A 57,671-nucleotide genomic window follows, 5' to 3' on the forward strand; every position below is an offset into this window, starting at 1 on the left:
AGCATCGGTCTCCAAAACCGAGGGTCGTGGGTTCGAGTCCTCCTTCCCGTGCTTATTTAGAAGAAGAGATGAATATTTTTACGAAGTTTTTCAAGTATTGTCAGGTGTGCTACGATGAGTTGGCACATAAAGTAACCTGGCCTACGCGTAAGGAACTGACGGGCAGTGCCGCTTTGGTGCTGACCGCTTCACTGATTATCGCTTTGGTCGTCTTTGCGATGGACTATACGTTTGAACAATTCATGAGCTTGGTTTATCCTCGCTAATGTAAGATAGAATAATAGGATAATGGCAGAGACTGGAAAGAAATGGTATGTTCTGAAGGCCGTAAGCGGTAAGGAGGCTAAGGTCAAGGAATATCTGGAGGCACTGATGAGAACAAATGAGACGCTGGCAGCGAATGTTGGCGAGATTTTGCTGCCTACAGAGAAATATGCCCAACTTCGCAATGGCAAACGAGTGGTCAAGGAGAAATTGTTCCTCCCTGGCTATGTTCTCGTTGAGGCACGCCTTGATGGCGAAACTGCCCACACGCTGCGTTTTATCCCAAATGTGCTTGGCTTCCTTGGTGGTATGGATAATCCCAGCCCTGTCCGTCAGGCTGATATTAACAGAATCCTCGGTACTGTAGAGGATACGGCCATTCGCTCGGAAGAGGTGGCAATTCCGTTCGTTGTCGATGAGGCAGTGAAGGTTACTGACGGACCGTTTAGTGGTTTCAGCGGTATTATCGAAGAGGTGAATGCCGATAAACGCAAGTTGAAGGTAATGGTCAAGATATTTGGTCGTAAGACTCCTTTGGAATTAGGATTTAATCAAGTAGAGAAAGAATAGAGCGTAAATGTTACGTGCGCCGTTCTAGTATACGGTCTAGGAGGCTTCCACTCCCCAGACTTATATGCAAATCATTCAAAATTAACAAACAGAAATGGCTAAAGAAGTTGCTGGATTAATCAAATTACAGATTAAAGGTGGCGCTGCGAATCCCTCTCCTCCCGTAGGACCTGCTCTGGGTTCTAAGGGTATTAACATCATGGGATTCTGCAAAGAGTTCAACGCCAGAACCCAGGATAAGGCAGGTAAGATTCTTCCTGTTGTTATCACTTACTACGCCGACAAGTCATTTAGCTTCGTCATTAAGACTCCTCCCGCAGCTGTTCAGTTGCTCGAGGCTGCCAAGGTGAAGAGCGGAAGTGCAGAGCCCAACCGTAAGAAGGTGGCTACTGTGACCTGGGATCAGGTGCGCGCTATCGCTGAGGATAAGATGGCTGACCTCAACTGTTTTACTGTTGAGTCTGCTATGAAGCTGATTGCAGGTACTGCTCGTAGTATGGGTATTACTGTAAAAGGGGATTTCCCTGGTGAATAACAAATAACTTCAATTTAAGACAATGAGTAAACTGACAAAAAATCAAAAGTTGGTAGCTGATAAGGTTGAAGCAGGGAAAGCATACTCTTTGAAGGAAGCAGCCGCATTGGTGAAGGAAATTACCACCACCAAGTTCGATGCTTCTGTTGATATCGACGTACGCTTGGGCGTTGACCCGCGTAAGGCAAACCAGATGGTTCGTGGCGTGGTATCGCTGCCGAACGGTACTGGTAAGGTAACGCGTGTTCTCGCTCTCTGTACCCCTGATCAGGAAGCTGCCGCTAAGGAAGCTGGTGCCGACTATGTTGGTCTCGATGAATATATCGAAAAGATCAAAGGCGGTTGGACTGATGTTGATGTGATTATCACAATGCCTTCGTGCATGGGTAAACTGGGTCCTTTGGGTCGTGTACTCGGTCCTCGTGGATTGATGCCAAACCCCAAGAGTGGCACTGTGACTATGGATGTTGCTAAAGCAGTGAAGGAAGTGAAGCAGGGTAAGATTGACTTCAAGGTTGACAAGGCCGGTATCGTGCATACGTCAATTGGTAAGATCTCTTTCAATGCTGATCAGATTTTCGAGAACGCAAAAGAGTTTATTGCTACGATTATCAAACTGAAGCCTGCTGCAGCAAAAGGAACATATATCAAGAGTGTCTTCCTCTCAAGCACTATGAGTAAGGGTATCAAGGTCGATCCTAAATCAGTTGAATAACTCGTTAAAAGATTAGACAAATGAAAAAGGAAGTAAAAGATACTATTATCGTAGCCCTTGGTGAGAAACTGAAGCAGTATCCTCATTTCTATCTGGTCGACCTGACTGGACTGGATGCAGAGAAAACTAGCGACCTGCGTCGTAAGTGCTTCAAGAACGAAATCAAGATGGTGGTCGTTAAGAACACCCTTCTCCACAAGGCTTTCGAGGCTTCGGAGATTGATTTCTCTCCCCTGTATGACTGCTTGAAGGGCAACACCGCTGTCATGTTCACACAGACAGCTAATGTTCCTGCCAAACTCCTCAAGGAATATGAGAAGGAAGGTATCCCCGCTCTGAAGGGTGCCTATGCCGAAGAAAGCATCTTCGTTGGTGCTGATAAACTTGCTGAGTTGGTTGCTATCAAGAGCAAGAACGAGCTTATCGCCGAGGTTGTGGCTCTGCTGCAGTCTCCGATCAAGAATGTTGTTTCTGGCTTGAATGCTGGTGGCAAGATCCATGGATTGCTTGACGCTATCGCTGAGCGTAACAAATAAGCGAAATTAGTAACATTAACATTAAAAAACAATTAAATTTTAAATAAAAATGGCAGATATCAAAGCTATTGCAGAAGAGTTGGTAAACCTTACTGTAAAAGAAGTTAACGAGTTGGCAACAGTCCTGAAGGACGAGTATGGAATTGAGCCTGCTGCTGCAGCCGTTGCTGTAGCTGCTGGTCCTGCTGCAGCTGGTGCTGCTGAGGCAGCAGAAGAGAAGTCTTCTTTCGACGTAATCCTGAAAGAGGCCGGTGCTGCTAAACTGCAGGTTGTAAAGGCTGTGAAAGAGGCTTGCGGTCTGGGCCTGAAGGAGGCTAAGGACCTGGTTGACGGTGCTCCCGCTACCGTTAAGGAAGGCCTGTCTAAGGAAGAGGCTGAGAACCTGAAGAAGGCTATCGAGGCTGCTGGTGCCGTAGTTGAGCTGAAGTAATTTAAGCACAACAATAACTATTGGTTAGGGACTCTCCGGTAGAGGGTTCCTAACCTTTTCTTGTCTTCATGACAATTTCCTATAGGTCCTATATGTCCTATAGCCCCTATAAGACCCAAAGATAATAAATAACATATATGACTTCGAAAGTAATAGACAACAGAGTAAACTTTGGCAGCGTCAAGAATCCGATGCCGTTCCCGGATTTTCTCGATGTGCAATTAAAGTCATTCAAAGACTTCCTGCAGTTGGACACTCCGCCTGAGGAACGCAAGAATGACGGTCTGTATAAGGTGTTCGCTGAGAACTTCCCCATTACAGATACGCGTAACAACTTCGTTCTTGAGTTCTTGGATTACTATATCGACCCGCCCCGTTACACCATTGATGAGTGTCTGGAGCGTGGCTTGACCTATAGCGTACCTTTGAAGGCTAAGTTGAAGCTGTATTGCACCGACCCTGATCATGAGGATTTCGGAACTGTTATTCAGGATGTGTTCCTGGGTCCCATTCCTTATATGACTGCCAATGGTACGTTTGTCATCAATGGTGCCGAGCGTGTCGTGGTTTCTCAGTTGCACCGTTCTCCCGGCGTGTTCTTCGGTCAGAGCGTGCATGCCAACGGATCGTTGCTCTATTCTGCACGTATCATTCCGTTCAAGGGCTCTTGGATTGAGTTCGCCACCGATATCAATAATGTGATGTATGCTTATATCGACCGTAAGAAGAAGTTGCCTGTTACCACGCTGCTTCGTGCTATCGGTTTCGAGAACGATAAGGACATCCTCCAGATCTTCGACCTTGCCGAGGAGGTGAAGGTGAGCAAGAAGGCACTGAAAGAGGTGCTTGGCTGCAAGTTGGCTGCTCGTGTACTGAAGAGTTGGAACGAGGACTTTGTTGATGAGGATACGGGTGAAGTTGTATCAATTGAGCGTAATGAGGTCATCATGGATCGTGAGACCGAGATTACGGAAGAGAACATGATGGACATCCTGGAGAGTGGTGCTTCTACCATTCTGGTTCACAAGGACGAGTCAGTGGCTCAGGATTACTCTATCATTTTCAATACGCTGGCCAAAGACCCCAGTAACTCTGAGAAGGAGGCCGTGCTCTACATCTATCGTCAGTTGCGCAATGCCGATCCTGCCGATGATGCCAGTGCTCGTGAGGTTATTCAGAACCTCTTCTTCTCTGACAAGCGTTATGATTTGGGTGATGTTGGTCGCTACCGTATTAATAAGAAGTTAGGTCTTGACACCGACATGGATATCCGTGTCCTGACCAAAGAAGATATCATTGAGATTATCAAGTATCTCATTCAGCTGATTAACTCTAAGGCTGCGGTCGACGATATCGACCACCTGTCTAACCGTCGTGTACGCACTGTTGGTGAGCAGCTGAGCAACCAGTTCTCGATCGGTCTGGCCCGTATGAGCCGTACCATTCGTGAGCGCATGAATGTACGTGACAATGAGGTTTTCACCCCGATGGACCTGATTAACGCCAAGACCATCTCAAGCGTGATCAACTCATTCTTCGGAACCAACCCGCTGTCGCAGTTCATGGACCAGACCAACCCGTTGGCCGAGGTGACCCACAAGCGTCGTCTCTCTGCTTTGGGTCCTGGCGGTCTGTCACGTGAGCGTGCCGGTTTCGAGGTACGTGACGTACACTACACACACTACGGACGTCTCTGTCCTATTGAGAGCCCTGAAGGACCTAACATCGGTCTGATTTCTTCGCTCTGTGTGTATGCAAAGATTAATGAACTTGGCTTTATTCAGACTCCTTATCGTAAGGTGGAGAATGGTATTGCCAACCTGAATAACGACGACATTGTCTACCTGACTGCTGAGGAAGAGGAGAACTATGTCATTGGTCAGGGTAATGCACCCTTGAACGATGATGGTACGTTCATTCGTCCTGTTGTTAAGTGTCGTCAGGATGCTGACTTCCCTGTTGTTCCGCCTACAGAGGTGAACCTTATGGATGTGTCGCCCCAGCAGATTGCTTCTATCGCTGCATCACTTATTCCTTTCTTGGAGCACGACGATGCTCACCGTGCACTGATGGGATCAAACATGATGCGTCAGGCCGTACCTCTGCTTCATAACGAGGCTCCTATTGTAGGTACTGGTATTGAGAAGCAAGTGTGTGAGGATTCTCGCACCATGATTACTGCCGAAGGTGATGGTGTCATCGAGTATGTAGATGCTACAACCATCCGTATCTTGTACGATCGTACTGAGGATGAGGAGTTTGTTAGCTTCGAGCCTGCTATGAAGGAGTATCGCATTCCTAAGTTCCGTCGTACCAACCAGAACATGACTATCGACCTGCGTCCTATCTGTAATAAGGGCCAGCGTGTGAAGAAGGGAGATATCCTGACTGAAGGATATGCTACTGAGAATGGTGAGTTGGCACTGGGTCGTAACCTGCTCGTGGCATATATGCCTTGGAAGGGTTACAACTATGAGGATGCTATCGTGCTCAACGAGCGTATTGTTCGTGAGGATATCCTTACCTCAGTTCATGTTGATGAGTACTCTCTCGACGTTCGTGAGACCAAGCGTGGCGTGGAAGAGTTTACTTCTGATATTCCTAATGTCAGCGAGGAGGCCACCAAGGATCTCGATGAGAACGGCGTAATCCGTGTTGGTGCTCGTGTAGAGCCCGGTGATATCCTGATTGGTAAGATTTCACCTAAGGGTGAGAGCGATCCCTCTCCTGAAGAGAAACTGCTGCGTGCCATCTTTGGCGACAAGGCTGGCGATGTAAAGGACAGCTCTCTGAAGGCTAACCCCTCACTCTCTGGTGTCATTGTTGACAAGAAGCTCTTTGCTCGTGCTATAAAGACCCGTCAGACAAAGCAGCAGGATAAGATCGTGCTGGCCAAGATTGACGATGAGTATCAGGCAAAGGTTGAAGACCTGAAGGATATTCTGGTCGACAAGCTGATGGAGCTCACCAAGGGTAAGACTTCACAGGGTGTGAAAGACTATACAGGAGCAGAGATTATCTCTAAGGGCTCGAAGTTCACCATGACCGCCCTGAAGAACCTGGAGTATGGTGATATCCAGACCAGCAAGTGGACAAATGATGAGCACAAGAACGAGCTTATCGGTCAGCTTATCATTAATTATATGAAGAAGTACAAGCTGCTCGATGCTGAGATGAAGCGTAAGAAGTTCGCCATCACTATTGGCGATGAGCTGCCCTCAGGTATCCTGCAGATGGCTAAGGTTTATGTGGCCAAGAAGCGTAAGATTGGTGTGGGTGATAAGCTCGCCGGTCGTCACGGTAACAAGGGTATCGTGTCTAAGGTCGTACGCCAGGAGGATATGCCATTCCTTGAGGATGGTCGTCCCGTCGACTTGGTTCTGAACCCGCTGGGTGTGCCTTCTCGTATGAACCTCGGTCAGATTTTCGAGGCTATCCTCGGTGCTGCCGGAAAGCGTCTTGGCGTGAAGTTCGCAACACCTATCTTCGATGGTGCTAAGCTTGATGACCTTGCAGCCTGGACTGATAAGGCCGGTCTGCCTCGTCTCTGCTCTACTCACCTCTATGACGGTGAGACTGGTGAGCGTTTCGACCAGCCCGCAACCGTTGGTATCACCTACTTCCTGAAACTCGGTCACATGGTTGAGGACAAGATGCACGCCCGTTCAATCGGTCCGTACTCTCTTATCACCCAGCAGCCTCTTGGAGGTAAGGCCCAGTTCGGTGGTCAGCGTTTTGGTGAGATGGAGGTCTGGGCACTGGAGGCCTTTGGCGCCAGCCATGTGCTACAGGAGATCCTGACAATCAAGTCAGATGATACCGTAGGTCGTTCTAAGGCTTATGAGGCCATTGTCAAGGGTGAGCCCATGCCTACACCAGGTATTCCTGAGTCACTCAATGTGCTTCTGCACGAACTGCGTGGTTTGGGTCTCAGCGTAACTCTCGACTGATAATTAAGAATTAAGAATTAAGAATTAAGAATTGAAATATGGCTTTCAAGAAAGATTCAAAGACAAAGAATAATTTCACCAAGATTACCATTGGTCTGGCTTCACCTGAGCAGATCCTTGAGAGTTCTTTTGGTGAGGTTACCAAGCCAGAGACCATCAACTACCGTACCTATAAGCCCGAACGCGACGGTCTGTTCTGTGAGCGTATCTTTGGTCCTACCAAGGACTATGAGTGCGCCTGCGGTAAGTACAAGCGCATTCGCTATAAGGGTATCGTGTGTGACCGATGCGGTGTAGAGGTGACCGAGAAGAAGGTGCGTCGTGAGCGTAGCGGACATATCGAGTTGGTAGTGCCTGTAGCTCATATCTGGTATTTCCGCAGTCTGCCCAATAAGATTGGCTATCTGCTGGGAATGCCCACCAAAAAACTCGACGCAGTTATCTACTACGAGCGTTATATTGTCATCCAGCCCGGTGCATTAGAGGGTCGCAAGGATGCCGAGGGAAATCCTCTGCTTGGTTCTCAGAAATATGACCTGCTCTCAGAGGAGGAGTATAACGATATCCTTGATAACCAGCTGTCTGAGGACAACTATTATCTGGAGGATACCGATCCTAATAAGTTTGTGGCCAAGATGGGTGCCGAGGCTATCTATGAGTTGTTACAGCAGCTCGACCTCGACTCTCTGTCTTATGAGTTGCGCGACCGTGCCAATACCGACTCTTCACAGCAGCGTAAGAACGAGGCTCTGAAGCGCCTGCAGGTTGTAGAGGCTTTCCGTTCGTCAGTAGAGAAGGGTATCAACCGTCCTGAGTGGATGATCATGAAGATTATCCCTGTGACGCCGCCTGAGCTCCGTCCTCTGGTTCCCCTGGATGGTGGCCGTTTTGCCACTTCCGACTTGAACGACCTTTATCGTCGTGTCATCATTCGTAACAACCGTCTGAAGCGCCTCATGGAGATCCATGCTCCCGAGGTCATCCTGCGCAACGAGAAGCGTATGTTGCAGGAGGCTGTTGACTCACTCTTCGACAATAGCCGTAAGTCTTCGGCTGTGAAGAGCGATAGCAATCGTCCTCTGAAGTCACTCTCCGACTCGCTGAAGGGTAAGCAGGGTCGTTTCCGTCAGAACCTGCTCGGTAAGCGTGTTGACTATTCGGCACGTTCGGTTATCGTCGTAGGTCCTGAACTGAAGATGGGTGAGTGTGGTCTGCCTAAGTTGATGGCTGCCGAGCTGTATAAGCCATTCATCATCCGCAAGCTCATTGAGCGCGGTATTGTGAAGACTGTGAAGAGCGCAAAGAAGATTGTTGACCGTCGTGAGCCCGTTATCTGGGATATCCTTGAGAATGTCATGAAGGGTCATCCCGTGTTGCTCAACCGTGCACCAACACTTCACCGTCTGGGTATCCAGGCCTTCCAGCCTAAGCTTATCGAGGGTAAGGCTATCCAGCTCCACCCGCTGGCATGTACCGCCTTCAACGCTGACTTCGACGGTGACCAGATGGCTGTGCACCTTCCCCTCAGCAATGAGGCTATCCTCGAGGCTCAGTTGCTCATGCTCCAGAGCCATAACATTCTGAATCCTGCCAATGGTGCACCTATCACCGTTCCTTCACAGGATATGGTGCTCGGCCTGTACTATATCACCAAGATTCGCCCAGGTGCAAAGGGCGAGGGCCTCTCGTTCTACGGTCCTGAGGAGGCTATCATTGCTCACAACGAAGGTAAGTGCGACCTGCACGCCCAGGTGAAGGTGATGGTCGATGATGTGGTCGACGGCATTAAGGTTCGTCATCAGGTAGAGACCTCTGTGGGTCGTGTCATCGTTAATGGCATCGTTCCTAAGGAGGTGGGCTATGTCAATAAGGTTATCTCTAAGAAGAGTCTGCGCGACATCATCGCCGACGTTATCAAGAACGTAGGTTTCGCAGAGGCTTGTGAGTTCCTCGATGGTATTAAGAACCTGGGTTACCGAATGGCTTATCTGGCAGGTCTGTCGTTCAACCTCGACGATATCATTATCCCGAAGGAGAAAGCCGAGCTTATCGCCAAAGGTAATGACGAAGTACAGCAGATTACCGACAACTATAACATGGGCTTCATTACCGACAACGAGCGTTACAACCAGGTTATCGATACTTGGACCCACGTTAATAATGATATTGGTAATATCCTGATGAAGGAGATGACCGAGGCCGACCAGGGCTTCAACGCCGTATTCATGATGCTTGACTCTGGTGCCCGTGGTAGTAAAGACCAGATCAAACAGCTCTCTGGTATCCGTGGTCTGATGGCTAAGCCTCAGAAAGCCGGTGCCGAGGGACACCAGATTATTGAGAACCCAATTCTTTCGAACTTCAAGGAGGGTATGTCAGTGCTGGAGTACTTCATCTCTACACACGGTGCCCGTAAGGGTCTGGCTGATACCGCTATGAAGACTGCCGACGCAGGTTATCTGACACGTCGTTTGGTTGACGTCTCTCACGACGTGATTATCAACGAGGAAGACTGTGGAACACTGCGTGGACTGGAGTGCACCGCTCTGAAGAGTGGTGATGAGATTATCTCTTCTCTGTCTGAGCGCATCCTTGGTCGTGTTAGCGTGCACGATGTGGTGAACCCCAAGACTGGCGACGTTATCGTACCTGCTGGTGAGGAAATTACCGAGGCTCTGGCTGACGAGATTGAGAAGGCCGAGATTGAGATGGTCGAGATCCGTTCTGTGCTCACCTGTGAGTCAAAGAAGGGTGTCTGCCGCAAGTGCTACGGTCGTAACCTCGCTACTCGCCGTATGGTTCAGAAGGGTGAGGCTGTCGGTGTGATTGCCGCTCAGGCTATTGGTGAACCTGGTACTCAGCTGACTCTGCGTACGTTCCACGCTGGTGGTGTGGCTGCCAACGCAGCCGCCAATGCCAGCATCGTCTGCAAGAACGAGTCTGCTCGTATCGAGTTGGAAGAGGTTCGTACCGTTCCGTTCGATGAAGATGGTCGCGAGTGCGAGATGGTGGTGAGCCGTCTGGGTGAGATGCGCTTTGTTGATCCTAACACCAAGATTGTCCTGTCAACGGTGAACCTGCCTTATGGTTCGTCATTGTATTTCAAGAATGGTGATGTGGTTGCCAAGGGCGACAAGATTGCCCAGTGGGACCCCTTCAACGCCGTTATCGTAACCGAATATGCTGGTACGCTGAAGTTCAACGATGTTATCGAAGGTGTTACCTTCCGTGCCGAGACCGATGAAACCACTGGTCTGACCGAGAAGATCGTTACCGAATCGAAGGATAAGACCAAGGTGCCTACCTGTGACGTCATCGATGCTAATGGTGAAAAGATTGGTACCTATAACTTCCCCGTAGGTGGTCACGTGGTAGTAGAGGATGGCCAGACTGTTAAGACTGGTGAGACCCTCGTTAAGATTCCTCGTGCAGCTGCCAAAGGTGGTGATATTACTGCCGGTCTGCCTCGTGTTACCGAGCTCTTCGAGGCTCGTAACCCATCTAACCCCGCTGTTGTTTCTGAAATCGATGGTGAGGTAACCATGGGTAAGGTTAAGCGTGGTAACCGTGAGATTATTGTAACCTCTAAGGCTGGCGACCAGCGCAAGTATCTCGTATCTCTGTCTAAGCAGATCCTGGTGCAGGAGCATGATGCCGTACGTGCCGGTACTCCTTTGTCTGATGGTGCCATCACCCCGAGCGATATCCTCGCCATCAAGGGTCCTACCGCTGTTCAGGAGTATATCGTCAACGAGGTACAGGATGTGTATCGTCTGCAGGGTATCAAGATCAACGACAAGCACTTCGAGATTATCGTTCGTCAGATGATGCGCAAGGTGCAGATCAACGAACCTGGCGATACTTCGTTCCTCGAGCAGGAGATTGTCGACAAACTCGATTTTGCTGAGGAGAACGATCGTATCTGGGGTAAAAAGGTTGTGACCGATGCCGGTGACTCAGAGAACTTGAAGCCTGGTCAGATTGTGACAGCCCGTCGTCTGCGCGACGAGAACACCTCTCTGAAGCGTCGCGACTTGCGTACTGTTCAGGTGCGCGATGCCGTGCCCGCAACGTCTACTCAGATTCTGCAGGGTATCACCCGTGCAGCTCTCCAGACCAAGTCGTTTATGTCGGCTGCGTCATTCCAGGAAACTACGAAGGTGCTGAATGAGGCTGCTATCCGTGGCAAGCAGGACTTCCTCGAGGGTATGAAGGAGAACGTAATCTGCGGTCACCTGATTCCCGCTGGTACTGGTCTGCGCGAGTTCGAAAAGATTATCGTGGGCTCGAAGGAAGAGTACGAGCGTATGCAGGCCAACCGCAAGAACGTGCTCGACTTTGCCGACGAGGCTGTACTCGACGAGAATTAAACCGTCTCTAATATGATAATAAGAAATCCGGACTGCTTCGGCGGTCCGGATTTATTTAAAAAACAAAGTAATGAACGAAAACGAACAGAAGCAGCAAGGGCTGCAAATAGAACTGTCACCTGAAAAGGCTCAAGGTGAGTATGCTAACTTTGCTATCATCACTCACAGCAGCAGCGAGTTCATCGTTGATTTCGCACGTATGCTGCCAGGTCTGCCCAAGGCCCAGGTGCGTAGCCGCGTTATCCTGGCTCCTGAACATGCCAAGCGTCTGCTGGGTGCTTTGCAGGAAAATATCATGCGCTATGAGCGTACCTTCGGCCCTATCAAGATGCCGGAGCAGAAGCAAGAACCCCGCACCATTTCTCCTTTTGGTTCGGGAAAGGGAGAGGCATAACGTCTTTCCCCATTTTTTTGTCACATTGTGAACAAAATTAGTGTTTAAAAAGATTAAAAATATTATTTCTTGTTAAATTCAGGCTGCAGAGGTGGCGTTCCCATCCTACATGTTAGGTGGTTTCAAAGAAAATGCGTACCTTTGCAGCCCGAAATGTCTCCGCCGATGGCGAGGGCATACTATGTACAGGAATTTACACAATATTAATATATAATAAACAAAAAACAAAATTAATTATGCCTACAATTTCACAATTGGTTCGCAAAGGCAGAAAGGTGATCGTAGATAAGTCGAAGTCACCCGCGCTGGACAACTGTCCTCAGCGTCGCGGCGTGTGCGTTCGTGTGTACACGACCACTCCCAAGAAGCCTAATTCGGCTATGCGTAAGGTAGCCCGTGTTCGTTTGACTAACCAGAAGGAAGTCAACAGTTACATCCCCGGAGAGGGACACAACTTGCAGGAGCACAGCATCGTGCTGGTTCGTGGCGGTCGTGTAAAGGACCTTCCCGGTGTACGTTATCACATCGTTCGCGGTACTTTGGATACCGCCGGTGTTGCAAATCGCCTGCAGCGTCGTTCTAAGTACGGTGCCAAGCGTCCCAAGGCTAAGAAGTAATTAACCGGTGATGGTTAAGTAGCCGAACCCAACGAAAAAGAAAAGAAAACCGTTTTGCTGGTGAATCTTAAATAGGTTGAGTAAATGTCCGAGTGTGGACGTTGAAGAACAGACAAAGAACAGCCCAAGCAGACAAAATCATTCAAAACAAAAAATGAGAAAAGCAAAACCAAAGAAGCGTGTGATCCTGCCGGATCCCGTGTTCAACGACCAGAAGGTCTCAAAGTTCGTGAATCATCTGATGTTCGACGGTAAGAAGTCGAAGTCTTATGAAATTTTCTACAACTCCCTGGAGATTGTGAAGGACAAGATGAAGGATGCTGAGAAGGCTCCTCTGGAAATCTGGAAGCAGGCTCTGGACAACATCACTCCTCAGGTAGAGGTGAAGAGCCGTCGTATTGGTGGTGCCACTTTCCAGGTACCTACCGAGATTCGTCCCGACCGTAAGGAGAGTATCTCTATGAAGAACATGATTTCTTTCGCTCGCAAGCGTAGCGGCAAGTCAATGGCCGACAAGCTGGCAGCTGAGATTATGGATGCCTTCAATAATCAGGGTGGCGCATTCAAGCGCAAGGAGGATATGCACCGTATGGCTGAGGCTAACCGTGCTTTCGCTCACTTCCGCTTCTAAGATTAGGTATTAAGGAAAAAGGTAAAAAAGAAAAAGAATGGCAAAACAAGATTTGCATTTGACCCGCAATATCGGTATCATGGCTCACATCGATGCCGGTAAGACCACCACTTCTGAGCGTATCCTGTTCTACACAGGTAAGACCCATAAGATTGGTGAGGTGCACGATGGTGCAGCCACCATGGACTGGATGGCCCAGGAGCAAGAGCGCGGTATCACCATTACTTCTGCTGCTACCACCTGTAGCTGGAAGTGGAACAACAACAACTACAAGATCAATCTGATTGATACTCCGGGACACGTGGACTTCACCGCAGAGGTGGAGCGTTCTCTGCGTGTGCTCGATGGAGCTGTGGCTACCTATAGCGCCGCTGATGGTGTGCAGCCCCAGTCTGAGACTGTATGGCGTCAGGCTGACAAGTACAATGTGCCCCGTATTGGTTACGTGAACAAGATGGACCGTTCTGGTGCTGACTTCTTCGAGACTGTTCAGCAGATGAAGGATATCCTGGGTGCCAACCCCGTTGTTATCCAGGTGCCCATCGGTGCTGAGGAGAACTTCAAGGGTCTGGTTGACCTGATCAAGATGAAGGCTATTCTGTGGCACGACGAGACCATGGGTGCAGAGTATGACGTTGAGGAGATTCCCGCCGACCTCGCTGCCGAGTGCGACGAGTGGCGCAACAAGCTGCTTGAGGCTGCTGCCGAGTACGATGAGGCTCTGATGGAGAAGTACTTCGACGATCCAACTTCAATTACTGAGGATGAGATTATCGCTGCTATCCGTAAGGGTACCATCTCTATGGCTTGCACTCCCATGCTGCTGGGTTCTTCTTATAAGAATAAGGGTGTTCAGCCCCTGCTCGACTATGTTTGCGCATTCCTGCCCTCACCTCTTGATACTGAGGCTGTGATTGGTACAAACCCCAACACCGAGGAAGAGGAAAGTCGTAAGCCCAGCGAGGACGAGGCTACTTCAGCTCTCGCATTCAAGATTGCAACCGATCCCTACATGGGTCGTCTGGTGTTCTTCCGTGTCTACTCTGGTAGCGTGAAGGCAGGTTCTTATGTTTACAACCCCCGTTCAGGCAAGAAGGAGCGCATCAGCCGCCTGTTCCAGATGAACTCAAACAAGGAGATTCCTATGGACTCTATCGACGCTGGTGACATTGGCGCAGGCGTAGGCTTCAAGGATATCCGCACTGGTGATACCCTCTGTGACGAAGAGAAGCCCATCGTGCTGGAGTCAATGACCTTCCCTGACACTGTGATCTCTATCGCCGTTGAGCCTAAGTCTCAGGCTGATATTGCTAAGCTGGACAACGGTCTTGCTAAGCTCGCTGAGGAAGACCCCACCTTCACCGTACGTACCGACGAGCAGAGTGGTCAGACCATTATCTCTGGTATGGGTGAGCTTCACCTCGATATCATTATCGACCGTCTGAAGCGTGAGTTCAAGGTAGAGTGTAACCAGGGTAAGCCCCAGGTTAACTACAAGGAAGCCATCACCAAGGAGGTTGAGATTGAAGAGACCTACAAGAAGCAGTCTGGTGGTCGCGGTAAGTACGCTAAGATGCTCGTAAAGGTTGGTCCTGTTGATGAGGACTACGACCTGAAGAACAATCCTGGCTTGCAGTTCGTCAACGAGGTTAAGGGCGGTAACATTCCTAAGGAGTTCATCCCCTCTATCCAGAAGGGCTTCGAGGCAGCCATGAAGAATGGTATCCTCGGTGGCTATCCTGTTGACTCGCTGAAGGTGGTTGTTGTCGATGGTGGTTTCCACCCCGTTGACTCTGACCAGCTCTCATTCGAAATCGCTGCCCAGATGGCTTACAAGGAGGCTTGTGCTAAGGCTAAGCCCGTACTGATGGAGCCCATCATGAAACTCGAGGTTGTTACTCCCGAGGAGAACATGGGTGACGTTATTGGCGACTTGAACAAGCGTCGTGGTCAGGTAGAAGGTATGGAAGAGGCTCGCAGCGGTGCCCGTGTTGTAAAGGCTATGGTTCCCCTGTCAGAGATGTTCGGTTATGTAACCGCTCTGCGTACCATCACTTCTGGTCGTGCTACCAGCTCAATGGAGTACGATCACCACGCTCCCCTCAGCAGCGCTATTGCTAAGGCTGTGCTCGAGGAGGTTAAGGGTCGTGCCGATCTCGTATAAAGTGTTGAGAGTGAAGAGTCACTCTTTGCTTAATCATAGTAGAAATTCCGGAATCGCAATGCGGTTTCGGAATTTTTTTTTGTATCTTTGCAATAATTTCCGAATTTGTGTGTATATATAGGTAGAAAGCATCAAATGGAAAAAGAGACGGAGATCCTGATTCGCGAGTTGCAGCAACAGAAACCAGCTGCATGCCAACGGCTGTTCAAGGCGTATGGTCCTGCCGTGTATCGCATGGTGCAGCGTATCGTGACCTGCCGTGAGGATGCCGAGGAAGTGTATCAGGATGTGTTTGTCAAGGCCCTCAGGGGTATAGGCAGTTTCGATGGTCGTCAGGCGTCGTTGGCCACATGGCTGAAAAGCATCGCCTACCATGAGTCGCTGAATTTCGTAAGGAGCAAAAGAGCCACCATTGTCTATATGGATGACAGCGAGTTTGGTGCCAATCAGTTGGAGGATGCAGACGATGCACCTCAGGACGAGCAGACCATAGCGCAGCTGGAGCAGGCGCTGGCACAGTTGCCACCCCATGAGCAAGCCGTGGTAAGCATGTTCTACTACGACAATATGAGCCTTGCCGACATCGCCTTTGTCACAGGCTCCGTAACCTCTACCGTAGGCTCACAACTGAGCCGAATACGCAAGAAACTCTACCGAATGATTAAAACAAATGCGGAACAATGAACGATATCAAGAACGATAATAACCTGCGCGAAGCCATCAACCGACGCGAACAGCAGTTGGAGCCGATGCCTGCCGACCTGAACGAACGGCTGATGCTGCGAATAGGGGAGCAGCCTGTTTTAGAGCAGCCTGAGACGAAAACCAAGCATAGAGTGCTGTGGGCTTATGGCGCTGGTATAGCTGCTGTGGCAGCCGGCATTCTGCTGCTGGTGCTATTCAACTTCAAGCCAATGCAGCAAGAACCATCACCCGTTGTGGCACAGCAGACTACGTCGAAGCCTCTGGTGGCCCAGTCGCAACCCGTCGTTGACGAGCAACAGCCTGAGGCTGAAACCTCCGAACAGCCTGAGCAGCAGCCTGTAGAGCCACAGACCGAGACAGAGTCCCGGACAGCCGAGTCGGCACCAGCTGAAGATGCGGAGAGTCCTCGCCACTACAACCCTCAGGCCATTCCTGATATCACATCGCCAAGAGACGAGTTGTTCTTGACTTCTACATCAGGTATGACCACTAATAGGGGTTATAACGATGCCCTTGCTACCTACACCGCTCATAAAGAAAGTGAGGACGACGACCTGAATGTGAATGCAGACAAGAACAAAGGTCAGATGCCAGAGGGATGGACAGACTTGAAGAACTGGAGCAATGACCATAAGCTCAATCGTAACCTGACGAAGAAGGAGCGCAGGATGCTGGCTGTGGCCAATGCTGTAGCCGACAGACAATGGCATATCGACATCCAGTCGATGAACACGATGCGCTATGGGTCGCGTACAGTGACTACCGATTTCTTCCTCGAATTACGTGGCGATACGCTGCGTAGCTATCTGCCCTATCTGGGACAGGCTCAGGTGTCGCCGTCGCTCTCACCCTCCATAGGTTTGAACTTCGAGGAGCGTATTATCCAGTATAAGGAGAGTCGTCCGAAGTCGAAATACACGCAGATTGACATCGATGTGAAAACCCATGAGGACTCCTACCACTACGTCGTTGAACTCTACGACTCAGGCAGTGCCAGCATTCGTGTGCGCTCGCTGAACCGTGACCCCATCAGTTTCGATGGAAGCCTTGACATTACTTATTAAAAACCAATAGACCTATGAAGAAAACTGTTACCATCATGCTGATACTTGTGCTTGTTGGAATGACGGCACATGCTAAGAAGAGTAGTAAGATCATCAGTCAGACCGAAGGAAAAGTCACCTTTGTGGTCGATGAGAATCTCGCACCCTTTGAGGGAAATTACACCCTGGAGGCTTCTCTTCAGTGGGGTGATAAAGCGCTCAGGAGCATCTTCTTCGATGAAGGGGTACCAGGCGATATACAAGCCATGATTGCCAGAAGCTTCTCTGACGACGAGTCGTTTTACACCTTTACGGGTAAGGACGTGTTCTTCCAAACCATTGTGCGCGCCTATGCCGAGCACCGTTCGTTGGTACTCTCGCCCGATATGGTGTGGGTGCTTATTAGTCAGGGCTTTGCCCGCTATGTCAACGCCCATCCCGAAGAGATGCGCGACAAACTTGTGAGCCATGCAGACAAGATGGATTTAGTGGTGATGTCCGACAAGGAGTTACTCTCTGAGGATGCTAACTGGGAGAAGCTGATGTCTGACTTTACTGCTCAAATCAACAAAAACACCAAGGGCGATATAGCACAGACCATCACCGCCGATTTTACCACGACAGGCATCACCGAGCGTATCACCTCTCAAATCACGCTGATGGAGACCATGAAGAGCTATTTCGACTATGTGGTCCACTATATAGGTTGCGGCATACCTTCCATCACGCTCACTGGTACGCCTGAGGATTGGCAGAAAGTGCTTCAGAAGACACAGCGGCTGCGTCAGTACGGCATCGGTCAGTGGACGCAAAGCCTCGAACCTATCCTCACCGAGTTTGTCAAGGCGTCAGAAGGAAAGCCAAACCAGTCTTTCTGGCAAGAAATGGTCAAAAAGGGAAGGGTTGGTCAGATGGTTGGAGGCAAATGCGGCATGCGTGAGCCTACACAGTTGGATGGCTGGATACTCAAGTTCTTCCCCGACGAGAATGGACTGACGCTCGACCAAGTGCCCCACAACCACAAGATGCCGTCAGAGCGCGTATATGTTGATTTCATATACCAAATCATCAATCCTGTCGATGGCACCGTCCTTAATGAGACACCGCTACAGCTCGTTGCTGGCTTCATCGGCACCGAAGTTGACCGCCAGACACATACCCTCACGCCCAAGATGGGGTGGGTGGTACGACAGATGAAAGGCAAGGAAGATATCGTCAAGCGACTGGAGCAGATGGACTCCGAATCCTCTTTCATGGGTATCGAGTTACGTGTGAAAGAAGTGCCTGAGCACCTCTCCCTCCTGCCTCATATCCGCAGACTGACCCTTTATTTCACCTCAGACGTTGTGCTGCCCGAGTGGTTCTATAACCTGCAGATTGACAACCTGACAATAGAAGGCAAGATGAGCGACGAGCAGGAAGCCGCCATCAAGGCTCATTTCCCCCGTGCCACCATCCGTCGTTACGTCAACGGCATCATTCGCATCGTCTCCAATATGCCAGAGACTATAATTAATGAAGCCCCCTCCAAGTCTAAGCTGACGGATAGTTCCCTTACCCAAAAGACGAAAAAGAAAAAAGGTGTTAAGATTTACAACACTCTTTTCGGAACGGTGAGTGATGGTGCTGGCCCGCTGATAGGCGCCACCATCTGCGAGATTGATGAGCAAGGTCGCATTATAAAATCCACCGTTTCCGACATCAACGGCCGCTTCAACCTCCTTGTAAACAGTCCCCAACACAAATTCCGAATTATCTATATCGGTTTTGATACCGTCACTCTTGATTACAGTAAGAAAAAACTTGATATCGTCATGCAGCCCAAAAACAGCTGGAGGGTTATACCTCTTAATTCATAAGCAAGCGCTCGAGCTATGCTTGCTACCAACGGGACGCAAGAACCACGACCCGAAGTTGGTGAAAGCCCCTGAAACAAAAAATCCCAAGATTGCTCTTGGGATTTTTGCGCTTCAGGATGGGCTTGAGTACGTAACGGTGTTGACAGGCGTGGAAAAGCGATCTGAACAAACTTACATGTTCACATACGGCACGAAGAAGCGGAACCACCAACTTATATAAATTAGGTGTGTTGTCAGATCAAGAGATTCGCAGCATTACAGGACATCAGTCTCAAAAGGTCTTTGAGAGTTATATCCGAATAGGTATCTCCGAGCAAGCCCAGAGAGTTGGTGATAAGATTAAGGCCGCAAGAGAAGCAATGAAAAAACAGGTTGACAAGTAGAAAAATGTTAAGGCAATTTCAACTTTCAACCGGTTTGAGAATGAAAATATACACGAAAACCAACTTTTTCTTGGCAGAAATACAACAAAAAAGTTGGATTTCGTGCTATTTTTAGAAAAAAGTTGTATCTTTGCACTCAGTTATAAAAGATGGTTATTTATGGAAAGTCAAAATATTATAGGTAGAGATAGTGAAATGGCTGAGTTACAACGATGCTTGGACTCCAATCGTTCAGAACTTGTCATAGTCTATGGATGTAAATAATCTCGGTAAAGTATACCGCCATAATAATCGTGTAGTATACCACTCGATAGTCGTCTATATGGAAGATAACTATCATACGCATTTGTGAATCAACATTTTATAAAAAGCAACTAACCATTAAGTCCTTATATATACTGGTCCATGACGAATTATTATTTGGTTTATTCTACCGTTATTATTTACATACAGAATGCCGCAAGTCATATGTAAGCAATGCTTTTTGGTATGCAACACTGCTCGTTAAGACAGTTACAGACTGGAAAGGAGATAACGCCACTATCAATTCCCTACAAGATGATGCTAATCGTATCGCTGATGGAACCTGGGAGTCATACCATCAGAAGCGTGACCAGCTCTTTGACGCTGCCGTCAATGCTCTGGTAGAAATGGGCAACTGTCAAAATCAACGCCATCTGAACCAAAACCAAGCCAATATTATTGAAGCATTCCTTGCCTTTGATGGCAGTGACAGGACACAATTATGTGAAGAAATCTGGAATGTCGCCAGTCCCAAGGTTGATTATTATTGGCGTGATGGAACCTTTGACGCGCTTGAAGAATTGCGCACAAAGGAACTCTATAACAGAAAATACGGTAATGGGCGATCGATTTAATTCGATCGCCCATTATTAAGGTGATTACTTGTTATTATGACACTTCAAGTGTCATCAGAGGAGTCGATGCCCATCCGACAATTGTATTATTAAATTTATTACTCATCAAACTTGTTTGCTCCCCTCACAGTATGGCGCAAGGCACTGAGAAGTTGTTGCGTCTCCTGAACCAAATTCAGAAATACAGTCATACTCTCAATATTGAGTTGCTTGGCTTGAATGTCGTGGATGATAGTCCGTCGATAATCGGAAAGCTGTGATTGCAGTTTTTCGGCATCACCACGTATCAACGCCATTGTTTCGGCATGGCAGGCCCGGTTGAAGAGTTGTAATATCTCATTGCGCATCTGAATGAACTCTTGGATATATTTGCTTGGCACTGGACTGAAGTTGTTGCCTACATGCTCTAAGCATGGCTCACCCATACGTTTCAAGCAATATACCATTTGCGCCAGCGAGTTGATTGTCAGAAAGTACCATGTGCCCTTCTCAATACTAAACATGGGGTCTATACGTCGTTGGGCCATAATCTGTTTGCGTCGCTGGCGTTTTATATCTTTGCGTTGGTTTTCGGTCACCGCTGCGGTACGTTTCAGCGTACGATAGTCCTCATAAAAGAAAGCATCGGTCATCGATTTATAAGTTTCTGCTACCAATTGTAGTTGATGTGTGATGGTTAGTGCCACATGTTGTCGAAGCAGTATCCAACATTCTGCTTTATCGCTGCTACGAACAATGCGATCAAACAATTCGTCGGCCTCACTGGTCTTGTTGCTTTTTTCATAGTGCAGATGGCTTCGAATAAGCAAGAAGATGGCCAGCGCGATGGCAACGGCCATTGCCACAAACGATCCAAAGAACAGGGCGATGCAGACGAGGAAGCACAACATGAACGCTACACCAGCCGTGATGAACCAACCACCTATGACCGATAGCACACCAGTAATACGGAATACTGCGCTCTCGCGACTCCATGCTCGGTCTGCCAGCGAAGCACCCATGGCTACCATAAAAGTGACGTAGGTGGTGGATAGCGGCAGTTTGAGCGATGTACCCAATGCCACCAGCGCCCCAGCGAGAACCAGATTGACCGCTGCACGAATCTCATCGAAGGCGGCTCCCCGCTTCAACACGGCAGCATCGGCATTAAAGCGTGAGTCAATCCATCGCGCCACACCATTCGGAACTACAGAAGCCATGCCGTTGGCCATATTTCTGGACGTGCGCACCAACGTCCGTGCCACACCACTCGAACCAAACATCTCGTCACCCTCATCCTGTCGCGAGAGGTCCACCGAGGTCTTCACTACGTTCTGCGCCTTCTTTGAGAAGACCAGTGCGAGCACCATCACCACACCTGCCGCGATGAGATAGAGTGCGGGGGTATGAGCACTATCCATCAGTGAGTACATCATGTAGTCCTGCGATTCGCCATTGCCGTTGGCCATGTAGTCCTGATATGCCTCAAGTCCTGTCAGCGGAACACCTACAAAGTTCACGAGGTCGTTGCCTGCAAATGCCATTGCCAGGGCGAAGGTGCCCAACAATACAACGAACTTTAGTACGGGCAGTTTCATGGCACTCAGCAGCGTCAATAGCACAGAGAAAACGGCCGCGCCTCCGCCAATAATCAGAAGCGTGTTTTGACTGACCATTTCTTTCAACTCAGGCGTCATTAAACTGCTACTCTTCAATCCGTTGATAAGCAGGAACCAAACAATGGCCGTCACTGATAGTCCACCAAAGATACCAATCTTTAACGACGATGCAACCAGACTTCCCATCTTGCCTGACTGATCTGTCGTTCTCCCGTTCACACGGTATGTAAAAGTGAAAACGACGCGTGCCACCCACTGCACCAGCATGCCGAGGACAAACGCAATGGCAACACTGAGGAAAATGCCAAGGATGACCGAAATGGCTTTCTCCGTGTTCAGCAGATCACCTAATGAAAGTAACGTCCCGTCTGCTGCCGTTGCCCCGTGGAGTATCTGCAGCAGGGCGATGGCAAATGCTCCTCCCAGCAGTTCGAATACCATCGAGACGGTGGTGGATGTCGGCATGCCGAGCGTGTTGAACACATCGAGCAGTACCACGTCGGTAATCATTACAGCCAGGAATACACACATCACGTCGTAGAATGAGAAATACTGTGGCGTCATGATGCCGTGCCGGGCCACGTCCATCATGCCATTGCTCAAGGCCGCTCCAGCAAACACACCGATAGCCGCCACTGACACAACTGTCCTGTATCTCGCCACCTTAGCACCGATGGCAGAGTTCAGGAAGTTTACTGCATCATTGCTGACTCCGACTACGAGGTCAAAAACTGCCAGCACAATAAGAAATATAACTATTCCGAGAAATAAGGTATTCATTATTCTTTTTATTTGATTACATATATCGTTTCATTCCTTCGCCACCAACTCCTGCATATAACTCTAACAGGCTCTTTGCGGGGCTTGATTGAATTTTGGGAATAAGGACTTCTTCTACTTGAAAGAAACCTACTTCAGCTTTCATGCGTATCTCTATTTTCAAAGGACGCTCATGCCCCTGTTCAATTTTTACCTTTTCAATAGAGTTTGCAGAATACTTGTGAATATCGCCTTCTGCCGGTTTTGAATGAATCTCCAAAGGAATACGAGCACGTCCTTTTGTCATATCACAACCATCAGCAATCAGGATAAGACCAGCCTCAATAGAATGGATAGGATGCGTAGCCATGTGTCCGATAATGCCTTCCATAGCAATAGAGCGTATCACCGTTCTTCGTATAATGTTCTTATCTTCTGGCATCAGTTGCGTTAATGTGTCATTGATGATTGAATAACTGATTATGCTGGAATAAAGCTCATGATCTTTGCGACTGATGGTCATTCCACTATCATGAAGGAGAGAGGCAAGCATTACAGCACAGACACTATCTGCATATGTGCCGGACTTTTCCTTTTCTAGACTTGTCTCCACACTTGCTTCGTGAAGCAAAAAGAGCATTTTTAAAGCATTGCGGCATACAATCTTCATGTGTACAGGTCCGTGATCATTCAACCCCAACCGACCTATTGATACTATGTTGGCATAATTTTGTATAGCATCTATTTCCTGATTATTCTGAAGATGATTCCATAGTCTTAAAGGCAGGTCATCGCCAAATGTCTGGTCATCCACTATCTTTGTGACCAAATCAGTTATCTTCTCTTCGACTTGTATTTCTTTTGGTGATTTTGATTCCATAGTATGACTAAATATGATACACATATCCCGATGTTAACACGTGAAGAGCTTTATCTAAGCCACCAGCCGACCTTTTCAGATCAAGTAAATACCCCATATTGATGGCATGATGAGCGTTGATCTTATATGACGTTCCAGCGGCTATGCGCATCTCATCTATTTGAAATTGTTTACCTAGATTATTGAACATCTCAACCGATGCAAAGGGACTCCAGCCATTCATTCTACTATTGGTCATCTCTGCCTTAAACCGATTACGCAGATGATGTTCATTGCTTGCATTCTCGTTGCCCCTCTGCATTGTATGTGTATACTGATATCGCTCGCGCAAAGATAGTTTAAGCCAATTAAACACCTTACATCCTGGTGTTATGTCGAACATAAGGCGATGGCGGGGAACCATTTCATTTACGCCATCTATCGTATGGTTCTTTAAGTGAAATTCATAACTTCCTCCCAATTTAAGGAGTTTGGATATTTTATACGTACAATCTATGCCTAACTGCCAACGGTCAACACTACCAACATTGTTCTTCGTGCGGATTTCGGTGTTCACTCCAAGGCTCCAACTGTCGTTTACATTCTTTTCCGTGCCAATAGTAGTCCACATACCGAAATCATTGGTAGTTTGAGCCTTAGATAATCCGATGAAAATAAATGTGAGAAACAACACTAGGATGACAAATCTCACCCAATTAAAGATTCTCTGAATTCTTTCTGCTTTTTCTTTATCCATAAATGATTTAGCCAACCGTTAGTGATTGACATTGCAAAGGTAAACTGAGCATGTTACAAAAACATTTCATTCGTGTGATAGATAGGTTACATTACCGTTTGTAACAGGATTGTAACATGGACGTAACAACAGCGTAATAAGATTGTAATATCTTTGCAGCAAAATTTATAGGATAAAATACAAATGGAATTGATTATTAACATTTTCTCGCTTGTGGGGTCGCTGGCATTGTTCCTCTTTGGAATGAAGACAATGTCGGAGGGTCTGGAGAAGTTTGCAGGCGATCGCCTGCGCAGTATTTTGGCTGCGATGACAAAGAATCGTGTGATGGGTGTTCTAACAGGTATTCTGATTACGGCACTCATCCAGTCGTCGAGTGCCACAACCGTGATGGTTGTAAGCTTTGTGAATGCAGGGTTGATGACGCTTGCGCAGTCTATTGGCGTCATCATGGGTGCAAACATCGGAACAACAGTTACAGCATGGATTATATCGGCTGTTGGCTTTAAGGTGAACATCGCTGCCTTTGCTATCCCCTTGTTGGCTATCGGTATGCCATTGATATTCAGTAGCAAGGGTAACCGCAAGAGCATTGGCGAATTCATCTTCGGCTTCTCGTTCCTCTTTATGGGATTATCGTTTCTGCAAGAGGCTGCCACAGCGATGAATATCGGTGATATGGTGGCGGGGATGCTGGCTCACGTGCCGCAGGATTCGTTCTTCACGATTATCCTCTTTGTGATTGTGGGTGCATTGGTCACGATGATTGTTCAGGCGTCAGCTGCCACAATGGCCATTACGCTGATGCTCTTCGGCATGAACATCCCTGGTTTTGGCTTCGAACAAGCAGCTGCGCTGGCTATGGGACAGAATATTGGTACCACCATCACTGCGTTTATGGCTTCGCTGACTGCCAATACACAAGCGCGCCGTGCAGCTCTGGCCCACATGTTCTTCAATGTGTTTGGTGTCGTGGTGTTCCTCATCGTGTTCTATCCCGCTTGTGATGCCGTTAGTTGGGTAGTAGAGAACTTAATGGGTGGTGGCAACGATCTCTTTAAGCTATCAGCCTTCCACACCGCCTTCAACATCATCAACACGCTGTTGCTCATTGGTTTTGTGAAGCAGATAGAGATGTTTGTATGTCGTGTGCTGCCTATGAAGGCACAAGACGAGGACTATCGCCTGCGTTTCATCAGTGGCGGTCTGCTCTCTACAGCCGAACTCAGCATTATGGAGGCACAGAAGGAGATTCACAGTTTCGCTGAGCGTTGTCAGCGCATGGCAGGTTTCGTGCCCACGCTTCTGGAAACGAAAGACGAGATGGAGTTTAATAAACTCTTTGCCCGTATTGAGAAATACGAGAACATCACCGACTCGATGGAGATGGAGATTGCCAGCTATCTGAACAAGGTGAGTGAAGGACGCTTGTCGGATGCGTCGAAAACTCAGATACAAAAGATGCTTCGCCAGATATCTGAATTAGAGTCCATCGGTGACTCGGTTTATAACCTGGGGCGTACCCTGAATCGCCATCGCATGCACTGTCAGGAGGACTTTACTGCCGAGCAGATGCAGCACATGATGACGATGCTGCAACTGGTAGGTGCTGCCCTCAGAGAGATGCTGAAACGCATTGACCAACCCACTACCAAGAATGGTGTGAAGACCTCGCTTAACATCGAGCATGAAATCAATAACTATCGTACACAACTGAAGAACCAGAACCTGCACGATGTAAATGCTGGACTCTACGACTATCAGTTGGGTGTGTTCTATGTTGATTTCATCTCAGAGTGTGAGAAACTTGGCGACTATGTAATGAATGTTGTGCAGGCAGGTAAGGGCTTGAACAATGACTTTGGCGACGGTCCTATCAACGGACAGGGCTAAAACCTTGCGAGTGTGAACCTGATGGTAAGCCCGCCACCAGGCGTAGAAAGTGCAATTGCTTGTCCACCATGGGCGGCAACTGCATTTTTCACGATGGCAAGCCCTAGACCTGTGCCACCAAGTTTGCGCGAGCGCCCTTTGTCTACACGGTAGAAACGTTCAAACAGGTGCTCACGGTGCTGCGCCTCTACGCCTTGGCCATTGTCGCTTACATTAAATTCGTAGAAGTGGCGTCCTTCTATTTCAATCTCTTGGCAGGCGATGATTAACCGTGTGGCCCCGTAGGCATAGGAAATAGTATTGTCTATCAGATTTCGGAAAATGCTGTATAGCAGGCTCGAATCACCCTGTACTTCTATATTTTGTGGTAATTGGAGTTTTAGTTCGATACCTTTCTCTTGTAATTGCAAGTCTGTGTCATCTATCACATTTGTGATAATCTGCAAGACATCAACTTGACGATACTCATGCTGAGCATTAGATGAACTATCATCAATCTCGTCTAGTTTAGTAAGCACACTCATATCCAGCAGAAGCTTGTTCATGCGTTCACTTTGAGCATAACAGCGTTCCAGAAAATGTTGTTTCTTATCATTTGGCATATCGGGATTGTCGATGATGCTCTCTAAATAACCATGAATGCTGGCAGCAGGTGTTTTCAGCTCATGAGCGGCATTCTGGGTAAGCTGACGTTTGATACGCACTTTTTCTTCTTCCGAATGACGTAGTTTCCAATACAACATGATGATAGTGTGGCTGATATCACCCAATTCGTCATCTGGCAGCCGACGCTCCAATTCGTGGTCAAGTTCCTCACCTTCCTCGGCCTTCACGGCAAATTCACGTAAGTAACCAATGTGTCGGCTGATACGGTGAGTGATATAGTAGAGCACGATGCCCAGCAACAGGGTGAGAACGCCTGAAAAATAAATGAAAGTATAGTCTGCCTGCAATGATCGGGTCAGCTCTGCAGAATAGGGTACGGCAGCACGAACAATCATATCGCCGAAACGAGTTGCAGAATAGAAGTAGGTCTCGTGAGTAGACTGTGACATACGTTTGATATCGTAGCCACTGCCCTCTCGCAAAGCCTGTTGTATCTCCGTTCTCTGTAGATGGTTCCCCAATGCTTCCACATCAGTATCATAGCTATCAAGGATGACCCGTCCTTCCTTGTCTATCACAGACACTCGAAGTCCCTCCATCTGATGATGTATAACATAATCGCGAAATAGCCGGCTACAGCTAATACTATCCTTGCCTACCGTCTGCACCATCTCATAGTTGTACATCTGCAGTCGTGAATGAAGAATATCAATTTTATACTCCTTTTCACGCTTATACTGATATACGCTAAAGCATATAGCAAAGAGCAGAAACACACCACCGATGCTTAGCAGTAAATTACGTTGAAAGGATTTACTTTTCAAAGCAGTAGCCATATCCCACACGTGTTTTTATCTGTTTGCCATAATGGCCTATCTTCTTACGTAATCTGGTGATGTTCACGTCCACCGTGCGGTCAAGAACCAGCACATCCTGTGGCCAACAATACTTCAATAAGTCTTCCCGAGAAAACACCTTGTTAGGATGTTGGAGAAAGAAAGACAACAATTCAAATTCCAGTTTGGTGAATTCTAGTTCCTTTCCGTCGCATATTACAGTCTTGGCATTCAAATCAACCATAATTCCTTCGTAAGCAATCTTATTATCAACAGCAGTAGAAACCGTTTGCTGCAATTGAGTACGTCTGAGTACAGCCTTAACCCTAGCCTTCACTTCTTTCATACCCAATGGCTTGGCAATATAGTCGTCAGCACCGATATTCAATCCTTTTACCAAATTGTCCTCACTGTCGAGTGCCGTAATGAAGATAATGGGAATCTGTGTCGTAGCGGGATTGTTCTTTAGTCTGCGCGCCATCTGGAACCCCGACATTTCTCCCATCATAACATCTAGCAGAATAAGCGAATAATCTTGTAGGGGTAGTTCCAGTGCCTCCTCTGCTGAATTGGCTGTAACCACCTCAAAACCTTCATTCTCGAGGTTATATTGCAGTATTTCACAGATATCCTGCTCATCATCTACAACAAGTATCTTCATAATTCTTCTGAATTTCAAGGCGCAAAGTTATATACTTTTTCCGAAAAATAGAAAGGATTTATATTACAATGTTATTAAATCTCAATATAGCAGGTGCTTTTGCATGATAATTATTGATTTACGTAAGTGTTCAGCCGCCTTTTCAAATTCGAGGGAATTCTGCAAAGTTGTGGGTGCAGGCTGGGTGCATCGTTTAAAATTGGGTGCAAATTGGGTGCAACTTTGAAATGTGAGGAAAAGAAAAATCCTGTAAGTCATTGACCTACAGGACTCTTTCTAAGGCGCTTCAGGATGGGCTTGAACCAACGACCCCCTGATTAACAGTCAGGTGCTCTAACCAACTGAGCTACTGAAGCAGGATGCGCATCATTTCTGAATTGCGGGTGCAAAGGTAAGGCTAAAAATTGAAATATGCAAACTTTTTTGGGAAAAATTTCGATGAAACGTGATTTTTTTATAAAAAGTGGGGAAAAAGGGATAGAATTTGGGGAGAATACGCTAAATTTGCAGTCAAAAATAAAAAGAAGAGATATGAACAGATGTTTGAAATGGATACTGATGGTGGTGACGATGCTGCCAGTGGGCGCTTCGGCACAGGAGAACCATGAGTTGGAGGTAGGGAAGAACCTTGATATTTTCAACGCCCTATACAGTAACCTGGACCTTTTTTATGTGGATACGCTGAACCCGAAACAGACGATGACGGCAGCCATCAAAGGCATGCTGCGGTCGTTGGACCCCTATACAGAGTACTATCCTGAGGACGAGAAAAAGAACCTGCAGATGATGCTGACTGGCAAGTATGCGGGTATCGGCGCCTTGATTAAGTATCACACCAGACTGAAGCGCGTGGTGGTGGACGAACCCTACGAGGGTATGCCTGCCGCCGAGGTAGGTCTGAAGAAGGGCGACATCATCTTGTCGATAGATGATACGCTGATGACTGACAAGAATGTGAGCTATGTGAGTTCACACCTTCGTGGCGATGCTGGCACGACGTTTGTGCTGAAGGTGAAACGTCCTTCTACGGGTAAGGAGATGCAGTTCAAGATTACTCGCCGGAATATCAAGTTGCCAGAGTTGCCTTACTATGGCATGCGTCCTGACTCTATCGGCTACATCAACCTGAATCAGTTTACCGAAGGCTGCGCCAAGGACGTGCGTCGTGCCTTTGTGGAGTTGAAGAACCAGGGTGCCAAGGCCCTGATATTCGATCTTCGTGGCAATGGTGGCGGAAGCGAGATGGAGGCCGTGGATATTGTGAACCTGTGGGTGCCACAGGAGCAGATGATAGTAGAGAACCGCGGCAAGGTGCGTCAGGCCAACCGTGTGTATAAGACCCGCCTGGAGCCTGTAGACACCGTGATGCCCATGGTAGTGCTGGTGAATGGCGAGACGGCTTCGGCCTCGGAGATTACCAGTGGTGCCTTGCAGGATCTTGATCGAGCAGTCATAGTAGGTACGCGTACCTATGGTAAGGGCTTGGTGCAGGTGCCGCTCGACTTGCCTTATAATACAAATGTGAAGATTACCACCTCGCACTATTACATCCCTTCTGGACGCTGTATCCAAGCCATCAACTACAAGCGCGACGGTAAGGAGCGTATTGCCGATTCGCTGACCAATGTGTTTCATACCCGTGGGGGTAGGGAGGTGCGCGATGGTGGCGGCATCATGCCCGACTTGGTAGTGAAGAACGACACGATGCCTAACATTGCCTATTACCTCTCGGCTGGCGGCATGGACTCTACGGAGGTGTTGTTCGACTATGTGGTGGACTACATCAACCAGCATCCTACCATCGCTGCCGCTAACGACTTCCATATCACAGAGGCAGACTGGCAGACCTTCCGTCAGCGTGTCATCGATAGCGGCTTTACCTATGACCCCGTGTCGAAGAAGCAGTTTGACGAGTTGGTGAAGACGGCCAAGTTCGAGGGCTACTATGATGAGGCAAAAGATGCCTTCGACGCGTTGGAGCAGAAACTGAAACACGATGTGGCCAGCGATCTGGACAAGCATCGTGCCACTATCCAGCAGATGCTGGAGATGGATATCATCTCGTCGTACTACTATCAGAAGGGCAGCATTGAGGCTGGACTGAATTACGACACCCAGCTGAAGGAGGCCGAGCGCATCCTGAAATCGACAGAGGAATATCAGCGCATCCTCCATCCCGTGAAGCAGAAATAAAAAGAGCACTATGGCAAACATACCACAGGAATTCAACACGTTCTATCTGAAGGATGTGTCGTTTGTCAACTTGATGACGCGTCGCATCTTCAACGTGCTTATCGTGGCCAATCCCTACGATGCCTTCATGCTGGAGGACGACGGACGTGTGGACGAGAAAATATTTGACGAGTACACCGAACTGGGCATGCGCTATCCGCCAACCTTCACTCAGGTGAGTACCACCGATGAGGCTCGTCATGTGCTGGACACCACCAACATCGACTTGGTGATCTGTATGCCTGGTACAGCCGACAATGATGCCTTTACGGTGGCCCGCGAGGTGAAAGCCATCAAGCCTTCTGTGCCCTGTGTGGTGCTGACACCCTTCAGTCATGGTATCACCAAGCGTATGCAGAACGAGGATATGACCATCTTCGACTATGTGTTCTGCTGGCTGGGCAACACCAACCTCATCCTCTCAATCATCAAGCTGATTGAGGACAAGATGAATATTGAGCACGATATTGAGGAGGCTGGCGTGCAGATGATCCTGCTTGTGGAGGATAACATCCGCTTCTATTCCAGCGTGCTGCCCAACCTCTATAATTATATCCTGCAGCAGTCTAAGAATTTCTCTACTGAGGCCCTCAACCCCCACGCTGCTGCCCAGCGTAAGCGTGGACGCCCCAAGGTGGTGCTGGCCACGAACTATGAGGAGGCCATGCAGATCTATGAGAAGTACAAAGACAATACGTTAGGCGTCATCAGCGACACGCGCTTCCCCATGCAAACGCCTATAGGCAGATTGAGTCATGTGGAGGAGGGAGACCCAGAGGCTGGTTTGAAGCTGCTGCGCGAGATTAGGAAGATTGACGAGTATGTGCCGCTGATATTGGAGAGCAGCGAGGTGCAGAACCGTGAGAAGGCATGGGCTGAGGGTTTTGACTTCCTGGACAAGAACTCGAAGAAGTTCAATGTGGACCTGCGTCAGATGATTGAGGAGCATCTGGGCTTCGGCGACTTCGTGTTCCGTGACCCTGAGACTCATGAAGAGGTGGCGCGTGTGTCTTCACTGAAAGAGTTGCAGGACAATATCTTCAAGATACCTCACGACTCGCTGATGCACCACATACGCCGCAATCACATGAGCCGTTGGCTCTGTGCGCGTGCCATCTTCCCTGTAAGTCAGTTCCTGAAAAACGTTACATGGCATAAGTTGCAGGATGTGGATGCCCACCGACAGATTATTTTCGATGCCATTGTGCAGTACCGACGGATGAAGAACATCGGCGTGGTAGCTGTGTTCGACCGACTGAAGTTCGACCGTTACGCTCACTTCGCCCGCATCGGCGAGGGCTCGTTAGGCGGCAAAGGTCGTGGCTTGGCATTCCTCGATAATATCATCAAGCGTCATCATGAGTTGAACCAGTTTGAAAATGCTACCGTGCAGATTCCTAAGACGGTGGTGCTCTGTACCGACTTCTTCGACCGCTTCATGGACGATAACAACCTGTGGAGCATAGCCCTGAGCGACGCGCCCGATGAGGTTATCCTGCAACACTTCCTCAAGGCCCAGTTGCCTGACGACCTCATTGAGGACTTCTTCATTTTCTTCGACGCCATCAAGACGCCTATCGCAGTGCGCTCGTCGTCATTATTGGAAGACTCCCATTATCAGCCGTTTGCAGGCATCTACTCTACCTATATGATTCCCTGGCTCGACGATAAGTACGAGATGCTCCGCATGCTGGCCTGTGCCATTAAGAGCGTTTATGCTAGCGTCTATTATCGCGACTCGAAGGCCTATATGACGGCCACACAGAATGTGATTGACCAAGAAAAGATGGCGGTCATACTGCAGGAGGTCGTAGGCAACCGCTATGGCGATCTGTTCTATCCCACATTCTCTGGTGTGCTCCGTTCACTGAACTACTATCCCATTGGCGACGAAACGGCCGAGGAAGGTATTGCCTCACTGGCCTTGGGTTTGGGAAAATATATCGTTGACGGTGGACAGACGCTGCGCGTCAGCCCCTACCATCCACATCAGGTGCTGCAAACCAGCGAGATGGAGACAGCATTGCGCGAGACACAGACTCGCTTTTATGCGTTGGATATGAGTCATGTGGGCGACGACTTCAAGGTGGACGATGGCTTCAATATCAAGAGCCTGCGCATCAAACAGGCCGATGCCGACGGCTCGCTCACCTATATCGCTTCGACCTTCGACCCCATGGATCAGGTCATCCGCGATGGTATCTATGAGGGCGGCCGAAAGATTATCTCGTTCTGTGGCGTGCTCCAGCAAGGTGTATTCCCGTTGCCCGAACTGCTTCAGATGTCGCAGAAGCTCGGTTCAGAGGAGATGCGCCGACCGGTGGAGATAGAGTTTGCCTGCAACCTGAACGATGACCGTACGGGCGACTTCTATCTGCTTCAGATTCGTCCTATCGTCGATTCGAAGCAGGTGCTCGACGAAGACCTTCAGCAGATTCCTGACGAGCAATGTCTGTTGCGCTCGAGCAACTCTCTGGGTCATGGCATCTCTGAGGATGTGTTCGACGTGGTATATGTGAAGACCGACGAGAACTTCACGGCATCGAACAATCCTATGATTGCCAGTGAGATTGAGCGAATCAACCGCAAGTTCCTCGATGAAGACAAGAACTATATCCTCATTGGCCCAGGCCGATGGGGCTCCAGTGACTACTGGCTGGGCATCCCTGTGAAGTGGCCGCATATCTCGGCAGCACGTGTCATTGTGGAGGCTGGCCTGAAGAACTATCACGTAGATCCCTCGCAGGGCACGCATTTCTTCCAGAACCTCACTTCCTTTGGCGTGGGCTACTTCACCATCAACACCTATACGGGCGATGGCGTGATGCAAAAAGAAATCCTCGACAGCATGCCTGCCGTCGAGGAAACAGAATTTGTGCGCCATGTGCGCTTCGATCGTCCGCTCAAGGTGATGATGGACGGCAAGAAGCAGACTGGTGTGGTGCTTCTGCCTTCGGACGAAGAATAAGCTTTACTGTCCGCCGAGGCGTGAGAAGTACTCAATGATATCTTCCCACGTCTTGAATGTGTCGGAACCAAACTCCAAGAGGGTGGCCATCGTGTCGCCCTCTTTTTTCTTGCTGATCAGATAATCGCCATAGAGCAGGTCGCGACGTTGAGTATAGATGGTATGGCGCCAAGCCGGTACGTTGATATACTCCTCCAACCATTGCCCATAGCGGTTCTCCGTTGGGTAATCATCCTCACATACAAAGAACACCTGATAGTTCTCAATGAGCATCCTCACGGCCTTCTGGCTGCTGCTGGTGGGTTTGTTGTAGGCATCGCAAAGCGTCTCTATACCTATATATATTATGGGACGCTGGCGGTTCTCTTGCTGGTCATCAATCCATCGGATTACTGGCACCACGCTGTGCATAAACGAGCGGTCGTCCATGCGGTGCTCGCCATGAAAGTGTGTGGCCAGGGGATAATGTTCGCGGAAGAGGTCGAAGGTGTCAACGATGTCGTCTTTGTCACCGAAGAGACCATAGACGCGACGCTTCTCTTTTTCAAGTTCCTCGTCGCTGAGGGCTTCAAGCCCTGAGAAACGCTGCTCGGAGGCCAGGCGGTATTCCTTCACCATCGCCTTGTCCACATAGAACTGTTGTACACCATCCAGACGAGGGTTCTGAAAGGTCTGAGTGCCCGTCAGACCATGCGACTGCATGGTGTCGGCAATGCATAGGGCGGGGTTCATGCAGATACGGTCGAAGCCGTAGAGCTGCTCGGTGTACATGCCACCCATCGACGTACCCAGAATCAGGTCGGGCTTCTCAGTCTCGCACAGCTCTTTCAGCAGCGCCTGTGCCTCTTCAGGATGTACGGGCAGGTCGGGTGCAATAACCTTGGCGTTGGGCAGAATAGTGCGCAGACGGGTCACTGTGCCGCTCTGTCCGCTACTGCCAAATCCGTGCACATACATCACAGTTTTTCCCTTCATCAGTTCAGGGAATTGCTTTACATATTGGTTCTGTTGTTCCATAATTGTGTGCAAAGATACTTTTTTTTTCGTTATTCTGCAACTTTTCTATTGTTATTTGCGTCTATCATATAAAAGTAAAACTTAAAAAGCAGAAAAGACAATGAAAAAATTAGTATTGTGTGCAATGGCTGTGAGCCTGATGTTGCTTACCTCGTGTGTGAATTTCGACTTTGGTAGGAAGATCAAGCCCAGCGATGTGATTGTTGAAAAGGAGTATGCTATGGAGGCGTTTACATCGATGGATGTCGATGTGGTTGCCACCGTGAAGTTCGTGCAGAGCGAGGCAGGCGACTATCGTGTGACGCTGAAGGCCCCCGACAATTATATCGAGTTGTTCAACTTCGAAGTGGAGGACAATGAGTTAGGAATTGAGTTCGTACGCCACAATATCCAGATTGTATCGAATGACGTGCTGATTACGGTCTATGCACCGACGATTAAGGAGGTGGAGAACTCTGGCGTTTCAGATATCACTATCGAAGGACTGAAGGTACCGCAATTGAAGGTTGAGAATTCTGGCGTAGGCTCGCTGAAATTGAAAGACCTTTCTGTAGATAGGTTGACGGCAGAGTGCTCAGGCGTGGGAAGCATCAAGATGGGTGGTGTGGCCGACAAGGCTATTCTGAGATGCACGGGTGTGGGCAGTATCGAGGCCAAGCATCTGAAGGCACGATGCTTGAAAGGTGAGGTGACAGGCGTTGGCGGCATAGAGTGCAATGTTACTGACTCGCTGAAAGCCCTTGTCAGCGGTGTAGGTGCCCTGAAATATACCGGTGACCCCAAAAGCAAGATTCTGAACCGCACGGGTGTGGGTAATATCTCAGAACTCTAAAAATACGAATCAGAATTGATTTATGTCAATTAGTTGACGAATTGTAAGAAAAAGGCACAAAAAAGTTTGTAGTTGTAAGTAAAACCACCTAACTTTGCATCGTGTTTTTCATAGTATTAGATTTAAGGTTAACAAAGGTTGGGTCACAGCGGTGACCCTTTTTTTATGTTTAGACGCCAGAATACGACAACGGTTTTGTCAACTGCACGTTGCATTTTCGTTGGTTTTGGTAGCCTATATATGGTATGGAATTTTAAAATCCGTGAAATACTTGAATAAAATGGGTCGGGAACACAAGAAATATGAAATATTATTTGTAATTTTGCGGTCAGAAAATTTTCGGTAACATTTTAACATCAAAAATTAATTATGGTAAACTACAAGGATTTGGGTCTCGTAAATACTCGCGAGATGTTCAAGAGAGCAGTAGCCGGTGGCTATGCTATCCCCGCTTTCAACTTCAACACAATGGAGCAGATGCAGGCTATCGTAATGGCTGCAGTTGAGACAAAGTCACCTGTTATCATGCAGGTTTCTAAGGGCGCTCGCAACTATGCTAACGCTACTATCCTGCGCTACATGGCTGAGGGTGCTGTAGCTTATGCTAAGGAGCTCGGCTGTGAGCATCCTGAGATCGTTCTGCACCTCGACCACGGTGATACCTTCGAGCTCTGTAAGGATTGTATCGACATGGGCTTCTCTTCAGTTATGATCGACGGTTCTTCTCTGCCTTACGAGGAGAATATCGCTTTGGCAAAGAAGGTTGTTGACTATGCTCATCAGTTCGACGTAACAGTTGAGGCTGAGCTCGGCGTGCTCGCTGGTGTTGAGGATGAGGTTGCTGCTGCAGAGTCTCACTACACCAAGCCTGAGGAGGTTATCGACTTCTCTACCCGCACAGGTTGCGACTCTCTGGCTATCTCTATCGGTACCTCTCACGGTGCTCACAAGTTCACCCCAGAGCAGTGCACACTCGTTAACGGCGTGCTCGTTCCACCACCATTGGCATTCGACATCCTGCATGAGATCGAGAAGAAGCTTCCTGGATTCCCCATCGTGCTCCACGGTTCTTCTTCAGTTCCTATGGAAGAGGTCAACACCATCAACAAGTACGGTGGTCACCTCGAGGCTGCTATCGGTATCCCCGAGGAGCAACTGCGTGAGGCTTCAAAGAGCGCTGTTTGCAAGATCAACATCGACTCTGACTCTCGTCTCGCTATGACTGCTGCTATCCGCAAGCATTTGGCTGAGCATCCTGGAGACTTCGACCCACGTCAGTATCTGAAGCCTGCTCGCGAGAACATGAAGAAGATGTACATCCACAAGATTGTGAATGTGCTTGGTTCTGACGGCAAGCTCGCTCAGTGCTAATCCGCATACGACATAAAAAAAAGAATCCCCACCAATCGGCGGGGATTCTTTTTTTTATCCTGTATTTGATTCTTTATTTAGGCTGTTCCGAATCCAGTCGTTCTACGCCACCGGTAATGGGGTTGAGCCATAGGTGGGTGGTGTAGTGTTTGTTGAAGAGCTCGCCGCTCAGCAGCTCTACATTGCCAAACTGAGGTGCAGGCTGTTCAGAGGTGATGATGCTGTTGATGCCCTGATAGAGCGTGACGCGCATCTTGCCAGGCACATTGACATAAACCCCAGCCTCGTAAATCTTTTTCTTGGCCTTGGCGGCAGCCTCCTCGTCAATGGGAGGAACGGTGTTCAGGTCTTCCACGCTGACATAGTAAGGAGCACCAGAGAGGTCGTCGGTATCAACCAGACCGTTGATCTGTGATAGACGGAACAGCAGCTGACGCTGGAAAGGACCGTCAGGACAGATCACCAGCGAGTGCTCGGTTGTGTCACACTCGTAGGTGCCTTTGAACATACTGGTCAGCGCCTTGTCCTGTTCGTCTATCTGGTTGAGCATCAGTCGCATCTGGTTGCCGTCCTGAGGCATGAAGTCGGCCTGTCCCTTGATGAGCAGGTTACGATTCTCGCGCAGGTCGTAAATCTCCCTGGCGGTTAGCTCTGCCATCTTTGCTGTGCTGCTGGCTGACAGAATCTCCTGATTCATCAGCTGTCGTGGGTTCACGGCCTTTGGCTTTGGGGCAGGCACGAAAGGCTTCAGCGGCTGTGCGGTCGAAGGCTCGGCATTGATAGCCAGCAAACGTCCGTCGTCGGCCAAAGCCACATTGGCAGCCACTGTCTTGGCATTAAACTTGATGGCAAAGGCCTTCGTTGAGTCAGCCACGCCCTCGGGAATCATCTGCACTCGGATGATACGATGCTGGATGCTGGGCTCCATGGGTACGTCCTTCAGTCGCATATAACGCTGGGCATAAGCGGCAAAGTCGCCAGGGGTGTAGGTGGTCTTCTCAACCAGCAGATTGATGCGGATAGCCGTCTTAGGCAGGAAATAAACGGCTCCTTCGGGCGTTACTCCTGGCTGATAATCGCTGATCTGCGTCTGGGCGCTTAAAGGTAAACAAGCCAACAGGTAAAAAGGTACCAGCCGTTTTACCCATTTACTCACCTTTGTGTCTCTGTTCTGTTTCATCTTTCGTATTTTCACCTTTTATTATTATACTCTTTTACTCGTTGCCCTTTTGTTATTTCACATTCAAAAAGGCTTTGGGCAGATACTGGATAATATCACTGGCAATGAGGCTCTCCTCGCCCAGGTCACGGGCTGCCAGGTCGCCGGCTAATCCATGCAGATATACACCCAGGATGCAAGCCTCGCGCTGCTTATAGCCTCGGGCCAGTAGACCTGTCAGGATGCCTGTCAATACATCACCACTACCAGCGGTAGCCATGCCGGCATTGCCGGTTGAGTTGAACACCACATGACCATCGGGCATACAGATGGCGGTGTAATGGCCTTTCAGTATGACATAACCTTGCAGCTTCTCTGCCAGCTGGCGGGCCTTGGTGAGTCGTTCGTAGCTGTCGGTACATTGTCCCTCCATGCGGTCGAGTTCTTTTGGATGGGGAGTCAGGATGATGCCTTTTGGCAATTGTTGCATCCAGGCGTGACGCGTAGCCAACATATTCAGCGCGTCGGCATCGGCAACCACAGGACAATGTGTCCTGCGTATCTGGGCAATCATGGCGATGCTGGTCTGCTCGGTGGTTCCTAATCCCGGACCTATGCCCAACGCCTGGAAATCCTCGGTGGCTACGGCTTCTGAGAAGATGGTCTCTTCGTGGTCTAGATGCAAGATCGCCTCAGGAACTGATACCTGCAGTATCTGCGCATTACGTTTCGGGGTATGTACCGTGACTTTTCCCACGCCTGACCGCATGCATGCTTTGGTTGCCAGCACCGCAGCGCCAGCCATGCCGTAGCTGCCACCCACAATCAGGGCGTGGCCCATCTGTCCTTTGTGGGCAAAAGTATCTCGTGGATGGAGTATCTCCCGTATGTCTTTTTCCTCCAAGAGGGTGTATTGCGCATCCATCTTGTCGATGCCCTCCTTGCTCAGTCGTATGTCGAGCGTCTTGAGTTCGCCTACAAACTGCTGGTTCTCGCAGAAAAGGAACGACAGTTTCTTCTGTTGCAGCGTCAGGGTCAGGTCGGCCTTGATGATGTTGGCACGCACGTTATAGGTGTTGTCCTCAGTCATCAGACCAGAGGGTATGTCGATGCTCACCACCTGTGCCGGCGATGAGTTGATGTATTTTACCAACGAGGCAAAACCGCCAGCCAGCGGCTTGTTGAGTCCGGAGCCAAACAGTCCGTCAATAACCACCATGCCTTTTTCCAGGCGTGGCGGGTCAAACTCCTGTGTCACCTCCGTCAATAATGGTGTGCCCCTCATGCTGTTCAGACGGTCTTTGTTGGTGGCACAGTCAGCCGAGAGATGGCCTGAGATGTTAAACAGGAAACTCTGTACCTGATAGTTCTGCTCCATCAGCATACGAGCCACAGCCAATGCGTCGCCACCGTTATTTCCTGGACCTGCAAACACCACCATAGGCACGTTTGTAGTCCACCGTTCGGTGATGGCATTGGTGATGGCACGGGCAGCTCTTTCCATCAGATCAATTGATTTGATGGGCTCGTGGTCGATGGTATATTTGTCGAGTTCTTGTATCTGTGAACGGGTAAAAATCTTCATAACGATGCAAAAATACGAAATAATTGGTAATCTATAGCCATTTTTCGTGATTTTTTTGTAATTTTGCATCAAAATTCATTAAATAAGGTGTATGAGTAGAGTAAAAGTACTGGACAAGACGTTCGAAACGTCGATGCCGGAGGCTCAGATTAAGGCCCGCGTCAGGGAAGTGGCACTACAGATTTCCAAGGATATGGAAGGTAAGAACCCGTTGTTTCTGGCGGTGCTCAATGGTGCGTTTGTCTTCGCAGCCGACCTGATGCGCGAGATGACCATCCCCTGTGAGATTTCGTTTGTGAAGCTGGCGTCGTATCAGGGCACTATGTCGACAGGAAAGATCAAGGAGGTGATGGGTATCAACGAAGACATCAGCGGACGAACAATCATTATCCTTGAGGATATCGTAGAGAGTGGACTTACCATTCGTCAGATGATCGACTCGCTGGGCACCCGCAATCCGGCTTCGGTTCATGTCTGCACGCTCTTCTTCAAGCCCGAGAAGCTGAAGGAGAACCTCAAGCTTGACTATGTGGCCTTCGAGATTCCCAACGACTTTATTCTTGGTTATGGCTTGGACTACGACCAGCAGGGTCGTGGCTTGAAGGACCTGTATACGCTGGTTTCGGAATGACGAATCGTCATAACGGAATGTCGTCATACCGAAATGTCGAAATAACGTAATAACGTAATGTCGAAATAACGTAATGTCGAAATAACTAAATAATAGAAAGATATGAAGAATATTGTGATTTTCGGTGCCCCCGGTTCTGGTAAGGGCACTCAGAGCGACAAACTGATTGAGAAGTACGGACTGGAGCATATCTCTACTGGCGACGTGCTGCGTGCAGAAATCAAGAACGGCACTGAGCTGGGCAAGACCGCCAAGCAGTTCATTGACAATGGTCAGTTGATTCCCGACGACCTGATGGTCAGCATCCTGGCTTCTGTTTACGATTCTTTCGGCCGTGAGCACAAGGGTGTTATCTTCGACGGTTTTCCTCGCACCATTCCACAGGCCGAGGCCCTGAAGCAGATGCTCAGCGAGCGTGGTGACAAGATTGCCGCCATGATTGAACTCGATGTGCCCGAGGACGAGCTGATGAAGCGCCTCATCCTGCGTGGCCAGCAGAGCGGACGTGCCGATGACAACGAGGAGACCATCAAGAAGCGCCTCGTGGTCTATCACAACCAGACGGCTCCTCTCATCGAGTGGTATGCCAAGGAAGGCCTGCACCATCATATCGATGGTCTGGGTGAGCTGGACCGCATCTTTGGTGATATCTGCGCTGTGGTAGATAATATCTAGAGCATCTAGATCATCTAGGAATTCTAGAAAATAAAATATGGAAAGTAACTTCGTAGACTACGTTAAGATTATGTGCCGTTCGGGCAAGGGGGGTAGGGGCTCTATGCATCTGCGCCACGTGAAGTACAACCCTAACGGCGGACCCGACGGCGGCGATGGCGGTAAGGGTGGCAGCATCATTCTGCGTGGCAACCACAACTATTGGACGTTGCTGCACCTGAAGTACGAGCGCCACATCTTTGCAGAGCATGGCGGCAACGGTGGCAAGGACAAATGTCACGGCACCGACGGCAAGGACATCTACATCGATGTGCCCTGCGGCACCGTGGTCTATAATGCCGAGACGGGCAAGTATGTCTGCGACGTGACCTACGACGGTCAGGAGGTGCTGCTGCTGAAGGGCGGCCGCGGCGGACTGGGTAATTTCCAGTTCCGCACCGCCACCAACCAGGCTCCGCGCTATGCCCAGCCTGGCGAGCCCATGCAGGAGATGACCATCATCCTCGAGCTGAAGCTGCTGGCCGATGTGGGTTTGGTGGGCTTCCCTAATGCTGGCAAGTCAACGCTGGTCAGCGCCCTGAGCAATGCCCGTCCGAAGATAGCCAACTATCCCTTCACCACGATGGAGCCCTCACTGGGTATTGTGGGCTATAGGGACGGCAAGTCGTTTGTTATGGCCGATATTCCTGGCATCATCGAGGGCGCAGCCGAAGGCAAGGGCCTTGGCTTGCGTTTCCTGCGACATATTGAGCGCAACTCGCTGTTGCTGTTCATGGTGCCTGGCGATACCGACGACATCAAACACGAATACGAGATTCTGCTCAACGAACTCAAGCAGTTCAACCCCGAGATGCTTGACAAGCACCGCGTGCTGGCTATCACCAAGTGCGACCTGCTCGACGAGGAGCTCATCGAGATGCTTAAGGAGACGTTGCCTCAGGACCTTCCCGTGGTCTTTATCTCAGCTGTGACCGGCTTCGGTCTTGACGAACTGAAGGACGTGCTGTGGCGTGAGCTCAATGCTGAGAGCAACAAGCTTCAGGCCATCACCAGCGAGGACTCACTGGTGCATCGTGACAAGGACATGACCGTCTTTGCCCAGGAACTGGAGGACGAGGGCGAGGACGAAGACATTGAGTATATCGATGTGGAGGACGTTGACGACCTCGAAGACTTTGAATACGAAGACGAAGAAGAAAACGAATAAAATTAAATCTAATAAAAAAACATCTATGCAGAAGAAACTATTCTTTCTGGTGGCTATGCTGCTGACAATATCATTGTCAGTAGTGGCACAGGTGACTACTTCGAGCATGGCCGGTAAGGTCTCTGTTCAAGATAGTCGCGAAGAAATTATCGGTGCTACCGTACAAGTGCTGCACGAGCCTTCTGGCACACGCTACACGGCGGTAACCAACGTGAACGGACGCTTTGCCATTCAGGGTATGCGAACGGGCGGTCCCTATTCCGTGACGGTGTCCTACATCGGATTCCAGACAAAGACACTGAAGGGCATCACCCTGCAGCTGGGCGAGACCTACAACCTCGACGTATGGCTTTCCGAGAATGCCACCGACCTTCAGGAGGTGGTTATCAGCGGCCGTGCCTCGAAGTTTGCAGGCGAGAAGACTGGTGCCTCGACAAACATCAACCACGAACAGATGATGTCGATGCCTATGATTAGCCGTAGCATCACCGATATTGCCAAGCTGTCGCCATATTCCGGCGGTGGCATGAGCTTTGCCGGTGCCAACGGAAAAATGTCGAACTTCACGGTCGATGGTGCTAACTTCAACAATAACTTCGGACTGAGCGATGGTCTGCCTGGCGGCGGAAGCCCCATCTCGCTCGACGCTATCGAGGAAGTGCAGGTAGTCATCGCGCCCTTCGATGTCCGTCAGACCAACTTCATTGGCGGTGGTGTCAACGCCATCACCAAGAGTGGTACTAATACGTTCAAGGGAACGGCCTACACCTATTTCCGCAACGAACACATGCGCGGCAATAAGATTAATGGTGAGGACCTGGGAACGCGTGCCGAGGACAGGAAGAATGTCTATGGCTTCACGCTGGGTGGCCCAATCATTAAGAACAAGCTGTTCTTCTTTGCCAACTACGAATACGAGAAGACTCCTGGTCAGGTCATTAAGTACCGCGCCCGTCAGGACGATGAGGCCGCCAAAGGCATGGTGTCGCGTGTGTTGGCCAGCGATATGCAGAAGGTGCACAACTATCTGCTGAACAACTACGGCTACGAGACCGGCTCATGGACCGACTTCCCTGGCGATGAGAAGAACGAGAAGCTGTTGGCCCGTATCGACTGGAATATCACCGATAATCATCATCTGGCCGTGCGCTATAACTTTACCAAGGATATAAGCTACTCTGGTGCCAGCCGCTCAACAGGTGACTATATCTACGGTGGCTCGGGCGACTATCGCACTGGCGAGAAAGCCATGATTTTTGCCAACACCATGTATGGCAATGAGCGCTCGGTGAGGTCTATCTCGGTTGACCTGAACAGCCGCTTCGGACAGAAGGTCAGCAACCAGTTGCTCTATACCTATTCTTATATGAAGGACCCCACGCGTACCTCTGATTCGTCAACGTTCCCCTTCATCGACATTTCATATCCTTACGATGCAACAGCAACTTCGCCCAGCATCGAGCCTTATATCAGCGCTGGCTATGAATTGTTCTCATGGAAGAACCATGTGGAGAACAAGGTGCATACCCTGACCGATAACCTCACCCTCTATTTGGGTACCCATAAGCTGACGGCAGGATTCACCTTTGAGCATCAGTTTGCCGACAACTCATATATCCGCGAGGGTACAGGCCAGTACCGTTTCCGCAATATCGATGAGTTCTTGGCTGGTGCCGCTCCCGAGGCTGTCAACTTTACCTATGGCTTCAATGGTAACGATAGTCCCACATCGGGAGTACGTTTCAATCAGTATGGCGTTTATATCCAGGACGAGTGGAACATAGTGCCCAGACTGAAGCTGACTTACGGCGTGCGTTTCGACGACCTCGTATTCGACGAGCAGGATGTGGCACGCAACACGGCCATCTATGACCTCGACTTCAACGGCTATCATGTCGATACTGGCATCTGGCCTGACAATCACATTCAGGTGTCTCCCCGTCTGGGCTTCTCTTGGGATGTCTTTGGCGACAAGAGTCTGAAGGTGCGTGGCGGTACAGGTCTCTTCACAGGACGTCTGCCCTTGGTGTTCTTCACCAACCAGCCTAGCAATGCCAACATCTTCAAGACCACCTATGCTATTGGTTATAACTACAGAGATAAGAAATATGAGGATTCCAATGGCCACGATGAGGCTTGGATTCAGGCTAAGCTCAACGGACTGGCCGGACAGTTCAAGGGTGTCAACGAACTGATGGAATACTTCGAGGTGCCCACCACCAACGAGAACCATACGGCTGGATCGAAAATTTCGGGTGTTTACAGCAACTTCAAGATGCCGCAGGTGTGGAAGTCTAGCATCGCCGTCGACTACCAGCTGCCCGTGTCATTCCCCTTGTCAGTTACTGGTGAGTTCATCTTCAATAAGAGCATCAACGCCGTCTATATGAACAACATCAACATCAAAGATGCTGAGAGTGGTAACTGGGAGCGTTTCAATGGTGCTGACAACCGACTCATATATCCTACCGACTATCAGTATTATACCAATAAGGACGTCATCATGCTCGACAACACATCGAAGGGTTATGGCTACACGGCTAATATTACCATCAATGCAGAGCCTGTACGCAACCTCAACATGATGTTTGCCTATACTCGTACTGAGAATAAAGAGGTGTCAGGTCTGCCCGGTAGCGACCCCGTTTCGGCTTGGAAGGGCGTCATCTCTGTCGATGGTCCTAACCAGACCGACGCACAGCGTTCATACTTCGTCACCCCCGACCAGATTACTGCTTCTGTAAGCTATTATCTGCCTATTAAGGTGAAAGGACTCACTTGGGGCACTCACCTCAACGTGTTCTATAAAGGCTATTCCGCTGGAAGCACCAGCTTCATGTACAACAACGACATGAACGGCGACAAGCTCGCTAACGACCTGATCTACATTCCTGCCAACGACAGCGAAATCAAGATTGGTAAGCTGAAGGGCGGTCAGTTCATCGAGGATACAGAGATGCGCGCTGCCTTCTGGAAATTCGTTGACCAGGACGACTATCTGCGTACTCACAAGGGCCAGTATGCCGAGGCCTATGGCGGTCGTGCTCCTTGGGTTCATCGCGTCGATCTCCGTGTGGCCGAGGACTTCTCGTTCCGCGTGGGCAAGACCGTACAGAAGTTCCAGGCATCTGTCGATATCATCAACTTCGGCAATATGCTCAATTCTGAATGGGGTATTCCCAAGATTAACTCCGTATGCAACAGCGGACGTATCCTCAACTATGAAGGCAGGGATGCACAGAACAACCCCGTATTCTCAATGTATAAGATGAGCAACGGCAAGTACCCCACCCAAACCTACGATACCAACATGAGCTACGGCAACTGCTGGAGTTTGCAGGTCGGTCTGAAGTACTTCTTCAACTAATCATCACCCCCTCTCAACATAAAACCACACAAGGCAACCCCTTGTGTGGTTTTTTTATAAGCAAAGTGAGCTAACTCGAACTCACGGTTTTAATGGTTCAGAGTTTACTGAATAAAGGTGCAGTCCTGTACGGCCAGTGTGCCGATGATGGTGGTAATGATGGTGCCGATGACCTTCGTGTCACTTTGGGGGCGTCCGGAACGTTTCTTTCACCCGATGGAACGTCACTTTGCGGTCGTAGATGCGATACTTTACCCCCCTAAAGTATCATCGGAACGGGTCGCAGATGACGTCGGAACGGATGGAAACAAACATCGGAACGGGTCGTAGGTGACTAGTCCGTCGAGACGGACTAATTTCTTGCTATTAATAATGTAGCATTACTCCATCGCTTTCCACTTCTAGCGTAGCTTTTGCACCTGTTAGAAGTGGGAAGTTTTTTAGGTGTGCATGACCTACTGGGAAGTCATAGCATACAGGGATGTTCCAATGCTGTAGGTATTCGTGCAGAATGGCATACATATCGTCGAAACCATTCTCTGGATGCTTGTACTTATTGAACTGGCCAACGATAACGGCACGAATATGGGATTGCAAGCCACGAACTTCGATATTGTGCAGCATGCGGTCTACTTTGCTCATACCCTCATCTGTATCCTCGATAAACAGGATGATGTCGTCCATCATGATGGGATCGAAATCAGAGCCGGCCAGGTCGTTGAACACGCTCAGATTGCCGCCAACGATAGTTCCCTCCGCCTTACCTATTATATTTAGGGGATGAGGAGCTACACGATAGATAGGCAAATCGCCAACAAGCATGCGTCGCAAAGCCTGACTAACGGTATCTGTACCCTCGTAAGTCTTCAGCGCATGGCACATAGAACCATGAATGCCCTTTACGCCAGCCCTAGCCTCTGCACAGAGCAAGGCTGTAACATCGCTGAAGCCAATAATCATCTTAGGATATTGTCTGAGTGTATCGAGCGATAATCGAGCCAACAGATGGGCCGCACCATCACCACCTCTTGAACACATAATAGCCTTGACTGAGGGCTCGCGTAAGGCCCAAAGCAGATCTGAAAGCCTCTCATCGATAGTGCCTGCAAAACCATGATAATCATTGAGTGCATTAGGTGCTACCACGCAATGATAGCCCCACTTCTCAAGCGTGCGGACGCCACCATTTATCGTAGTGGTATCAGTAGCACTCGATGGCGATATAATAGCGATAGTATCGCCAGAATGCAGAAATTGGGCTGAAAGCGAAAGCATCCAGCAGAGCATCAGCGATATCAAGCAATACTTCTTCATATTGTTGGCAAAAGTAGCAAATTATTTTGGGATAACAATTATTTAAGTCGAAAAAATTGATTCCGTGGGAATAAGTCAATTAATCTTTTTTGCAGGAGTTGCTTGCGTACATCGATTTTATTGTGTACCTTTGCTGACGTAACATATAAGGATTGTAATATGAAGAACTTAATGACCAGGCGTAGCATTCGCCAATACAGTGATAAAGAAGTGAGTCCAGAACTCCTAAACCGCCTCATGACTGAGGCCAGCAGAACCCAAACAATGGGTAATCTCCAACTGTATAGCGTAGTAGTGACACGTTCGGCAGAGATGAAGGCAAAGCTGGCACCAGCACACTTCAACCAGCCAATGGTGACGCAGGCTCCAGTGGTGCTGACCATTTGTGCAGACTTCAACCGCACGTCGACGTGGGCACGATGCAGGAATGCAGAGCCGGGTTACGACAATTTCCTGTCGTTCTTCAATGCGGCAACAGATGCGCTGTTGTACACACAGACATTGTGTAACCTGATGGACGAAGAAGGATTGGGCTATTGCTACTTAGGGACGACAGTGTATCAACCACAGGCTATCATCGACCTGTTGAAATTGCCGAAACTGACGTTCCCCGTAGCAACGCTGACCGTAGGATGGCCTGACGAAGAACCTCCCCTGTCTGACCGCCTGCCGATGGAGAGTTTTGTACACGACGAAACCTACAATGACTATCTGGCAATGGACATTGACAAGTACTACGAAGCCAAAGAGCACCTCCCGGAGAACTTGGAGTTTATGCGTATCAACAACAAAGAGACACTGGCTCAGGTCTTCACCGACATCCGCTATACGCGAAAGGATAATGAAGCCATGAGCGAGGGACTCATCTATGCACTCAAACACCAAGGTTTCCTGCTTTGGACGGTCAGAGGATTTTAATCTTCCGACTCAATGGTTTTACAGCTCCTAGCCATACTCTAAGCATACTCTAGCCATACTCTAGCCATACTCTAGGTTGCTTCTAGGCATACTCTAGGCATACTCATTCAGTATGGGTAGAGTATAGGTAGAGTATGGCTACACTATGGGAAGTACGACTGATGTCCGATAATCATATTTACCCTCACATATGTCACACTCAGAATGCTCTGCATGGTTTTTCCATGAATAACCCTTATCGAGAGAACGAAATTGCGGGTACGTGTACAAACACTTTTTTCTACGCGTACAAACAAAATTACCTACGTGTACTAGCATCCATATCGGTTCTCCAGTAGAAACGCATCGTTTTTTAGACGCTTAACGAGATTTAATCAAAATCCTGTCCCTTTGATTAATCATTATCTAAATTGTACTCAAACAAGCGTACCATGTTGTTATTATCAGGATAATACCATATATTATCCTTTTCCAGCAAGTATGCTATTTGATTGTGCAGAAGAAAGTCATGGACCCATGCAATGAATTCACCTCCTTGACCATGATAATAATGCATTTCTTCACCATTTCTACAATAATACATTTCCCATGGCGCGCCTTCAATTCCTTGAGGTGCCCATAGGGCAGAAGAGAATCCTTCACAAACAATATTGCCTAATGGATCAATTAATCCATATTGTCCCTCCACTCCTATGGCAGCAAGACCATTGATAAAAAAAGAATCATCAGGTACTTTGAATGAAAAGTTCGTTAATGTCTTGTCAGAAATGTCTTTTAGTTTCGTTTCACCGTCATTTGTTACAAATAAAAGCCCAGCAATAAGCGATTCCCTTATTTGGTCATAGTTCTGATCAAAAAGTTGATATTTATCCAAAAAGAGCATATTCCACTTGTAATCAAATCCTGTTCTTTCAGATATCTTGTCCATCCATTTAAACATTCGGGTATACTCTTTATGATGTATCTCGAATAATTCTTTATTGCATACTTCTAAATGCTTAAATTCTTTTTCTATTCCTCCAGGAAAAACTTGATATAAGATTCCGTTTCGACAACAATAAGCAAACTCTCCATTATAATTTGAAACAAAGTCTGCATCACTATTTAGCAGAAGGCGCCCATTTAAATCAATTAGATTTTGTTTCCCATTTCTTTTCACTTTTAAATAGCCATAGGTTGATACAATAATATCATCGAACCAATCTTTGGACAATAACTCACCTGCATTTGTAATCACATTGTGTCTTTCGCAATACTCATTGCTATTAAAGAACTTATAATTATTCTTCTCTAATAGTTCATCTTCATTATTATCTTCAATAAGATAAATATCAAGTGAGGTAACATAAGATATTTTCCGCACCCATTTAGAAAGAATCTCTTTGCCACACTTGTCAAGCACATTATATAAGATGTGCTTATGAGAGATTTCAGTGGAATTAACAAACTTATGGATGTCATCAACTATCTTCAGAGGAGGCTCATAAATGTGCATTAATGGATCAGAGACTAATTGCCCCATATTATCAACACACCATCCCTTATATGGGACAAAAGTTCTTTTCTTTCCGTCTATAACCATATCTTAAACTTATTATTTCTTCCAATGATAGTTTCTGAAAACAATTCGATATAGTTCCATACCTATTAATCAATTGTGAATTACTGTTCTAAAGAGTTAGAGGAAACTGGATAATCACATTCGCAAGGGTAAATCTCGGAATCGTTGGAATAGAACTTTGTGCGCCCACCTTCTCGAATATAGGTTATACTACTACAATCATTAATTGTTTCAGGATTAAACACATAATGTGAATCAACATGCCCTTTGCTATCAAAAGCAACGACTCGAAGTTTATCTGATTTGATATCACTGTCAATACAGATAGTACCTTTATAATCTGTAATTTGAATCTCTTTCATAACCTTTTTTGTGCAATATTAGACAATCTTTTTAAGATACGCAAATCCATTCACTATTATTAAGGGATTATAGCAGTAATAATTATGATGTCCTTTCCTTTTGCTTATATTTATTTAACACATTCTTTATGCTCCTTTATGTTTTTGTTTAATTTTCCTTTAACATATCAATAACGCTCATCATCTAAAGAAATATCAGAATAATCAATAAAGCCTTTTCCTTCATTTTCTTCTTCATTAATTAGCATTTGTTCGTAACCTGACTTGTCAAAAATTCTCTTGGAGAAGTGAGGCATTTTCTCTTTGAATATGTGTATCGCATTACTTGGAACGATAATATAAGTATTAATGTCTATTGAGTATTTCCCTATATGTTTCATATATTGTGAAATCTCTATGTACTCTAGATTATAACAGCCGGCAAAAGCGAAATCACCAATATCTCTAATTGTTTCTGGCAATGTCAGTTTTTCCAAAAGACGGCAATCTTTGAACGCCTTATTACCGACAGTAATAAGATAATCTGGTATAATAACCTCACGCAACTTTATACAACCCTCGAAAACACTCTTTTCAAGTTTTGTCAAAAACTTAGGAAGCGTGATTGAAGTCAAGTTGCAACAACCGCTGAAAAGGCCATCGCCGATAGCAAGAATAGTAGAAGGTAGACATATATTATTCAGAGATGTGCAATTTTGGAAACCACCAGTCCCTATTATTAACACTCCATCGGAAAAATTGATAGATTCTAAGTGGCAACAATTATAAAAAGCATATTCTTCAATATATTTAATCGATGGGGGTAAGATAATAGATTGTAAGGACTCTCTGCAACTGAAAGAATCAGGACCAATACAAACTACCCCATCTTTTACTTTTATTTCTTTATCATCGGATAGACAAGATATAATTGTTTTTTTGTCATTTGAATATACTATATCCTTCTCTATGATAATTACGTCACATTCATTAATAAATGTACATTTCTTACTTGATAGTTTTCCAAAAGGGTTACCTCTTACTACCTGAACAGAAGATGGAATAGTCAATGTTTTTAATGATGACATCCCAGTAAATGCATTTTCACCAATGTATGTGGCAGACTGAAGGTCTACTTCGGTAAGCGAAGAGCACCCATTGAACACATTAGCTTCAATTCTTTTTATTGTGTATGGTAAAGATACTTCTAATAAACTTTCACAATTATAAAAGATACCTTCTTCTAATTCTTCTATATAACTTAAGATGTCAATATGGCGCATTTGTGAACAACAATCGAAGGAATACTTTCCTATACTTTTCAAGAAGCATGGTAAAACTATTCTCTCTATGTTAATGCAACAAGAAAAAGCATAATCTCCTATCTCAATAAGTGATTCTGGGAATACTATTGTTTTCAATGCAGTGCACTGAAAGAAAGTTCTTTTCCCAATCTTATATAAGGATTCTGGTAACACTACCTCTTCTAATTTGTCACAAGATTCAAATGCGTTATCACATATAACAAAAGTACGAGGATTAACAATGTAATGTTTTGTATTTACACCCTTAATCAATTTGTGTTGATCATAAGTGTATACTGCACCAAACTCATCTTCCCATGTGTCCTCAAAACCAGAAGATTCGTACTTGGTTTCCATATAGGAAATCTCTTCGAAAGTAGGTATATGACCATCGTATATGTCCATATCAAAACAATTAAAGGTTTGTGTATTACGCTTTCTTCGACGATACTAATAAATCCTTCACATCCACATCAAGGTGGCGTGCTGTCTCGTGGTAGCAATCAGGGGTTCATTTTATCCCCTGATTATTTAAATCTAACGACTTAATATTTCTACCATTTTCATCAAATACCGATAACAATGTATGTCTACCTCCCAATGGCACGCCTTCTTCGTCAAGCGCCTCATTGTATTTGTATGACTGCATGATGGCATAGCCTTCCTCCATAGTAAAACCAACAAGGCCACCATTTGTGGGAAGGAACAATACACTCTTATCATCCAAGTCAATAATATATGACAAAGAGTTACGCATATCAAATACGCCACTAATTATCACCTTCTTGGCATAGGGGAATAAACGGGCCTCGTAAATAGCATGGATATCTGATATCTTACACTTTTCAGATTTATCTCCAGCTGGCATAACCCAACTATATTGCTTTGGCTCTGTGGTAGTAAGTAGCTTTGATAGCTGTTTGGTCTTATTATCAAATACGTACAATGAACTTATGAAAGCATCTTCATCATATTCTGCCTTCTTATCATGATTAAGAAAAACCAGATAATCGTCGTTGTAATCTTCCAGCTTTGCAGTTTGAGGAAGACCTATCTGATATAGAGAGTCAAGTGACAATTGGGACAATTCGTTACCAGCAATATCACCAGCATTCGTTTTGTCTATCGTTTCTTTATGGACTTTTATATTGCGGTTTTCACAAGCCACGAATCCAAGTGAAAACAGCAAGAGACCCAATAACACGATTAGTGAAAATTTAATTCTAACCATATGCATAGATTTATAAGGTGACTAAATATAAGTTCTTCGTGTGCAAATATATGAATTATAATTTGTTTTTCCAAACAAACTACAAAAAAAGCGTCAATTAAAGGTTATTTTTAATAATCATGGGGTCTGCTAATCATGGCGGATTGAATTATGGGGCCAGAGATAGTGATTATATTCTCTGGTCCCAAAAACAATCCCTTTCCTCCGTGTGGGGGAAAGGGATTGAGAAAAGTTATATCATCCTAAACCAGATGGCCAACGATAAGTTTGGCGATTGGTATTAGTTGTATTTCAGAATCTGGCCGACACGCAGGGTGACGTTCTTCTTGATGCCGTTGAGGCTGCAGAGAGCATTGACAGAGGTGCGATGCTTGCGAGCGATGGCAGAGAGGGTCTCGCCCTTCTGTACCTTGTGATAGCGCACGCTGCTGCTGGTCTGCTTCTTGCTGCTCTTGCTGCTGGCCATGTTGGCCTCGAGGTCATCACCACCGCGATATACACCACCAGTACCACGCAGACGGGTGGCCTGTGCCGATTCCTGATTATAGGTAGAGCGACGGAACATCCACTGGTCGCCCACAACGTCCTGATTCTTGAAGTCGAACATCAGGGCTGGGTTGAGGGCCACGCCGCAGAGACGGGTCTCGAAATGCAGGTGTGAGCCAGTGCTCTTACCTGTGTTACCACCAAGGGCGATGGGGTCGCCGGCTTTTACTTCCTGATTTTCCTGTACGAGCCACTTTGACAGGTGACCATAGATGGTCTCCAGACCGTTGGTGTGACGTATGACGACATACATACCATAGCCTTTGCGCAGACCTTCACTTCTCACGATGCGTACCTTACCAGGGAAGGCAGCACGGATGGTGTCGCCAATGTAGACCTTGATGTCGAGGCCTTTGTGCTGGCGCTTCCAACGTGCACCGAAGTTTGATGTGATGACACGGCTGGTGGTGGGCATGCAGAAGTCGCGCAGGTTCACAAGGAACGAGTCGGGCAGGGTAGTCTCCTGATGTGCATACTTATTGTTCCAGTCGTTATAGAGGTCGGCCGCGGGCGATTCCCATACTTCGTTTTCCAACAGGCGCTGCAAAGCGATGGAGTCGATGGCTTTCATTTTGCGGTCGATGGGTGCCTGATTGGCGAGAATATCCTGACCGGCTGCAGGAAGAACTGCGATGGAAGCCAATGCCACGAGGGCGAATTTCTTGATTGTCTTTAACATTATCCTCATTAAGTTTGTTAGTCGATTATAAAAAAATCGTTGCAAAGGTACAAAAAATATCTGATTGACAGCACTTTTCGCAAATCTTTTGGGGACTTTTAACATAAAAGTCGCATTTTTACACTATTTCTTCATCCTGATGTGCCCTTTTTCGTCGATAATGGCCTGACTGTGAGGTATGTCGCTCTCGCTAAGCATCTTAAGTTGGCGGATGACGCTACCTGTCTTGTCATGGCGGGGGCCTATGCCTCGCGTCTGAATCATTGGATGTACGTCGCCCTTGATGAAGGCTCCGTCATCACCAATGGTAACCACCATGAGTGGCGCATGGCCGGAGATGCCTGTGAGGTTGACGTTATAGGGTGTGCAGAAGTTTCCGAGACTATAGGCGATGAAGCGGTTGTTGTAGACCTCTACGGCTCGCATGACGTGTGGTCCGTGGCCATAGACGATATCGGCACCGTGGTCTATACAGAAGTGTGCCAGTTGGCGTAAGGATCCTCGGTTCTCGCCAAGGAAGGTCTCTGAGCCTTGTGGCAGATGGCATTTGTCGCGTCCCTCGGCACCACCGTGGAACGATACGATGACGATGTCGCAGCGGCTCACCAGATCGTCGACAATATTGCCCACGCGCTCTAAGTTCAAGTGCTTGATAGTGTAGGAGTTATGACCAAAGGCGCACAGCCCGATCTTCTTGCCCTTGCGCTCGATGACGGCGCTCTCGATGCGGCCTTCGATGCCCGAGTAGAGGATACCCTGCTCTTTGAGACAACGCTCGGTGGACTCGATGCCTTCGAGGCCGAAGTCGTTGGCGTGGTTGTTGGCCATGCTCAGAAAGTCGAAGCCAACGTCCTTCAGATGGTGGGCATAGGATGTGGGGGTACGGAAGGCATAGCTGTTCTTGCCAGTGCCCTTGGTACTCTTGCCGCCGTCGCAGAGTGTGCCTTCGAGGTTGCCCACGGCGAGGTCGGCCTTGAGCAGTAAATCCTTGGCATCGACGAAGAGGTCGTTGCCATTGTTGGCAGGCAGCATCTGCGATGGGAAGGTGGTACCCATCATAATATCGCCCACCATGGCGATGGTGAGCGTATCGGCGTGGGCAGGCATGATGCTTGCAACCACGAAAAGAATCGATGTGAATAGGGATTTCATAGGCTTGGTGTTTACTGCTTACTGCACTCGGCGTGCTCCAACGTAACGGCGGGTATAGTTAGGCTCGCTGCTCTTGCTGATTTTCACGCCTGCCTTGGTGCTGGCATGAATGAATGTAAACACCTCGCTTACTGGGTCGTAGTCGATGACGATGCCCACATGGCCCACACCCTTTCTTGATCCCGGGCTGGTGAAGAATACCAGGTCGCCAGGCTGCAGCTCGCTGCGCTTGATGGGTTTATTGCGGGCATATTGGTCGCGCGAAGAAGCACCAATGTTCATGTTGCTCTGCTTATAGACATAGCTGGTGAAACCCGAGCAGTCGAAGGTGTTAGGCCCCTTGCTGCCATAACGATAGCGGGCGCCGATGTGCTTGTAGGCCTCGGTCACCAGATTGTCGATGAGTACCTGGTCGTAGTTGTAGTTCTCGCCGGCATAGAGGAAATCGAAGTTTTCAATTTCCTCTTCATCCTCCTCCTCACCGAGCTCAAACACCTCTTCGGCCTCTGTTTCTTCAGAGGCTATCTCTTCGGTTGCGGGAGCTTCGGATACGGTTTCTGCGCTCTGGCCGAAGCACGTGCTGGCAGACGCAAAAAGGAACATGATGGAACTGAAAACAACTTTTATCATCTCACTCGTTTTGGGTTGTGGTTTGGTTTTGAGTGCAAAGATAACACATATTTATGAGAAAACGTACAACTTATACCAATAATTAATAAGACTTAACATCTTTTTAAGTCTTTGAAGATGAAGAAATTATGAAATGGCGGCCCAGTTAATGTTGGTTTTGCGCAGTTCGCGCAGACGGTTCCAAAGCAGTTGATATTTAGACGATTGGCACAATGGGTCGTCGTCAATAATCTTCTGTGCCTCGTTGCGTGCCATCTGCACAATCTGCCCATCACGGGCAATGTCGGCAATCTTCAGGTCGAAGGCCATGCCGCTCTGCTGCGTGCCTTCAAGGTCGCCAGGACCGCGCAGTTTTAGGTCGGCTTCGGCAATGCGGAAGCCGTCGTTGGTCTCGCACATAATGTCGATGCGCTTACGGGTGTCTTCGCTGAGTTTATAGGGCGTGACGAGAATACAGAACGACTGGTCGGCGCCGCGCCCCACACGTCCTCTGAGCTGATGCAACTGCGAGAGGCCGAAGCGCTGGGCGTCGAGGATGACCATCACCGAGGCGTTAGGCACGTTAACACCCACCTCGATTACTGTGGTAGCCACGAGGATCTGCGTCTCGCCACTAACAAACTTCTGCATCTCGTCCTCTTTGTCCTTAGGCTTCATCTTGCCGTGCACCTTGCTCAGCTTAAACTCAGGAAAAGCCTGGCGCAACACTTCGAAGCCCTGTTCCAGATTCTTTAGGTCGATCTTCTCGCTCTCCTCGATGAGGGGGAAGACAATGTAAATCTGACGGCCCTCACGTATCTGCTGGCGGATGCCGTCGTAGAGCGATGTCATCCGTGTGTCGAACACATGACTGGTGCGGATGGGCTTGCGACCGGGCGGCAGCTCGTCGATGACACTCACGTCGAGGTCGCCATAGAGCGTCATGGCCAGCGTGCGGGGGATGGGCGTAGCTGTCATTACCAGCACATGAGGCGGATTGGTGCTCTTGCTCCATAACTTGGCACGCTGAGCAACACCAAAACGATGCTGCTCGTCGACCACCGCCAGTCCTAACTGTGCGAATTGCACAGTGTCTTCTATCACGGCGTGCGTGCCCACCAATATCTGTACCTCGCCCGTCAGCAGACCGTCGAGTACCTCCTGTCGCTTCTTGCCTTTTACAATGCCCGTCAGCAGTTCCACACGCACCGGCATATCCTTCAGGAACTCGCGGATGGTGACCAAATGCTGCTCGGCCAGTATCTCCGTGGGTGCCATGATACACGCCTGAAAGCCGTTGTCGAGCGCTATGAGCATCGCCATCAGCGCCACCAGTGTCTTGCCACTACCTACGTCCCCTTGCAGCAGGCGGTTCATCTGTCGGCCTGAGCACACATCCTGGCGTATCTCGCGCATCACCCGCTTCTGGGCTCCTGTCAGTTCGAAAGGCAGATTCTGACTGTAGAAAGAGTTGAAGATGTCGCCAATGCGGTTGAACACATAGCCACGGTATTTGCGGCGCTGGTCGCTGGCATACCTTAATATATTAAGCTGTACAAAGAACAGCTCCTCGAACTTCATGCGCAAACGGGCTCGCTCCAATGTCTTACTGTCTTTAGGATAGTGCAGCGTGCGCAGGGCCTCGTCGCGTCCCATGAGGTGCAACTGACTGGAGATGAAGTCGGGGATGGTCTCGGGCAGAGGGTCTTTCAGCACGCTGAGCAGCGTCTTGGTCAGGCGCTCTATGGCACGTGAGTTCAGCCCGCTCTTCTTCATCTTCTCCGAGGTGTTGTAGTAGGGCTGCATGCCCATGTCCGACAACTCCAGTGACTCGGCGGCATCGATGTCGGGATGCTGCACCTGTATGCGGTTGTTATAGACGCCGGGCTTGCCAAAAACCAGGTATTCCGTACCTATCTTATAGTTTTTCATAGCGTATTTGCCACCATTGAACCACACCAGGTCCATGATGCCTGTACCATCGGAGAAATGAGCCACCACGCGTTCTTTATGCGGTCCCATCTCGAAGGTTTCGAAACTTAAGATTCGCCCGATGACCTGCACAAAAGGCATGTCACCCGTCAGCTCGTGCACGGTATAGACCTTCGAGCGGTCCACATATTTATAGGGATAATACTCTAGCAGGTCACCAAACGTCTCGATGCCCAACTCCTGATTGAGCAACTTCTGCCTGTTTGGGCCTACGCCCGGCAGATATTTGATGTCCTGATTGAGTATGTTCATTCAGATGAGTGTCTCTGCTATTTTGAGGTCGAAAGGTGTTGTAATCTTGATGTTCTCGCGATTACCTTCAACGATCGACACTTCGTGTCCGTAAGCCTCCACTACCGAGGCATCGTCAGTAAAGCTTTCCTGATAGGGCTGGCGGTTGGCCGCCTTCAGCAGCTGAATGTCGAAGGTCTGGGGTGTCTGTACCAAACCATAGTCGCTGCGCAGTACGTTTTTCTGTGAAGGCAGGTGACGTAGCGTCTCGACTACTGGCGTCACAGGGATGACGGCTTTCTTTGTGCGTGCCGTCTCGTAGCAGTTTCTTATTACCTCAAAACTCACAAAAGGACGCACACCATCGTGCACACCCACCACACCCTCAGCATCGTCAGGTACCTTGGCTAAGCCGTTCTGCACAGAGTGGAACCGTGTCTCGCCACCATTGGCCAGCGTATATTCCACGTCGAAGTGATATTCCTTGCAGAGCTGGTGCCAATAGTCCTGCTGGGTTTCTGGCAATACCAGGATGATGCTTATCTCATTCGAATAAGCCCTGAATCGCTCGATGGTTCGCATGAGTACCGGCTTTCCGCCGATAGGCAGAAACTGCTTGGGAATCTCGCCACCCATACGCAGGCCCTTGCCGCCTGCCACGATAATTACGTAGTCCACTTTTTACCTTTTTGCTTTTTTATTTTTCCATGAGGTGTTTGAAACGCATGCCCTCGGC

The 57,671-nt window shown here is 48.3% G+C and carries 45 protein-coding genes and 1 tRNA gene (1 of these 46 running past the window's edge); 26 read left to right on the forward strand and 20 right to left on the reverse strand.

The window, feature by feature from the left end:
* Positions 1-68: 68 nt before the first annotated feature.
* The 16 genes from secE (at position 69) to Q0R57_RS06855 (ending at position 20,044) form a co-directional block, all read left to right on the forward strand.
* On the forward strand, positions 69-266 hold the full coding sequence (gene secE / locus Q0R57_RS06780) for a preprotein translocase subunit SecE (protein WP_294745117.1): 198 nt from the start codon (positions 69-71) through the stop codon (positions 264-266).
* A 22-nt stretch (positions 267-288) separates the two neighbouring features.
* Entirely contained in the window at positions 289-834 is a 546-nt protein-coding gene (gene nusG / locus Q0R57_RS06785) for a transcription termination/antitermination protein NusG (RefSeq protein ID WP_294745122.1), read from the forward strand.
* A 94-nt stretch (positions 835-928) separates the two neighbouring features.
* The gene (gene rplK / locus Q0R57_RS06790) at positions 929-1,369 is read left to right on the forward strand and encodes a 50S ribosomal protein L11 (RefSeq protein ID WP_294745125.1); all 441 of its coding nucleotides are present in this window, start codon (positions 929-931) and stop codon (positions 1,367-1,369) included.
* Positions 1,370-1,391: 22 nt separating this feature from the next.
* On the forward strand, positions 1,392-2,084 hold the full coding sequence (rplA, locus tag Q0R57_RS06795; RefSeq protein WP_294745128.1) for a 50S ribosomal protein L1: 693 nt from the start codon (positions 1,392-1,394) through the stop codon (positions 2,082-2,084).
* Positions 2,085-2,104: 20 nt separating this feature from the next.
* A complete protein-coding gene (gene rplJ / locus Q0R57_RS06800) occupies positions 2,105-2,620 on the forward strand; it encodes a 50S ribosomal protein L10 (RefSeq protein WP_294745130.1) in 516 nt (171 codons plus the stop codon).
* A 49-nt stretch (positions 2,621-2,669) separates the two neighbouring features.
* Positions 2,670-3,050, forward strand: a complete 381-nt coding sequence (rplL, locus tag Q0R57_RS06805; RefSeq protein WP_294745133.1) for a 50S ribosomal protein L7/L12 — start codon at positions 2,670-2,672, stop codon at positions 3,048-3,050.
* Positions 3,051-3,187: 137 nt separating this feature from the next.
* Entirely contained in the window at positions 3,188-7,000 is a 3,813-nt protein-coding gene (gene rpoB, locus Q0R57_RS06810; RefSeq protein WP_294745136.1) for a DNA-directed RNA polymerase subunit beta, read from the forward strand.
* A 38-nt stretch (positions 7,001-7,038) separates the two neighbouring features.
* A complete protein-coding gene (gene rpoC / locus Q0R57_RS06815) occupies positions 7,039-11,370 on the forward strand; it encodes a DNA-directed RNA polymerase subunit beta' (RefSeq protein ID WP_294745139.1) in 4,332 nt (1,443 codons plus the stop codon).
* Between the two features lie 70 nt (positions 11,371-11,440).
* Complete coding sequence (locus tag Q0R57_RS06820; protein WP_294745142.1) at positions 11,441-11,764, forward strand: DUF3467 domain-containing protein; 324 nt, start codon at positions 11,441-11,443, stop codon at positions 11,762-11,764.
* Between the two features lie 236 nt (positions 11,765-12,000).
* Complete coding sequence (gene rpsL / locus Q0R57_RS06825) at positions 12,001-12,381, forward strand: 30S ribosomal protein S12 (RefSeq protein WP_294745144.1); 381 nt, start codon at positions 12,001-12,003, stop codon at positions 12,379-12,381.
* A 154-nt stretch (positions 12,382-12,535) separates the two neighbouring features.
* Positions 12,536-13,012, forward strand: a complete 477-nt coding sequence (rpsG, locus tag Q0R57_RS06830) for a 30S ribosomal protein S7 (protein ID WP_294745147.1) — start codon at positions 12,536-12,538, stop codon at positions 13,010-13,012.
* A 37-nt stretch (positions 13,013-13,049) separates the two neighbouring features.
* Positions 13,050-15,176, forward strand: a complete 2,127-nt coding sequence (fusA, locus tag Q0R57_RS06835; RefSeq protein WP_294745151.1) for an elongation factor G — start codon at positions 13,050-13,052, stop codon at positions 15,174-15,176.
* A 135-nt stretch (positions 15,177-15,311) separates the two neighbouring features.
* Positions 15,312-15,860: a sigma-70 family RNA polymerase sigma factor gene (locus Q0R57_RS06840; RefSeq protein ID WP_294745154.1), complete on the forward strand. Its 549-nt coding sequence runs from the start codon at positions 15,312-15,314 to the stop codon at positions 15,858-15,860.
* Positions 15,857-16,945 (forward strand): DUF4251 domain-containing protein, encoded by a 1,089-nt coding sequence (locus Q0R57_RS06845; RefSeq protein ID WP_294745157.1) that lies wholly within the window; start codon positions 15,857-15,859, stop codon positions 16,943-16,945. The genes Q0R57_RS06840 and Q0R57_RS06845 overlap by 4 nt, the downstream gene beginning before the upstream one ends.
* A 14-nt stretch (positions 16,946-16,959) precedes the next feature.
* A complete protein-coding gene (locus tag Q0R57_RS06850; protein ID WP_294745159.1) occupies positions 16,960-18,783 on the forward strand; it encodes a DUF4419 domain-containing protein in 1,824 nt (607 codons plus the stop codon).
* A gap of 1,033 nt (positions 18,784-19,816) precedes the next feature.
* Positions 19,817-20,044, forward strand: a complete 228-nt coding sequence (locus Q0R57_RS06855) for a hypothetical protein (RefSeq protein WP_294745161.1) — start codon at positions 19,817-19,819, stop codon at positions 20,042-20,044.
* Positions 20,045-20,142: 98 nt separating this feature from the next.
* Here the strand turns inward: Q0R57_RS06855 and Q0R57_RS06860 are convergent, their stop codons facing one another.
* From Q0R57_RS06860 to Q0R57_RS06870, 3 genes are read right to left on the reverse strand one after another with little or no spacing between them, the layout of a single operon-like run.
* Entirely contained in the window at positions 20,143-22,422 is a 2,280-nt protein-coding gene (locus Q0R57_RS06860) for an inorganic phosphate transporter (protein ID WP_294745164.1), read from the reverse strand.
* A gap of 16 nt (positions 22,423-22,438) precedes the next feature.
* Positions 22,439-23,281, reverse strand: coding sequence for a phosphohydrolase (locus Q0R57_RS06865; RefSeq protein ID WP_092067374.1), 843 nt, complete (start codon positions 23,279-23,281; stop codon positions 22,439-22,441).
* 7 nt (positions 23,282-23,288) lie between these two features.
* On the reverse strand, positions 23,289-24,017 hold the full coding sequence (locus tag Q0R57_RS06870) for a DUF2490 domain-containing protein (protein ID WP_294745170.1): 729 nt from the start codon (positions 24,015-24,017) through the stop codon (positions 23,289-23,291).
* A 183-nt stretch (positions 24,018-24,200) separates the two neighbouring features.
* On the opposite strand from Q0R57_RS06870, the gene Q0R57_RS06875 reads away from it, so the two are divergent.
* Positions 24,201-25,910 (forward strand): Na/Pi cotransporter family protein, encoded by a 1,710-nt coding sequence (locus Q0R57_RS06875; protein WP_294745173.1) that lies wholly within the window; start codon positions 24,201-24,203, stop codon positions 25,908-25,910.
* On the opposite strand, the gene Q0R57_RS06880 is transcribed toward Q0R57_RS06875, so the two are convergent.
* The 3 genes from Q0R57_RS06880 to Q0R57_RS06890 form a co-directional block, all read right to left on the reverse strand.
* Positions 25,907-27,352: an ATP-binding protein gene (locus Q0R57_RS06880; protein ID WP_092067380.1), complete on the reverse strand. Its 1,446-nt coding sequence runs from the start codon at positions 27,350-27,352 to the stop codon at positions 25,907-25,909. The genes Q0R57_RS06875 and Q0R57_RS06880 overlap by 4 nt on opposite strands.
* Positions 27,330-28,013, reverse strand: coding sequence for a response regulator transcription factor (locus tag Q0R57_RS06885; RefSeq protein ID WP_294745179.1), 684 nt, complete (start codon positions 28,011-28,013; stop codon positions 27,330-27,332). Before Q0R57_RS06885 ends, Q0R57_RS06880 begins: the two co-directional genes overlap by 23 nt.
* A 282-nt stretch (positions 28,014-28,295) precedes the next feature.
* A tRNA-Asn gene (locus Q0R57_RS06890) sits at positions 28,296-28,369 on the reverse strand.
* A 175-nt stretch (positions 28,370-28,544) separates the two neighbouring features.
* Here Q0R57_RS06890 and Q0R57_RS06895 point away from each other — a divergent pair.
* Both Q0R57_RS06895 and Q0R57_RS06900 read left to right on the forward strand, forming a co-directional pair.
* A complete protein-coding gene (locus tag Q0R57_RS06895; RefSeq protein WP_294745182.1) occupies positions 28,545-30,206 on the forward strand; it encodes a S41 family peptidase in 1,662 nt (553 codons plus the stop codon).
* Between the two features lie 10 nt (positions 30,207-30,216).
* Positions 30,217-33,213: a PEP/pyruvate-binding domain-containing protein gene (locus tag Q0R57_RS06900; protein ID WP_294745183.1), complete on the forward strand. Its 2,997-nt coding sequence runs from the start codon at positions 30,217-30,219 to the stop codon at positions 33,211-33,213.
* Positions 33,214-33,216: 3 nt separating this feature from the next.
* Here Q0R57_RS06900 and Q0R57_RS06905 read toward each other — a convergent pair whose 3' ends face one another.
* Positions 33,217-34,230, reverse strand: a complete 1,014-nt coding sequence (locus Q0R57_RS06905) for a YqiA/YcfP family alpha/beta fold hydrolase (RefSeq protein ID WP_294745184.1) — start codon at positions 34,228-34,230, stop codon at positions 33,217-33,219.
* 100 nt (positions 34,231-34,330) lie between these two features.
* On the opposite strand from Q0R57_RS06905, the gene Q0R57_RS06910 reads away from it, so the two are divergent.
* Entirely contained in the window at positions 34,331-35,062 is a 732-nt protein-coding gene (locus Q0R57_RS06910) for a head GIN domain-containing protein (protein ID WP_294745186.1), read from the forward strand.
* Positions 35,063-35,431: 369 nt separating this feature from the next.
* On the forward strand, positions 35,432-36,433 hold the full coding sequence (locus Q0R57_RS06915) for a class II fructose-bisphosphate aldolase (RefSeq protein ID WP_294745187.1): 1,002 nt from the start codon (positions 35,432-35,434) through the stop codon (positions 36,431-36,433).
* A 73-nt stretch (positions 36,434-36,506) separates the two neighbouring features.
* Here the strand turns inward: Q0R57_RS06915 and Q0R57_RS06920 are convergent, their stop codons facing one another.
* Together Q0R57_RS06920 and Q0R57_RS06925 are read right to left on the reverse strand one after the other, a co-directional pair.
* Positions 36,507-37,613 (reverse strand): DUF4831 family protein, encoded by a 1,107-nt coding sequence (locus tag Q0R57_RS06920; RefSeq protein ID WP_294745189.1) that lies wholly within the window; start codon positions 37,611-37,613, stop codon positions 36,507-36,509.
* A gap of 52 nt (positions 37,614-37,665) precedes the next feature.
* The gene (locus tag Q0R57_RS06925) at positions 37,666-39,177 is read right to left on the reverse strand and encodes an NAD(P)H-hydrate dehydratase (RefSeq protein ID WP_294745191.1); all 1,512 of its coding nucleotides are present in this window, start codon (positions 39,175-39,177) and stop codon (positions 37,666-37,668) included.
* Between the two features lie 91 nt (positions 39,178-39,268).
* Between Q0R57_RS06925 and hpt the strand changes: the two genes are divergently transcribed.
* From hpt to Q0R57_RS06945, 4 genes are all read left to right on the forward strand, one after another.
* Positions 39,269-39,808, forward strand: a complete 540-nt coding sequence (gene hpt, locus Q0R57_RS06930) for a hypoxanthine phosphoribosyltransferase (protein WP_294745193.1) — start codon at positions 39,269-39,271, stop codon at positions 39,806-39,808.
* 102 nt (positions 39,809-39,910) lie between these two features.
* Entirely contained in the window at positions 39,911-40,483 is a 573-nt protein-coding gene (locus Q0R57_RS06935; protein ID WP_294745195.1) for an adenylate kinase, read from the forward strand.
* A 37-nt stretch (positions 40,484-40,520) separates the two neighbouring features.
* Positions 40,521-41,690 (forward strand): GTPase ObgE, encoded by a 1,170-nt coding sequence (gene obgE, locus Q0R57_RS06940; protein ID WP_294745197.1) that lies wholly within the window; start codon positions 40,521-40,523, stop codon positions 41,688-41,690.
* 25 nt (positions 41,691-41,715) lie between these two features.
* Positions 41,716-45,057, forward strand: coding sequence for a TonB-dependent receptor (locus tag Q0R57_RS06945; RefSeq protein WP_294745198.1), 3,342 nt, complete (start codon positions 41,716-41,718; stop codon positions 45,055-45,057).
* Positions 45,058-45,423: 366 nt separating this feature from the next.
* On the opposite strand, the gene Q0R57_RS06950 is transcribed toward Q0R57_RS06945, so the two are convergent.
* The gene (locus Q0R57_RS06950) at positions 45,424-46,371 is read right to left on the reverse strand and encodes an LD-carboxypeptidase (RefSeq protein WP_294745201.1); all 948 of its coding nucleotides are present in this window, start codon (positions 46,369-46,371) and stop codon (positions 45,424-45,426) included.
* A 159-nt stretch (positions 46,372-46,530) separates the two neighbouring features.
* Between Q0R57_RS06950 and Q0R57_RS06955 the strand changes: the two genes are divergently transcribed.
* Entirely contained in the window at positions 46,531-47,289 is a 759-nt protein-coding gene (locus tag Q0R57_RS06955) for a nitroreductase family protein (RefSeq protein ID WP_294745203.1), read from the forward strand.
* Positions 47,290-47,683: 394 nt separating this feature from the next.
* On the opposite strand, the gene Q0R57_RS06960 is transcribed toward Q0R57_RS06955, so the two are convergent.
* The 10 genes from Q0R57_RS06960 to Q0R57_RS07005 form a co-directional block, all read right to left on the reverse strand.
* Positions 47,684-48,871 (reverse strand): hypothetical protein, encoded by a 1,188-nt coding sequence (locus Q0R57_RS06960; RefSeq protein ID WP_294745205.1) that lies wholly within the window; start codon positions 48,869-48,871, stop codon positions 47,684-47,686.
* An 80-nt stretch (positions 48,872-48,951) separates the two neighbouring features.
* A complete protein-coding gene (locus Q0R57_RS06965; RefSeq protein ID WP_294745208.1) occupies positions 48,952-49,212 on the reverse strand; it encodes a hypothetical protein in 261 nt (86 codons plus the stop codon).
* Positions 49,213-49,379: 167 nt separating this feature from the next.
* Positions 49,380-50,900 (reverse strand): leucine-rich repeat domain-containing protein, encoded by a 1,521-nt coding sequence (locus Q0R57_RS06970; protein ID WP_294745211.1) that lies wholly within the window; start codon positions 50,898-50,900, stop codon positions 49,380-49,382.
* Positions 50,901-51,006: 106 nt separating this feature from the next.
* Positions 51,007-51,726 carry a hypothetical protein gene (locus Q0R57_RS06975; RefSeq protein ID WP_294745213.1) on the reverse strand — a complete coding sequence of 240 codons (720 nt, stop codon included), beginning with the start codon at positions 51,724-51,726 and terminating at the stop codon, positions 51,007-51,009.
* A gap of 280 nt (positions 51,727-52,006) precedes the next feature.
* Positions 52,007-52,960, reverse strand: a complete 954-nt coding sequence (locus tag Q0R57_RS06980; RefSeq protein ID WP_294745214.1) for a M23 family metallopeptidase — start codon at positions 52,958-52,960, stop codon at positions 52,007-52,009.
* Positions 52,961-53,074: 114 nt separating this feature from the next.
* Positions 53,075-54,103, reverse strand: a complete 1,029-nt coding sequence (locus tag Q0R57_RS06985; RefSeq protein ID WP_294745217.1) for a CapA family protein — start codon at positions 54,101-54,103, stop codon at positions 53,075-53,077.
* A gap of 18 nt (positions 54,104-54,121) precedes the next feature.
* Positions 54,122-54,733, reverse strand: a complete 612-nt coding sequence (locus Q0R57_RS06990; RefSeq protein ID WP_294745220.1) for a C40 family peptidase — start codon at positions 54,731-54,733, stop codon at positions 54,122-54,124.
* A gap of 126 nt (positions 54,734-54,859) precedes the next feature.
* Positions 54,860-56,956 carry an ATP-dependent DNA helicase RecG gene (gene recG, locus Q0R57_RS06995; protein ID WP_294745223.1) on the reverse strand — a complete coding sequence of 699 codons (2,097 nt, stop codon included), beginning with the start codon at positions 56,954-56,956 and terminating at the stop codon, positions 54,860-54,862.
* Complete coding sequence (locus tag Q0R57_RS07000) at positions 56,957-57,613, reverse strand: 2-C-methyl-D-erythritol 4-phosphate cytidylyltransferase (RefSeq protein ID WP_294745226.1); 657 nt, start codon at positions 57,611-57,613, stop codon at positions 56,957-56,959.
* 19 nt (positions 57,614-57,632) lie between these two features.
* Positions 57,633-57,671, reverse strand: partial view of a DJ-1 family glyoxalase III gene (locus tag Q0R57_RS07005; RefSeq protein ID WP_294745229.1) — the 3' portion only. The gene runs 531 nt beyond the window's last position; 39 of the gene's 570 nt are visible here — the last part of the coding sequence; its start codon lies beyond the right edge, outside the window; its stop codon occupies positions 57,633-57,635.

The sequence above is a fragment of the uncultured Prevotella sp. genome, assembly GCF_946407605.1.
Taxonomy (GTDB): Bacteria; Bacteroidota; Bacteroidia; order Bacteroidales; family Bacteroidaceae; genus Prevotella.

Bases quoted from the DNA above. Each gene is read 5' to 3' on its own strand.
- Q0R57_RS06860 (WP_294745164.1), bottom strand. From the start codon at position 22,422: ATGAATACCTTATTTCTCGGAATAGTTATATTTCTTATTGTGCTGGCA.
- hpt (WP_294745193.1), top strand. From the start codon at position 39,269: ATGAGTAGAGTAAAAGTACTGGACAAGACGTTCGAAACGTCGATGCCG.
- Q0R57_RS06885 (WP_294745179.1), bottom strand. From the start codon at position 28,013: ATGAAGATACTTGTTGTAGATGATGAGCAGGATATCTGTGAAATACTG.
- Q0R57_RS06910 (WP_294745186.1), top strand. From the start codon at position 34,331: ATGAAAAAATTAGTATTGTGTGCAATGGCTGTGAGCCTGATGTTGCTT.
- Q0R57_RS06975 (WP_294745213.1), bottom strand. From the start codon at position 51,726: ATGGTTAGAATTAAATTTTCACTAATCGTGTTATTGGGTCTCTTGCTG.
- nusG (WP_294745122.1), top strand. From the start codon at position 289: ATGGCAGAGACTGGAAAGAAATGGTATGTTCTGAAGGCCGTAAGCGGT.
- Q0R57_RS06845 (WP_294745157.1), top strand. From the start codon at position 15,857: ATGAACGATATCAAGAACGATAATAACCTGCGCGAAGCCATCAACCGA.
- Q0R57_RS06865 (WP_092067374.1), bottom strand. From the start codon at position 23,281: ATGGAATCAAAATCACCAAAAGAAATACAAGTCGAAGAGAAGATAACT.
- rpsL (WP_294745144.1), top strand. From the start codon at position 12,001: ATGCCTACAATTTCACAATTGGTTCGCAAAGGCAGAAAGGTGATCGTA.
- rplJ (WP_294745130.1), top strand. From the start codon at position 2,105: ATGAAAAAGGAAGTAAAAGATACTATTATCGTAGCCCTTGGTGAGAAA.
- Q0R57_RS06950 (WP_294745201.1), bottom strand. From the start codon at position 46,371: ATGAAGAAGTATTGCTTGATATCGCTGATGCTCTGCTGGATGCTTTCG.
- Q0R57_RS06840 (WP_294745154.1), top strand. From the start codon at position 15,312: ATGGAAAAAGAGACGGAGATCCTGATTCGCGAGTTGCAGCAACAGAAA.
- Q0R57_RS06905 (WP_294745184.1), bottom strand. From the start codon at position 34,230: ATGGAACAACAGAACCAATATGTAAAGCAATTCCCTGAACTGATGAAG.
- Q0R57_RS06820 (WP_294745142.1), top strand. From the start codon at position 11,441: ATGAACGAAAACGAACAGAAGCAGCAAGGGCTGCAAATAGAACTGTCA.
- Q0R57_RS06945 (WP_294745198.1), top strand. From the start codon at position 41,716: ATGCAGAAGAAACTATTCTTTCTGGTGGCTATGCTGCTGACAATATCA.
- rpsG (WP_294745147.1), top strand. From the start codon at position 12,536: ATGAGAAAAGCAAAACCAAAGAAGCGTGTGATCCTGCCGGATCCCGTG.
- rpoB (WP_294745136.1), top strand. From the start codon at position 3,188: ATGACTTCGAAAGTAATAGACAACAGAGTAAACTTTGGCAGCGTCAAG.
- Q0R57_RS06920 (WP_294745189.1), bottom strand. From the start codon at position 37,613: ATGAAACAGAACAGAGACACAAAGGTGAGTAAATGGGTAAAACGGCTG.
- Q0R57_RS06895 (WP_294745182.1), top strand. From the start codon at position 28,545: ATGAACAGATGTTTGAAATGGATACTGATGGTGGTGACGATGCTGCCA.
- Q0R57_RS06870 (WP_294745170.1), bottom strand. From the start codon at position 24,017: ATGGATAAAGAAAAAGCAGAAAGAATTCAGAGAATCTTTAATTGGGTG.
- recG (WP_294745223.1), bottom strand. From the start codon at position 56,956: ATGAACATACTCAATCAGGACATCAAATATCTGCCGGGCGTAGGCCCA.
- Q0R57_RS06915 (WP_294745187.1), top strand. From the start codon at position 35,432: ATGGTAAACTACAAGGATTTGGGTCTCGTAAATACTCGCGAGATGTTC.
- rplK (WP_294745125.1), top strand. From the start codon at position 929: ATGGCTAAAGAAGTTGCTGGATTAATCAAATTACAGATTAAAGGTGGC.
- rpoC (WP_294745139.1), top strand. From the start codon at position 7,039: ATGGCTTTCAAGAAAGATTCAAAGACAAAGAATAATTTCACCAAGATT.
- fusA (WP_294745151.1), top strand. From the start codon at position 13,050: ATGGCAAAACAAGATTTGCATTTGACCCGCAATATCGGTATCATGGCT.
- Q0R57_RS06965 (WP_294745208.1), bottom strand. From the start codon at position 49,212: ATGAAAGAGATTCAAATTACAGATTATAAAGGTACTATCTGTATTGAC.
- Q0R57_RS06875 (WP_294745173.1), top strand. From the start codon at position 24,201: ATGGAATTGATTATTAACATTTTCTCGCTTGTGGGGTCGCTGGCATTG.
- Q0R57_RS06900 (WP_294745183.1), top strand. From the start codon at position 30,217: ATGGCAAACATACCACAGGAATTCAACACGTTCTATCTGAAGGATGTG.
- obgE (WP_294745197.1), top strand. From the start codon at position 40,521: ATGGAAAGTAACTTCGTAGACTACGTTAAGATTATGTGCCGTTCGGGC.
- rplA (WP_294745128.1), top strand. From the start codon at position 1,392: ATGAGTAAACTGACAAAAAATCAAAAGTTGGTAGCTGATAAGGTTGAA.
- Q0R57_RS06970 (WP_294745211.1), bottom strand. From the start codon at position 50,900: ATGGACATATACGATGGTCATATACCTACTTTCGAAGAGATTTCCTAT.
- Q0R57_RS06935 (WP_294745195.1), top strand. From the start codon at position 39,911: ATGAAGAATATTGTGATTTTCGGTGCCCCCGGTTCTGGTAAGGGCACT.
- Q0R57_RS06990 (WP_294745220.1), bottom strand. From the start codon at position 54,733: ATGATAAAAGTTGTTTTCAGTTCCATCATGTTCCTTTTTGCGTCTGCC.
- rplL (WP_294745133.1), top strand. From the start codon at position 2,670: ATGGCAGATATCAAAGCTATTGCAGAAGAGTTGGTAAACCTTACTGTA.
- Q0R57_RS06880 (WP_092067380.1), bottom strand. From the start codon at position 27,352: ATGGCTACTGCTTTGAAAAGTAAATCCTTTCAACGTAATTTACTGCTA.
- secE (WP_294745117.1), top strand. From the start codon at position 69: ATGAATATTTTTACGAAGTTTTTCAAGTATTGTCAGGTGTGCTACGAT.
- Q0R57_RS06955 (WP_294745203.1), top strand. From the start codon at position 46,531: ATGAAGAACTTAATGACCAGGCGTAGCATTCGCCAATACAGTGATAAA.
- Q0R57_RS06855 (WP_294745161.1), top strand. From the start codon at position 19,817: ATGGGCAACTGTCAAAATCAACGCCATCTGAACCAAAACCAAGCCAAT.
- Q0R57_RS06925 (WP_294745191.1), bottom strand. From the start codon at position 39,177: ATGAAGATTTTTACCCGTTCACAGATACAAGAACTCGACAAATATACC.
- Q0R57_RS06985 (WP_294745217.1), bottom strand. From the start codon at position 54,103: ATGAAATCCCTATTCACATCGATTCTTTTCGTGGTTGCAAGCATCATG.
- Q0R57_RS06980 (WP_294745214.1), bottom strand. From the start codon at position 52,960: ATGAGGATAATGTTAAAGACAATCAAGAAATTCGCCCTCGTGGCATTG.
- Q0R57_RS06960 (WP_294745205.1), bottom strand. From the start codon at position 48,871: ATGGTTATAGACGGAAAGAAAAGAACTTTTGTCCCATATAAGGGATGG.
- Q0R57_RS06850 (WP_294745159.1), top strand. From the start codon at position 16,960: ATGAAGAAAACTGTTACCATCATGCTGATACTTGTGCTTGTTGGAATG.